This is a genomic window from Pseudomonas baetica, assembly GCF_051216495.1.
GTDB classification, from domain to species: Bacteria; Pseudomonadota; Gammaproteobacteria; order Pseudomonadales; family Pseudomonadaceae; genus Aquipseudomonas; species Aquipseudomonas baetica_B.
This window is the reverse complement of the sequence record NZ_JBPKAM010000020.1, coordinates 1-53,975: the sequence shown is the minus strand read 5'-3', so window position 1 is coordinate 53,975 and position 53,975 is coordinate 1. Positions and strand designations below refer to the sequence as shown.

General features: G+C 59.7%; 61 protein-coding genes (1 of these 61 running past the window's edge). 30 read left to right on the top strand and 31 right to left on the bottom strand.

Translation table 11 applies throughout. The features are described 5' to 3' along the window. Positions 1-115 carry the final stretch of a GNAT family N-acetyltransferase gene (locus ACSFE6_RS10245; protein WP_435427490.1) on the top strand. 311 nt of this gene lie to the left of the window's left edge, so only the last 115 of its 426 coding nucleotides appear in the window; the start codon falls outside the window, past its left edge; the stop codon is at positions 113-115. Between the two features lie 117 nt (positions 116-232). On the opposite strand, the gene ACSFE6_RS10240 is transcribed toward ACSFE6_RS10245, so the two are convergent. Beyond that, a complete protein-coding gene (locus ACSFE6_RS10240) occupies positions 233-583 on the bottom strand; it encodes a hypothetical protein (protein ID WP_435427489.1) in 351 nt (116 codons plus the stop codon). 91 nt (positions 584-674) lie between these two features. Here ACSFE6_RS10240 and ACSFE6_RS10235 point away from each other — a divergent pair, with 91 nt between their 5' ends. The 7 genes from ACSFE6_RS10235 to ACSFE6_RS10205 all read left to right on the top strand — a co-directional run bounded on the left by ACSFE6_RS10235 (position 675) and on the right by ACSFE6_RS10205 (position 4,666). Continuing rightward, entirely contained in the window at positions 675-1,004 is a 330-nt protein-coding gene (locus ACSFE6_RS10235) for a DUF6388 family protein (RefSeq protein WP_435427488.1), read from the top strand. 190 nt (positions 1,005-1,194) lie between these two features. After that, a complete protein-coding gene (tusD, locus tag ACSFE6_RS10230; protein ID WP_435427487.1) occupies positions 1,195-1,587 on the top strand; it encodes a sulfurtransferase complex subunit TusD in 393 nt (130 codons plus the stop codon). A 1-nt stretch (position 1,588) separates the two neighbouring features. Next, positions 1,589-1,951 (top strand): sulfurtransferase complex subunit TusC, encoded by a 363-nt coding sequence (gene tusC, locus ACSFE6_RS10225; protein ID WP_435427486.1) that lies wholly within the window; start codon positions 1,589-1,591, stop codon positions 1,949-1,951. Next, complete coding sequence (gene tusB / locus ACSFE6_RS10220) at positions 1,951-2,244, top strand: sulfurtransferase complex subunit TusB (RefSeq protein ID WP_435427485.1); 294 nt, start codon at positions 1,951-1,953, stop codon at positions 2,242-2,244. Before tusC ends, tusB begins: the two co-directional genes overlap by 1 nt. After that, entirely contained in the window at positions 2,241-2,576 is a 336-nt protein-coding gene (locus ACSFE6_RS10215; RefSeq protein WP_435427484.1) for a TusE/DsrC/DsvC family sulfur relay protein, read from the top strand. The genes tusB and ACSFE6_RS10215 overlap by 4 nt, the downstream gene beginning before the upstream one ends. Then, the gene (locus ACSFE6_RS10210; protein ID WP_435427483.1) at positions 2,573-3,574 is read left to right on the top strand and encodes a glycosyl transferase family protein; all 1,002 of its coding nucleotides are present in this window, start codon (positions 2,573-2,575) and stop codon (positions 3,572-3,574) included. Before ACSFE6_RS10215 ends, ACSFE6_RS10210 begins: the two co-directional genes overlap by 4 nt. Before the next feature lie 90 nt (positions 3,575-3,664). Further along, entirely contained in the window at positions 3,665-4,666 is a 1,002-nt protein-coding gene (locus ACSFE6_RS10205; protein ID WP_435427482.1) for a glutathione S-transferase family protein, read from the top strand. Between the two features lie 115 nt (positions 4,667-4,781). Here the strand turns inward: ACSFE6_RS10205 and cysG are convergent, their stop codons facing one another. The 7 genes from cysG to ACSFE6_RS10170 form a co-directional block, all read right to left on the bottom strand. Further along, on the bottom strand, positions 4,782-6,176 hold the full coding sequence (cysG, locus tag ACSFE6_RS10200; protein ID WP_435427481.1) for a siroheme synthase CysG: 1,395 nt from the start codon (positions 6,174-6,176) through the stop codon (positions 4,782-4,784). Then, the gene (gene serS / locus ACSFE6_RS10195) at positions 6,177-7,457 is read right to left on the bottom strand and encodes a serine--tRNA ligase (RefSeq protein ID WP_435427480.1); all 1,281 of its coding nucleotides are present in this window, start codon (positions 7,455-7,457) and stop codon (positions 6,177-6,179) included. Between the two features lie 15 nt (positions 7,458-7,472). Next, positions 7,473-7,847, bottom strand: coding sequence for a fluoride efflux transporter CrcB (gene crcB, locus ACSFE6_RS10190; RefSeq protein WP_095192697.1), 375 nt, complete (start codon positions 7,845-7,847; stop codon positions 7,473-7,475). Continuing rightward, a complete protein-coding gene (locus tag ACSFE6_RS10185; protein WP_435427479.1) occupies positions 7,847-9,169 on the bottom strand; it encodes a replication-associated recombination protein A in 1,323 nt (440 codons plus the stop codon). Before ACSFE6_RS10185 ends, crcB begins: the two co-directional genes overlap by 1 nt. A gap of 163 nt (positions 9,170-9,332) precedes the next feature. Further along, positions 9,333-11,315: a methyl-accepting chemotaxis protein gene (locus ACSFE6_RS10180; RefSeq protein ID WP_435427478.1), complete on the bottom strand. Its 1,983-nt coding sequence runs from the start codon at positions 11,313-11,315 to the stop codon at positions 9,333-9,335. A 190-nt stretch (positions 11,316-11,505) separates the two neighbouring features. After that, positions 11,506-11,844: a hypothetical protein gene (locus tag ACSFE6_RS10175; RefSeq protein WP_435427477.1), complete on the bottom strand. Its 339-nt coding sequence runs from the start codon at positions 11,842-11,844 to the stop codon at positions 11,506-11,508. Between the two features lie 222 nt (positions 11,845-12,066). Next, complete coding sequence (locus ACSFE6_RS10170; protein ID WP_435427476.1) at positions 12,067-12,561, bottom strand: winged helix-turn-helix transcriptional regulator; 495 nt, start codon at positions 12,559-12,561, stop codon at positions 12,067-12,069. 99 nt (positions 12,562-12,660) lie between these two features. Here ACSFE6_RS10170 and ACSFE6_RS10165 point away from each other — a divergent pair, with 99 nt between their 5' ends. Both ACSFE6_RS10165 and ACSFE6_RS10160 read left to right on the top strand, forming a co-directional pair. Next, the gene (locus tag ACSFE6_RS10165) at positions 12,661-13,296 is read left to right on the top strand and encodes an isochorismatase family cysteine hydrolase (RefSeq protein ID WP_435427475.1); all 636 of its coding nucleotides are present in this window, start codon (positions 12,661-12,663) and stop codon (positions 13,294-13,296) included. Then, the gene (locus ACSFE6_RS10160; RefSeq protein WP_435427474.1) at positions 13,293-14,858 is read left to right on the top strand and encodes an aldehyde dehydrogenase (NADP(+)); all 1,566 of its coding nucleotides are present in this window, start codon (positions 13,293-13,295) and stop codon (positions 14,856-14,858) included. Before ACSFE6_RS10165 ends, ACSFE6_RS10160 begins: the two co-directional genes overlap by 4 nt. A gap of 118 nt (positions 14,859-14,976) precedes the next feature. On the opposite strand, the gene ACSFE6_RS10155 is transcribed toward ACSFE6_RS10160, so the two are convergent. After that, positions 14,977-16,035, bottom strand: coding sequence for a GGDEF domain-containing protein (locus ACSFE6_RS10155; RefSeq protein WP_435427473.1), 1,059 nt, complete (start codon positions 16,033-16,035; stop codon positions 14,977-14,979). Between the two features lie 152 nt (positions 16,036-16,187). On the opposite strand from ACSFE6_RS10155, the gene ACSFE6_RS10150 reads away from it, so the two are divergent. Together ACSFE6_RS10150 and ACSFE6_RS10145 are read left to right on the top strand one after the other, a co-directional pair. Further along, complete coding sequence (locus tag ACSFE6_RS10150; protein ID WP_435427472.1) at positions 16,188-16,364, top strand: hypothetical protein; 177 nt, start codon at positions 16,188-16,190, stop codon at positions 16,362-16,364. A 54-nt stretch (positions 16,365-16,418) separates the two neighbouring features. Further along, a complete protein-coding gene (locus tag ACSFE6_RS10145; protein ID WP_435427471.1) occupies positions 16,419-16,592 on the top strand; it encodes a hypothetical protein in 174 nt (57 codons plus the stop codon). A gap of 81 nt (positions 16,593-16,673) precedes the next feature. On the opposite strand, the gene ACSFE6_RS10140 is transcribed toward ACSFE6_RS10145, so the two are convergent. Both ACSFE6_RS10140 and ACSFE6_RS10135 read right to left on the bottom strand, forming a co-directional pair. Beyond that, entirely contained in the window at positions 16,674-16,871 is a 198-nt protein-coding gene (locus ACSFE6_RS10140) for a YbdD/YjiX family protein (RefSeq protein WP_008051268.1), read from the bottom strand. A gap of 15 nt (positions 16,872-16,886) precedes the next feature. Further along, positions 16,887-18,944, bottom strand: coding sequence for a carbon starvation CstA family protein (locus tag ACSFE6_RS10135; protein WP_435427470.1), 2,058 nt, complete (start codon positions 18,942-18,944; stop codon positions 16,887-16,889). A 306-nt stretch (positions 18,945-19,250) separates the two neighbouring features. Here ACSFE6_RS10135 and ACSFE6_RS10130 point away from each other — a divergent pair, with 306 nt between their 5' ends. The 3 genes from ACSFE6_RS10130 (at position 19,251) to ACSFE6_RS10120 (ending at position 21,925) form a co-directional block, all read left to right on the top strand. Then, a complete protein-coding gene (locus ACSFE6_RS10130) occupies positions 19,251-20,624 on the top strand; it encodes a cache domain-containing protein (RefSeq protein ID WP_435427469.1) in 1,374 nt (457 codons plus the stop codon). Positions 20,625-20,657: 33 nt separating this feature from the next. Next, complete coding sequence (locus tag ACSFE6_RS10125; RefSeq protein ID WP_435427468.1) at positions 20,658-21,290, top strand: response regulator; 633 nt, start codon at positions 20,658-20,660, stop codon at positions 21,288-21,290. A 230-nt stretch (positions 21,291-21,520) separates the two neighbouring features. Continuing rightward, a complete protein-coding gene (locus tag ACSFE6_RS10120; RefSeq protein ID WP_435427467.1) occupies positions 21,521-21,925 on the top strand; it encodes a hypothetical protein in 405 nt (134 codons plus the stop codon). 80 nt (positions 21,926-22,005) lie between these two features. Here the strand turns inward: ACSFE6_RS10120 and ACSFE6_RS10115 are convergent, their stop codons facing one another. The 5 genes from ACSFE6_RS10115 to ACSFE6_RS10095 all read right to left on the bottom strand — a co-directional run bounded on the left by ACSFE6_RS10115 (position 22,006) and on the right by ACSFE6_RS10095 (position 28,125). Continuing rightward, positions 22,006-23,025, bottom strand: coding sequence for an ABC transporter substrate-binding protein (locus ACSFE6_RS10115; RefSeq protein ID WP_435427466.1), 1,020 nt, complete (start codon positions 23,023-23,025; stop codon positions 22,006-22,008). A 339-nt stretch (positions 23,026-23,364) separates the two neighbouring features. Then, positions 23,365-24,711 (bottom strand): glutamine synthetase family protein, encoded by a 1,347-nt coding sequence (locus tag ACSFE6_RS10110; RefSeq protein ID WP_435427465.1) that lies wholly within the window; start codon positions 24,709-24,711, stop codon positions 23,365-23,367. A 23-nt stretch (positions 24,712-24,734) separates the two neighbouring features. Then, complete coding sequence (locus ACSFE6_RS10105) at positions 24,735-25,289, bottom strand: helix-turn-helix domain-containing protein (protein ID WP_435427464.1); 555 nt, start codon at positions 25,287-25,289, stop codon at positions 24,735-24,737. A gap of 25 nt (positions 25,290-25,314) precedes the next feature. Next, positions 25,315-26,604: an NAD(P)/FAD-dependent oxidoreductase gene (locus ACSFE6_RS10100; protein ID WP_435427463.1), complete on the bottom strand. Its 1,290-nt coding sequence runs from the start codon at positions 26,602-26,604 to the stop codon at positions 25,315-25,317. Positions 26,605-26,922: 318 nt separating this feature from the next. After that, positions 26,923-28,125, bottom strand: coding sequence for an NAD(P)/FAD-dependent oxidoreductase (locus ACSFE6_RS10095; protein WP_435427462.1), 1,203 nt, complete (start codon positions 28,123-28,125; stop codon positions 26,923-26,925). Between the two features lie 289 nt (positions 28,126-28,414). On the opposite strand from ACSFE6_RS10095, the gene ACSFE6_RS10090 reads away from it, so the two are divergent. Then, positions 28,415-28,984 carry an RrF2 family transcriptional regulator gene (locus tag ACSFE6_RS10090; protein WP_435427461.1) on the top strand — a complete coding sequence of 190 codons (570 nt, stop codon included), beginning with the start codon at positions 28,415-28,417 and terminating at the stop codon, positions 28,982-28,984. 3 nt (positions 28,985-28,987) lie between these two features. Here ACSFE6_RS10090 and ACSFE6_RS10085 read toward each other — a convergent pair whose 3' ends face one another. Continuing rightward, on the bottom strand, positions 28,988-29,329 hold the full coding sequence (locus tag ACSFE6_RS10085) for a hypothetical protein (protein WP_435427460.1): 342 nt from the start codon (positions 29,327-29,329) through the stop codon (positions 28,988-28,990). Positions 29,330-29,560: 231 nt separating this feature from the next. Between ACSFE6_RS10085 and ACSFE6_RS10080 the strand changes: the two genes are divergently transcribed. Then, a complete protein-coding gene (locus ACSFE6_RS10080) occupies positions 29,561-29,800 on the top strand; it encodes a hypothetical protein (protein WP_435427459.1) in 240 nt (79 codons plus the stop codon). Between the two features lie 13 nt (positions 29,801-29,813). Next, positions 29,814-30,167 carry an osmotically-inducible lipoprotein OsmE gene (gene osmE / locus ACSFE6_RS10075; RefSeq protein ID WP_435427458.1) on the top strand — a complete coding sequence of 118 codons (354 nt, stop codon included), beginning with the start codon at positions 29,814-29,816 and terminating at the stop codon, positions 30,165-30,167. Positions 30,168-30,283: 116 nt separating this feature from the next. Here the strand turns inward: osmE and ACSFE6_RS10070 are convergent, their stop codons facing one another. Then, positions 30,284-30,475, bottom strand: coding sequence for an SPOR domain-containing protein (locus ACSFE6_RS10070; protein ID WP_435427457.1), 192 nt, complete (start codon positions 30,473-30,475; stop codon positions 30,284-30,286). Between ACSFE6_RS10070 and ACSFE6_RS10065 the strand changes: the two genes are divergently transcribed. Both ACSFE6_RS10065 and ACSFE6_RS10060 read left to right on the top strand, forming a co-directional pair. After that, positions 30,474-30,602 (top strand): hypothetical protein, encoded by a 129-nt coding sequence (locus tag ACSFE6_RS10065; protein WP_435427456.1) that lies wholly within the window; start codon positions 30,474-30,476, stop codon positions 30,600-30,602. The two genes, ACSFE6_RS10070 and ACSFE6_RS10065, sit on opposite strands and share 2 nt — an antisense overlap. A 92-nt stretch (positions 30,603-30,694) precedes the next feature. Then, positions 30,695-31,057 carry an NUDIX hydrolase gene (locus tag ACSFE6_RS10060; protein WP_435427455.1) on the top strand — a complete coding sequence of 121 codons (363 nt, stop codon included), beginning with the start codon at positions 30,695-30,697 and terminating at the stop codon, positions 31,055-31,057. Positions 31,058-31,106: 49 nt separating this feature from the next. Here ACSFE6_RS10060 and ACSFE6_RS10055 read toward each other — a convergent pair whose 3' ends face one another. The 8 genes from ACSFE6_RS10055 to ACSFE6_RS10020 form a co-directional block, all read right to left on the bottom strand. Then, entirely contained in the window at positions 31,107-31,880 is a 774-nt protein-coding gene (locus tag ACSFE6_RS10055) for a 1,6-dihydroxycyclohexa-2,4-diene-1-carboxylate dehydrogenase (protein WP_435427454.1), read from the bottom strand. Between the two features lie 143 nt (positions 31,881-32,023). After that, the gene (gene benC / locus ACSFE6_RS10050; RefSeq protein WP_435427453.1) at positions 32,024-33,037 is read right to left on the bottom strand and encodes a benzoate 1,2-dioxygenase electron transfer component BenC; all 1,014 of its coding nucleotides are present in this window, start codon (positions 33,035-33,037) and stop codon (positions 32,024-32,026) included. Between the two features lie 10 nt (positions 33,038-33,047). Beyond that, a complete protein-coding gene (gene benB / locus ACSFE6_RS10045; protein ID WP_435427452.1) occupies positions 33,048-33,536 on the bottom strand; it encodes a benzoate 1,2-dioxygenase small subunit in 489 nt (162 codons plus the stop codon). Then, positions 33,533-34,897 (bottom strand): benzoate 1,2-dioxygenase large subunit, encoded by a 1,365-nt coding sequence (gene benA, locus ACSFE6_RS10040; RefSeq protein WP_435427451.1) that lies wholly within the window; start codon positions 34,895-34,897, stop codon positions 33,533-33,535. Before benA ends, benB begins: the two co-directional genes overlap by 4 nt. A gap of 200 nt (positions 34,898-35,097) precedes the next feature. Then, entirely contained in the window at positions 35,098-36,057 is a 960-nt protein-coding gene (locus tag ACSFE6_RS10035; RefSeq protein ID WP_435427450.1) for an AraC family transcriptional regulator, read from the bottom strand. A 211-nt stretch (positions 36,058-36,268) separates the two neighbouring features. Then, the gene (gene catA / locus ACSFE6_RS10030; protein ID WP_435427449.1) at positions 36,269-37,198 is read right to left on the bottom strand and encodes a catechol 1,2-dioxygenase; all 930 of its coding nucleotides are present in this window, start codon (positions 37,196-37,198) and stop codon (positions 36,269-36,271) included. Positions 37,199-37,252: 54 nt separating this feature from the next. After that, positions 37,253-37,543, bottom strand: coding sequence for a muconolactone Delta-isomerase (catC, locus tag ACSFE6_RS10025; RefSeq protein WP_175392068.1), 291 nt, complete (start codon positions 37,541-37,543; stop codon positions 37,253-37,255). A 10-nt stretch (positions 37,544-37,553) separates the two neighbouring features. Then, positions 37,554-38,702, bottom strand: a complete 1,149-nt coding sequence (locus tag ACSFE6_RS10020) for a muconate cycloisomerase family protein (RefSeq protein ID WP_433740209.1) — start codon at positions 38,700-38,702, stop codon at positions 37,554-37,556. A gap of 127 nt (positions 38,703-38,829) precedes the next feature. On the opposite strand from ACSFE6_RS10020, the gene ACSFE6_RS10015 reads away from it, so the two are divergent. Further along, positions 38,830-39,717, top strand: coding sequence for a LysR family transcriptional regulator (locus tag ACSFE6_RS10015; protein ID WP_435427448.1), 888 nt, complete (start codon positions 38,830-38,832; stop codon positions 39,715-39,717). Between the two features lie 109 nt (positions 39,718-39,826). Here ACSFE6_RS10015 and ACSFE6_RS10010 read toward each other — a convergent pair whose 3' ends face one another. Then, positions 39,827-40,726, bottom strand: coding sequence for a polysaccharide deacetylase family protein (locus tag ACSFE6_RS10010; RefSeq protein WP_435427447.1), 900 nt, complete (start codon positions 40,724-40,726; stop codon positions 39,827-39,829). Positions 40,727-40,876: 150 nt separating this feature from the next. Next, on the bottom strand, positions 40,877-41,824 hold the full coding sequence (locus tag ACSFE6_RS10005) for an ABC transporter substrate-binding protein (protein WP_435427446.1): 948 nt from the start codon (positions 41,822-41,824) through the stop codon (positions 40,877-40,879). A gap of 286 nt (positions 41,825-42,110) precedes the next feature. Here ACSFE6_RS10005 and ACSFE6_RS10000 point away from each other — a divergent pair, with 286 nt between their 5' ends. The 7 genes from ACSFE6_RS10000 to ACSFE6_RS09970 all read left to right on the top strand — a co-directional run bounded on the left by ACSFE6_RS10000 (position 42,111) and on the right by ACSFE6_RS09970 (position 48,351). After that, positions 42,111-43,097: an aliphatic sulfonate ABC transporter substrate-binding protein gene (locus ACSFE6_RS10000; protein ID WP_435427445.1), complete on the top strand. Its 987-nt coding sequence runs from the start codon at positions 42,111-42,113 to the stop codon at positions 43,095-43,097. 113 nt (positions 43,098-43,210) lie between these two features. Then, positions 43,211-44,047, top strand: coding sequence for an ABC transporter permease (locus ACSFE6_RS09995; protein WP_435427444.1), 837 nt, complete (start codon positions 43,211-43,213; stop codon positions 44,045-44,047). A 3-nt stretch (positions 44,048-44,050) separates the two neighbouring features. Then, positions 44,051-44,764: an ABC transporter ATP-binding protein gene (locus tag ACSFE6_RS09990; protein ID WP_435427443.1), complete on the top strand. Its 714-nt coding sequence runs from the start codon at positions 44,051-44,053 to the stop codon at positions 44,762-44,764. 55 nt (positions 44,765-44,819) lie between these two features. Continuing rightward, entirely contained in the window at positions 44,820-45,500 is a 681-nt protein-coding gene (locus ACSFE6_RS09985) for an SOS response-associated peptidase (RefSeq protein ID WP_435427442.1), read from the top strand. A gap of 261 nt (positions 45,501-45,761) precedes the next feature. Next, complete coding sequence (locus ACSFE6_RS09980) at positions 45,762-46,034, top strand: hypothetical protein (RefSeq protein ID WP_435427441.1); 273 nt, start codon at positions 45,762-45,764, stop codon at positions 46,032-46,034. A 107-nt stretch (positions 46,035-46,141) separates the two neighbouring features. Further along, entirely contained in the window at positions 46,142-46,630 is a 489-nt protein-coding gene (locus ACSFE6_RS09975) for a GFA family protein (RefSeq protein WP_435427440.1), read from the top strand. 218 nt (positions 46,631-46,848) lie between these two features. Then, entirely contained in the window at positions 46,849-48,351 is a 1,503-nt protein-coding gene (locus tag ACSFE6_RS09970; RefSeq protein ID WP_435427439.1) for a trypsin-like serine peptidase, read from the top strand. A 63-nt stretch (positions 48,352-48,414) separates the two neighbouring features. Here ACSFE6_RS09970 and ACSFE6_RS09965 read toward each other — a convergent pair whose 3' ends face one another. Next, a complete protein-coding gene (locus ACSFE6_RS09965) occupies positions 48,415-49,032 on the bottom strand; it encodes a tRNA-(ms[2]io[6]A)-hydroxylase (protein ID WP_435427438.1) in 618 nt (205 codons plus the stop codon). Positions 49,033-49,194: 162 nt separating this feature from the next. Here ACSFE6_RS09965 and ACSFE6_RS09960 point away from each other — a divergent pair, with 162 nt between their 5' ends. After that, complete coding sequence (locus ACSFE6_RS09960) at positions 49,195-50,058, top strand: universal stress protein (RefSeq protein ID WP_435427437.1); 864 nt, start codon at positions 49,195-49,197, stop codon at positions 50,056-50,058. 153 nt (positions 50,059-50,211) lie between these two features. Here the strand turns inward: ACSFE6_RS09960 and ACSFE6_RS09955 are convergent, their stop codons facing one another. Together ACSFE6_RS09955 and ACSFE6_RS09950 are read right to left on the bottom strand one after the other, a co-directional pair. Further along, complete coding sequence (locus ACSFE6_RS09955) at positions 50,212-51,486, bottom strand: glucarate dehydratase family protein (RefSeq protein WP_435427436.1); 1,275 nt, start codon at positions 51,484-51,486, stop codon at positions 50,212-50,214. Next, complete coding sequence (locus ACSFE6_RS09950; RefSeq protein WP_435427435.1) at positions 51,483-52,868, bottom strand: MFS transporter; 1,386 nt, start codon at positions 52,866-52,868, stop codon at positions 51,483-51,485. The genes ACSFE6_RS09955 and ACSFE6_RS09950 overlap by 4 nt, the downstream gene beginning before the upstream one ends. 129 nt (positions 52,869-52,997) lie before the next feature. Between ACSFE6_RS09950 and ACSFE6_RS09945 the strand changes: the two genes are divergently transcribed. Beyond that, positions 52,998-53,900 (top strand): LysR substrate-binding domain-containing protein, encoded by a 903-nt coding sequence (locus ACSFE6_RS09945; RefSeq protein ID WP_435427434.1) that lies wholly within the window; start codon positions 52,998-53,000, stop codon positions 53,898-53,900. Positions 53,901-53,975 lie beyond the last annotated feature (75 nt).

Below are 53,975 nucleotides of genomic sequence, written 5' to 3'. Positions count from 1 at the left end.
CGAATTCCAGGCGCCGGCGTTCTACAGGAAATGCGGATACAGCGAGATCGGGCACATCGCCGACTACCCGCCGGGTTTCAAGCACTTCTTTTTCCAGAAACGCCTGGTTTACTGATCACATCCACCCCCTGTAGGAGCGAGCATGCTCGCGATGAACGCAAGGAAACCGCGGGGCGTCAGGCTGCCAGCGTTATCGTTGACGACCATCGCGAGCATGCTCGCTCCTACAGGATCACAGGCAGGTAGCGAGTGCCGCCAACCGGCGCTTGGCGACGAAGTCGTCATGCTGCGCGTAGTAGCTCAACACGGTGCCCGAGGCATCGGTGGTTACGTCCACGAAAGACTCCGCCGAACGGGTGTACACGGTCGTGCCACCCTTCTCGCCAGGTTGCAGATAGCCGCTGGCATCGACCCCGAATACCGCTTCGTCCTGCCAGGAAAACTGCACGCACTGGGCCACGTCTTTTGCCGGTTTGTCCGAGTTGAGGGTCTTGTACGGGGGTTTGCTGCGGGCGTCGCTCATCACCGAGCCTGCACACCCGGCCAGCATTGTCACGGCCAGCGCCACCATCAGAATTCGCATTGCATTCGCTCATCGGGAAAAAGCGGACTGTATCACTGTGGCAGCGCGTATCGTTCTGCTTTACTGCAATACATCCTTCGAAGGAGCGACCATGGCTGCACCTGAACAACATCATGAACTGGCGTTGAAGCGGTTCCTTGATGAGCGCCCCGAACTGCGCCACGAACTCGACCACCTCAACCCCCTGCTCGCCCAGGCCAAGGGCGAAACCCTCGCGCAGTTTCGCGACGAACGCTTGCATGAAGCCTTCGAGGCTGAGGCTGAGCGCCTGGGGTTGTTTGCCTGGGAGCTGACACTGAAGCTGACTGCCGCCTCGCCCGAGGAATATGAGGCCCAGCGCCTGGAAGTGCACCGGGAAGTGGCCGAGATGGCGGGGATGGATTGGCTGGAGTATTGCGAACTGTATGGACTGGGCAAATAACACTGAGCCAGTGACTCCACTTTCGCGAGCAGGCTCGCTCCCACAGGGATTTTGTGTGGTGCATTGTATTGAATTCCACTGCAAAACCCTTGTGGGAGCGAGCCTGCTCGCGAATGCCGCGACTCGGTCTTCATCGCCGCCCCGCCGATAAAGCTTTATCATGGCCGCAGTTTCGCTGATCGAGTCCGTCATGAAGTTTGCCATCGCCGTTTTTAGCGCCGCCCATGCGCCCTCCTCGCGCCGCGCCTTGCTGTTCGCCCAGGCCGCGTTGGCCGGTGGGCATGAAATTGCCCGGCTGTTTTTCTACCAGGACGGCGTCTACAACGCGTCCACCAGCCTGGTCACGCCTCAGGATGAGCTGGACGTGCCCAAGCAATGGCGCGCCTTCGTCAGCGAACATCAATTGGACGGTGTGGTGTGCATCGCCGCGGCCCTGCGCCGTGGCGTGTTGAACGAGGAAGAGGCCAAGCGCTATCAGCGTGAGGCTGTCGCCGTGGGCACGCCGTGGGAACTGTCCGGTCTCGGTCAATTGCATGACGCGGCGCAGGATGCCGACCGCCTGATCTGTTTCGGAGGCGCGTGAGATGGCTAAATCCATGTTGATCATCAGCCGTCAGGCGCCGTGGTCTGGACCCGGTGCGCGGGAAGCGCTGGATATCGTATTGGCCGGCGGTGCCTTCGATCTGCCGCTCGGCCTGCTGTTTCTCGATGACGGCGTGTTCCAGCTGGTCGCGAAACAGGACGCCAAGGCCCTGCAACAGAAAGACCTGAGCGCCAACTTGCAGGCCTTGCCGATGTTTGGCGTCGAAGAACTGTTTGCCTGTGCCGACAGCGTGGCGCAGCGTGGCCTGGACCCAAGCGCCCTGGCACTGGAAGACGCCCGCGTGCTGGCTACCCCTGAAATCACCGCACTCATTGACCGTTACGACCAGGTGATCACCCTCTGATGTCGACTTTGCATGTGTTGTCTCATTCCCCGTTCGGCGACGATCGCCTGGACACTTGCCTGCGCCTGATCGGCGCCGACGATGCGCTGCTGCTGTCCGGTGACGCGGCCTACGCCTTGCAGCCGGGCACCGCGCCGTTCATGGCGCTCAATGCTCGCGACTTGAAACTCTACGTCCTGGCCGAAGATGCCCAGGCCCGGGCCATCGCGGTGCCAGACTGGGCCGAGGCCATCGATTATCCAGCCTTCGTCGAGCTTTCGATCCACCACGACAAGGTCAACAGTTGGTTATGAATGTAATGACTGTCGGCGCGCGCGCCATCGAGTTGGACAAGGACGGCTTCCTGGTCGAATTGAGCGACTGGTCCGCGGACGTCGCCAGTGCCCTGGCGGCCGCCGAAGACATCCAGTTGAGCCCCGAGCACTGGGAAATCCTCGAACTGCTGCGCAGCTTCTACGCCGAATTCCAGCTATCGCCGGCCACCCGGCCACTGATCAAATACACCGCATTGAAACTCGGCCCGGACAAGGGCAATAGCCTGCACCTGAACCGACTGTTCAAAGGCACCCCCGCCAAACTCGCCGCGAAACTGGCGGGTCTGCCCAAACCGACGAATTGCTTATGACCGATTACCCAGCGTTGACCCTCGAAACGCCTGCCGAACACCCTTTCGCTCAGTTCGTGCGCATCCTCGGCAAAGGCAAGCGCGGCGCCCGCGACCTGACCCGCGAAGAGGCGCGTCAGGCCATGGGCATGGTGCTCGATGAACAGGTCGAAGAAACCCAACTCGGCGCATTCCTGATGCTGTTGCGGCACAAGGAAGAAAGCGCCGAGGAAATGGCCGGGTTCACCGAGGCCCTGCGTGAACGCTTGCAGGCACCGGCCTTGAATGTCGACCTGGACTGGCCGACCTACGCGGGCAAAAAGCGGCACCTGCCGTGGTATCTGCTGGCGGCCAAGTGCCTGGCGCAAAACGGCGTGCGGATTTTCATGCACGGCGGCGGTGCCCACACGGCGGGTCGGTTATACAGCGAGCAACTGCTCGAAGCATTGCAGATCCCCCTGTGCCGTAACTGGCAACAAGTGGGCGCCGCGCTGGACAACGGCGGCCTGGCCTTCATGCCGCTAATGGATTGGGCACCGCAACTGCAACGCATGATCGACCTGCGCAACACCCTGGGCTTGCGCTCGCCGATCCACTCCCTGGCGAGGATTCTCAACCCGTTGGGCGCCCGTTGCGGCCTGCAAAGCATTTTCCATCCGGGCTATCAGGCTGTGCATCGCGATGCCAGCGGTCTGCTGGGCGACACGACGATCGTAGTCAAGGGCGATGGCGGCGAGATCGAAATCAACCCGGACACCGACAGCCATCTGTATGGCACCACCGGCGGCGAAAGCTGGGACGAAGAATGGCCACAGCTGTCGAGTCAGCGCCACGTCAAGCCGGCCAGCCTCGAACCTGAGCACCTTAAGGCTGTTTGGCGCGGCGATGTGGTCGACAGTTATCCGCAAATGGCCCTGATCTCGACCATGGCCCTGGCCTTGCGCGGCCTGGGTCAACCCCGCGAGCAGGCCTTCGAAACCGCCCAACGCTACTGGGATGCGCGAGATAAATCGATTTAATCGATAATGACCCTGCAATCTTTGCGCTTTTTTATCGAACTCATCGGACTAGACTCTTCTCCAACGTTTATCGGTTGAGGAGTCTCGGACATGGGTTTGTTAGTCGAAGGTCAATGGCAGGACAAGTGGTACGAAAGCGGCAAGGACGGCGCATTCCAGCGTGAGCAGGCACAGCGTCGCCACTGGGTCACCGTTGACGGCCAACCCGGCCCGAGCGGTATCGGTGGCTTTGCCGCCGAAGCCGGTCTCTATCACCTCTATGTATCCCTGGCCTGTCCATGGGCGCATCGCACGCTGATCCTGCGCAAACTCAAGGGCCTGGAAAGCCTGATCGACGTGTCGGTGGTCAGTTGGCTGATGCTGGAAAACGGCTGGACCTTCGACAAGGCACTGGGCTCCACCGGCGACGCACTCGATCATCTGGATTTCTTGCACCAACGCTACACCGCCGATACCGCCGACTACACCGGTCGCGTCACGGTGCCGGTGCTGTGGGACAAACAGCAAAAACGCATCGTCAATAATGAATCGGCGGAAATCATCCGCATGTTCAACAGCGCCTTCGATGATTTGACCGGCAATGACCTGGATTTCTATCCGGCACCGCTGCGTAGCGAAATCGACGCGCTGAACGAACGGATTTATCCGGCGGTGAACAATGGCGTATACCGCGCCGGTTTTGCCACCTCGCAGCAGGCTTATGAAGCCGCATTCGATGACGTGTTTGCCGAGCTGGACTATCTGGAGCAACTGCTGGGCGCTAACCGCTACCTGACGGGCGAATACCTGACCGAAGCGGATATCCGCCTGTTCACCACGCTGATCCGCTTCGACGCGGTGTATCACGGCCACTTCAAGTGCAACCTGCGGCGAATCGCCGATTATCCGAATCTGTCCAACTGGCTACGGGAAATTTATCAGTGGCCGGGGATTGCCGAGACCGTGGACTTCACCCACATCAAGAACCACTACTACGGTAGCCACAAGACCATCAACCCGACGGGTGTTGTGCCGAAAGGACCGGTGCAGGATTTCACCCAGCCCCATGATCGGGAACGGTTGAGCGGCAAAGGGGTTTGGCGCAGGGCCTGAGATCTCAGCATTTTTAAAGGCCCTTTCGCGAGCAGGCTCGCTCCCACAATTGATTTGTGTCGTTCACAAATCCCCTGTGGGAGCGAGCCTGCTCGCGAATGGGGCGACACGGTTTCTAGACCTGCCCCTGAGCCCCTTCAAACCACGCCAGTTTCTCGCGCAGTTGCACCACTTCACCCACAATCACCAGCGTCGGCGCATGCACTTCATGCTCCGCCACCAGTTGTGGCAGGTCCGCCAGGGTGCCGGTAAAGACCCGCTGATTGACTGTCGTGCCCTGCTGGATCAACGCCGCCGGGGTATCCGCGGCGCGACCATGCTGGATCAGCTGTTCACAGATGATCGGCAAGCCCACCAAGCCCATGTAGAACACCAAAGTTTGCGCCGGCGCGACCAGGTCGGCCCATGGCAAATCGGTGGAACCGTCCTTGAGGTGCCCCGTCACAAACCGTACCGACTGCGCGTAATCGCGGTGGGTCAGCGGAATCCCGGCATAAGCCGCGCAACCGCTGGCAGCCGTGATACCCGGCACCACTTGGAACGGGATGCCTTGAGCCGCCAATTCCTCGATCTCTTCGCCGCCACGGCCGAAGATGAACGGATCGCCGCCTTTCAAACGCACCACGCGTTTGCCCGCCTTTGCCAGGTCGACCAATTGCTGGTTGATCTGATCCTGCGGCACGGCGTGATCGGCGCGACGCTTGCCCACGTACACCCGCTCGGCATCGCGACGGCACAATTCGAGAATCGCCGGCGCCACCAGGCGGTCATACAGCACCACATCGGCCTGTTGCATCAGACGCAAGGCACGGAAGGTCAGCAGGTCCGGATCACCGGGTCCTGCACCCACCAGATACACCTCACCCGTCGCCACCGGTGCCTCGCCATCCACTTTTGCCTGCAGCAAACGTTCGGCTTCGGCGCCCTGCCCGGCCAGTTGCCGGTCGGCAATCGGGCCCTGGAACACGTCTTCCCAGAAGGCACGACGCTGCTGCACATCCGGGAACAGTTTTTTCACCTGATGGCGAAAACGCGCCGCCAGCCCGGCCAGTTGACCGTAGGTGGAAGGAATCCAGGTTTCGATCTTGGCGCGGATCAGGCGCGCCAGCACCGGCGCGTCGCCACCGCTGGACACGGCAATGATCAATGGCGAACGGTCGACGATCGCCGGGAAGATCACGCTGCACAGGGCAGGCGCATCGACCACGTTGACCGGCACACAACGCCGATGGGCATCGGCGGACACCTGTGCGTTCAACGACTCGTCATCGGTGGCGGCAATGATCAGCCCGCAACCATCCAGATCCGTTTCGACATAGCCACGCAACAGGCACTCGCCACCGCTGGCGGCAACCAGTTCGCGCAGTTGCTGTTCGATTTCAGGTGCGACCACCCGCAGCAGCGCACCGGCATCGGCCAGCAGGCGGGATTTGCGCAAGGCAATTTCCCCCCCACCGACGACCAACACACGACTGCCGCGCAGGTTATGGAACAGCGGCAGATATTTCATTTAGCCGATGACCTCGAGACCACCCATGTACGGCTTCAATACCTCAGGCACACGGATCGAACCGTCGGCTTGCTGGTAGTTTTCCAGCACCGCCACCAGGGTACGGCCGACCGCCAGGCCGGAGCCGTTCAGGGTGTGCACCAGTTCCGGTTTGCCGGTTTCCGGGTTACGGAAACGCGCCTGCATGCGGCGGGCCTGGAAGTCGCCGCAGTTGGAGCACGACGAAATTTCACGGTACTTGTCCTGGCTCGGAATCCACACTTCCAGGTCGTAGGTCTTGACCGCGCTGAAGCCCATGTCGCCGGTGCACAGTGCGATGGTGCGGTATGGCAGTTCCAGCAATTGCAGAACCTTCTCGGCGTTGGCGGTGAGGCCTTCCAGCGCCTCCATCGAGGTCGACGGGTCGACGATCTGGACCATCTCCACCTTGTCGAACTGGTGCTGGCGAATCATGCCGCGGGTGTCGCGCCCCGATGCACCGGCTTCACTGCGGAAGCACGGGGTATGGGCGACGAACTTGATCGGCAGCAGCTTGGAATCGACGATGTCGCCGGCGACGATGTTGGTCAGCGACACTTCAGCGGTCGGGATCAGGTAGAAATCGGCTTCACCTTCGCGAGCGATCTTGAACAGATCCTCCTCGAACTTCGGCAGCTGGCCAGTGCCTTGCAGCGCCGGGGCCTGAACCAGATAAGGCGTGTAGGCCTCTTCGTAGCCGTGCTCGGTGACGTGCAGGTTGATCATGAACTGCGCCAGGGCGCGGTGCAGACGGGCAATAGGGCCGCGCAGCAGGGCGAAACGCGCGCCGGACAGCTTGGCGGCGGTTTCGAAATCCAGCCAGCCGAATTTCTCGCCCAGGGCAACGTGGTCCTGAACCGGGAAATCGAAGGCAGTCGGCGTGCCCCAACGGCGTACTTCGACGTTGCCGTCTTCGTCGTCACCGATCGGCACCGATTCGTGCGGCAGGTTCGGGATGCCCAGCAGGATCGAATCCAGCTCGGACTGGATTTTTTCCAGCGCGATTTTTCCGTTGTTCAGTTGGCTGCCCATGTTTTCGACATTAGCCATCAACGGCGCGATGTCTTCGCCACGCTGCTTGGCCTGACCAATGCTTTTGGAAATTGCGTTGCGATCAGCCTGCAGCTTTTCAGTTTCGGTCTGGACTTCCTTACGCTGTTCTTCCAGCGCTTCGATGCGCGCGACATCCAGGGCAAAGCCACGGGATGCCAGGCGGTCCGCTACGTCCTGAAGGTTGCTACGTAACAGTTTGGAATCGAGCATGTCGGTCTCTCGTTATCAAAGTTTGGTCAAGGACAGGCCGGCCCAGGTGGCGAGCAGCCCGCCGAATACGCTGATGGCCAGATAACCGAAGGCTATCGGTGCCTGCCCGCTTTCCAGCAGGCGCAACGTATCCAGTGAAAAAGATGAAAAGGTCGTCAGACCCCCTACAAAACCTACAATCAGGCCGGCGCGAATTTCGATCGGTACTTCCGGGCGCGTCAGAAACAGCCCGTACAACACGCCGATGATCAGACAGCCCACCAGATTGACAGCAAGGGTAGCCGTATAAAAATGCCGGGGCCAATTGGCACTGACCCAGTTGCCGGTGGCGAAACGCAGTAATGTACCAGCGATGCCGGCCACGGACACCGCAAGAATCGTCTGAATCACTATTTTCTCCGCTGCCGGGGGCTTAAACGATCGAGTTGCGCCAGGTGATTGAGCTTTTCACCGATTTTCAGCTCCAGGCCACGGGGCACCGGCTGATAGAACGGGATTGGGTCGAGTTCTTCCGGGAAATAGTCTTCCCCGGCGGCGTAGGCATCCGGTTCATCGTGTGCGTAACGATATTCGTCGCCGTAGCCCAGCTGTTTCATCAGCTTGGTTGGCGCGTTGCGCAAGTGCAGCGGCACTTCCAGCGAACCGTGTTCGGCGGCGGCACGCAGCGCAGTCTTGAAGCCCATGTACACCGCGTTGCTTTTCGGCGCGCAAGCCAGGTAGGTAATGGCCTGCGCCACCGCCAATTCACCTTCGGGACTGCCCAGGCGCTCCTGCACTTCCCATGCCGCCAGACACAGGCTCAGGGCGCGCGGATCGGCGTTACCGATGTCTTCACTGGCCATACGTACCACGCGCCGGGCCAGGTACAGCGGATCGCAGCCACCGTCGATCATGCGCGCGAACCAGTACAACGCAGCGTCGGGATTGGAGCCGCGCACCGATTTGTGCAGCGCGGAAATCTGGTCGTAGAAGGCCTCGCCACCCTTGTCGAAACGACGACGGGTATCGCCCAGCAAGCTCTGCAGCAGATCGACGCCGATTTCGCTGTTGTCGTCGGCAAGGTCCGAGGCGTTTTCTAGCAGGTTGAGCAGGCGCCGTCCGTCGCCATCGGCAGCCGACAGCAACATCTGAAAGCCTTCGTCGCTGAGGGTCAGATTGCGTTTTCCCAAGCCCCGCTCTTCGGTCAACGCGCGGTGTACCAGTTTGCGCAGCGCTGTCTCGTCGAGACTTTTCAGGACATAAACCCGGGCACGGGACAACAAGGCGTTGTTGAGTTCGAAGGACGGGTTTTCCGTGGTCGCACCGATGAAAATCAGCGTGCCATCCTCGACGAAAGGCAGGAAAGCATCCTGTTGGGACTTATTGAAACGGTGCACTTCGTCAACGAACAGAATCGTGCGCCGGCCATACTGTGCGGCCTGCTGCTTGGCGATTTCCACCGCCTGACGAATTTCCTTGACCCCCGCCAGCACGGCCGACACCGTTTCAAAGTGCGCGTCAGACACTTCCGCCAGCAGCTTCGCCAACGTGGTCTTGCCCACCCCCGGCGGCCCCCAGAAAATCATCGAATGCAGGGCACCCTGCTCCAGGGCTTCGCGCAACGGCTTGCCGCGAGCGAGCACGTGCTCCTGACCGACGTACTCATCCAGGTTGGCCGCACGCAAACGGGCGGCCAGGGGCTGAGCGATCGGGGTGCTGCGAAACAGGTCCATCACAACTTATGAAACCTCACTGGGTCCTGATGCCGATCATCGCAATCCCTGTGGGAGCGAGCCTGCTCGCGAAAGCGGTGTATCAGTCACATCAAAGCTGAATGTGCCGACGTCTTCGCGAGCAGGCTCGCTCCCACAGAGGGTCAGGCTAAAGATCTAATTTTCAATCCCTGAACTGCGTCAGTTGCTGGCTCAGCGAGCCAGCCTGGTCGCGCAGTTGCACCGACTGATCCAGCAGACTGCGGATCGCCTGATCGTTTTGTTCGGAGATGCGGCTGACGCCCTGGATCGCCACGGACAACTGCTCACCGGTCGCCGCCTGGCTCTGGGTCTGGCGCGCCACTTCGCTGATGCGTGTGAGGATGTCCTGGGCATGCTGACGGATCTGATCAACGCCCTGGGCCGAGGTGGTCAATTGCACCACCCCCAGACGCACCGCTTCGCCGACTTGCTGGACATTGGCCACGGTGTTGCGCACGTCCGAACCGATGGCCCCGATCATGTCGCCGATTTCACCGGTGGAGCGACTGGTGCGTTCGGCCAGCTGCCGCACTTCATCGGCCACCACCGCAAACCCACGGCCCTGCTCCCCTGCCCGCGCCGCTTCGATTGCCGCGTTGAGGGCCAATAGATTGGTCTGGTCGGCGATGCTGCGAATCACCGCGATGATCCCGGCGATCTGCTGCGAGCGTTTCTCCAGATCGCCCACGGCGCCGGCGACCACGTCCATGGTCTGGTCGATATGGGTAATACCGGCCAGGGTCTGGCTCATGTCGGTGGAGATATTGGTGGTCAGCACTTCGGTGTTGCGCGCCAGTTGCTCCACGTCTTCGGCCTGCTGGGACATCTCGGTCACCGAATGTGCCAGGGCGGTGACGCCGCTGGCCATTTCCTCGGTGGCGGTGTGCTGCGAAGTCGCCCGCTCAGCGACGGCCTGGGTGGTATCGCCCAAGTGATTTGAGATCTGCATCAGCGTTGTGCTGCTGTGGCGAATCGAGCCCACCAGATCGCCCAGGCGCTGGATGAACTGGTTGAACGCACCGGCCAGCTTGCCGGTTTCATCGCCGCTGCGCTGTTCGAAACGCAGGCCCAATTCGCCTTCCCAAGCCTGGATGCCGACCGTCAGGCCGGACAGCGGGCGAATCTGCCACGCCAGCAAGTGCCACAACACAATGGCCAACACCAGCAACGCCACCAGGCCGATCACCACGGCGGTGTAGAGGAAATGATTGATGCCGGCCATGGCTTCGGCCAGCGGATAAGCGACCATCAATGCCCAATAGTTCGGCGCCTTGCCAATACGCACCGGTTGCAGCACGTAGCCCCAGCCATCGCGGTCGAAACTGTAAGGCTGGCCTGCCTTGATGGCGTCCTTGGCAGCGGCCGGTAACTCGTCGGCCGGCTGGCTCAGGCGCTTGGCATCGGGATGGCTCGCGTACAGGCCATCACTGGATACCAGCGCGCCATAGCCTTTGTAGGCATCGATTTTCGCGAGCTGACGGTTGATACTTTCCAGCGGGATATCGACCCCCGCCACTCCCATCGCTTTGCCGCCCTGCAACAGCGGCACCATGATCGATACCAGCATCATCTGCTGGCCACCGCCCGCGCTGTAGGCGTAGGGTTCGGATGCCCATGGCTGGCGGGTATGCAGCGGGCGATAGTAGTACTGGTTGTCGGCGTTTTCCGGGGAGTAACCGCTCAGCGCCTCGGATTTCACCGTGCCGCCGGAACGGTTCCACCAGGTCAGGTAGCGACCCGTAGCATCGTGGTTGGGCTGGTTGACGAACTCACTGTCCTTGCCGTCGAACGCGTCCGGCTCCCAATACTGCCCAAGCCCCAAAAGCTTGGGATTGGCTTCGAACATCTGGCGGGTCAAGGCATCGGCGGTCTTGCGGTCGACCTGTTGTTGTCGCATCGCCGTGGCGACGCTGGCCAGGGATTCGGCCACGGTAAAACCGCTGCCGAGTTCGACTTCCACCTCCTTGGCATTGGCCTTGACGATGGTATCGACCAGGGCAGAGGTTTCTTTGACGGAGGAGCCATAGGCGATGTAGGCGATGGAACCCAACAGCAGCGCCATGACGACAACAGTTCCAATCAGCGCCGTCCAAAACAGCTTGAAGTGCAGTGAGCGATTAGGCATAGGCATTCTCGAATGAGCGATACGTCAGCCAGCACAGCCCGTGCGAAGATGTGAATGCAGCAGCCCTGCTGGCAAGTGATTTATAGTTGATATTATTTTGCCACTATATCGAGACGCGTGACTTCGATGCAACCGAAAATGAACGGTTGTTCAATCAAGAAAAATCATCGGGAATAACCCGCGCGAGCTGTCAGAGACACGCCTGCGCTGCACGCTCAAGGGAGGACGGCCCGAACGTCGAGGCCAGCAGTGCGCGTTCGTACAGGAACACCTTGCCACCGTCCGACGTTTTGTAGGCTTCGAGCACATCATTGGCCGCGACTTTGCTAGCTACCACAATTCGGTAACTGCGCTGGGTTTCCGAGACCGTCGCGTTCAGCGAGTTTTCCTGCAGCTTCGGCAAGACGCAGTGCGCGTAATCCGCCGGGGCCTTCTTCGTCTGCAAGGTCAGTGTGGGGTCGTTGGGGGTTGAAGCACAGCCCGACAACAGCAAGGCAGTGGCAAGCGCCAGTCGGGTATGGATATTCATCGCGCCGGTTCCTGGAAGGTGTTTTGGATGGGCGCGATTTTCCCGGTTTCCTGCAGGCAACAGAACTTGCGATTGATGATGGTCACTATTACTCGAACGAATAGTTACCTGTGGGAGCGAGCCTGCTCGCGAAGGACGCCAACGATAACGCGCCCCGCCTGAAAGCTCGCGGTGTCTCGACGCTCTTCGCGAGCAGGCTCGCTCCCACAAGGGGTAATACGCTCAGCTCTTGAACGCTTCGCGCCGTTCTATCCGTTCCTGGGCATAAGCCTCTGAAGGCTCGCTGACCAGCTCTTCACGCCGCAACACTTCTCCACAATGCCCGCAAAGCGGCCCTAGCCCGGCGTCGTGCCCGCAGGTCTTGTGGGTGTAGCGCACCGCCAACTCTTCCTCCTCCGATTTGCACCAGGTTTCACCCCAGGCACGCAACGCCAGCACCACCGAGTAAAACGCCTCGCCTTTGGCCGTCAGGTGGTACTCGTAGCGCAGCGGTCGCTGGTTGTAGGCGCGACGTTCGACCATCCCGTCAGCTTCCAGGCTTTTCAAGCGCCCCGCGACCATTTGCGGCGTGCCGCCGGTCTGCGCCTGGATCTCGTCGTATCGGTGGTTACGCATGAACAATTCGCGCAGCACCAACACCGTCCATCGATCTCCGACGATGTCTTCGGCCCGCGCAATCGGGCACAAGGTATCGGGACTACTCTTTTTTACGGCCATGCAGGCTTGCCTCTTTTCTAGTAACTATGATTATCATATCTGCACCATGCCGAGGTAAGACCACGGCACCGGTCAACCTACATCCGTGGAGAATTCGTCATGTCGAATGCCGCCTACCCGCTTGATCGCACGGCCTACCTGCTGGTCGATCCCTATAACGATTTCCTGTCCGAAGGCGGCAAGGTCTTCCCCTTGCTCAAGCCGATTGCCGAGCAAAACGGCTTGCTCGACAACCTGCGAAGCCTCGACGCTGCTGTCCGCGCCCTCGACATTCAGGTGGTCATCGTACCGCACCGTCGTTGGGAAAAAGGTGATTATGAAAACTGGGATCACCCGAGTCCTTCCCAATGCAAAATCCAGCACATGCACCACTTCGCCCGCGGCGAATGGGGCGGCGAGTGGCATCCGGATTTCGCGCCAAAGGAAGGCGACATCATTGCTTCGGAGCATTGGGGGTCGAGCGGATTTGCCAACACCGACCTTGATTTTCGCCTCAAGCAAAAAGGCATCACCCACGTGATCATCGTCGGCCTGCTGGCCAATACCTGTATCGAAGCCACCGCTCGCTATGCGCAGGAACTGGGCTATCACGTCACCTTGGTGCGCGACGCCACCGCCGCGTTCAAGCCGGAAATGATGCATGCCGCCCATGAGCTGAACGGCCCTACGTTCGCCCATTCGATTGTGACGACGGAACAACTCATCGCCACCCTGAATCTGGTAGGCCAACCATGAAGTTGACCGGAAACTTTTTGATCGGCGCCAACGAAGTCCCTGCCAGCGAAGGCACCCTGAAGGCCCTCAACCCCGCTACAAATCAGTTCATCGAGCCGGACTTCGCCCTCGGCGGCGCTGCGGAGGTCGACCTGGCAGCGAACCTCGCCGACGAGGCCTTCGACCACTACAGCCATACCTCGCTGGTCGAGCGTTCGGCATTCCTTGAGCGTATCGCCGACAACCTCGACGCCGTGAGCCAGGAACTGGCAGCTCGTACCGCACTGGAAACCGGCCTGCCCGAAGCCCAGCTCCAGGGCGAAGCGACGAAGGCGGCCACCCAGTTCCGCCAGTTCGCCGACGTCGTACGCAAAGGTCGTTTCCTGCACCTGGCCATCGACCCGGCGCAACCCGATCGCCAGCCACGCCCGCGCATGGATCACCGCCTGCAGAAAATCGCCATTGGTCCGGTGGCCGTCTTCGGCGCGAGCAACTTCCCCATCAGCTACTCGGTCGCCGGCGGTGATACCGCTTCGGCGCTGGCGGCGGGCGCGACGGTCATCGTCAAGGCTCACAACGCTCATCCGGGATCCTCGGAAATTCAGGCCCGCGCCATCCGCCAAGCCGTGCGAGACAGCGGCTTGCCGGAAGGCGTTTTCTCGATGGTACGCGGAGCCGGCAATGCCATCGGCGAGGCGCTGGTGGACCATCCGCTGATCAAGGCCGTGACCTTCACCGGTTCCGAACAGGGCGGTATGGCCCTGTATCGCCGCGCGCAATTGCGCCCGGATCCGATTCCGGTGTTTACCGAGATGACCAGCGTCAACCCCACGTTCATCTTGCCCGAGGCACTCGCCGTACGAGGAGCGCAGATCGGTGATGGCTTCGTCGAGCGCATGTTGGTCAATGTCGGCCAGGCCTGCCTCAAACCGGCGATCCTGATCGCGGTCGAAGGCGCGGGGTTCGAGGCAATGCGTGCGGCCATGATCAAGCGTGTGGCCGACGCTCCGGCACGCCCGATGCTGACACCGGGGATTCACGGGGCGTACCTCAGCGGTCTCGATCAACTGCAAAGCGCGGGGGCACAGCTTGTTGCCGAGGGTTCGGCTGCTCATGGCGACCTTGATGGTCGATCAGGGTTGCTTGAAGTCGACGGCCAGCGCTTCCTGGCCGAAAAGGCACTGGCCCATGAAGTGTTCGGTCCGGCGGCGCTACTGGTGAAGGTCAGGGATGAGGCTGAACTGTTCGTGGTCGCCCGCTCGCTTCGTGGCCAGCTCAGCGCGACCATGCATCTTGAACAGGGGGATATGGAGCTGGCCCGACGCTTGCTGCCGGTGCTGGAACGGCGCACCGGACGGATCGTGGTCAACGCCTTCGCCCATCCGCAGGAAGTGTCCTTCGCCACCATTCACGGCGGACCGTTCCCGGCCTCGTCGGACAGCCGCTTCACCTCGGTGGGCATGACCTCGATCGAGCGTTTCCTGCGCCCGGTGACCTACCAGGGCTTTCCGCAGGCATTGCTGCCCGAAGCGTTGCGCGATCTTAATCCTCTGGGATTACCGCGCAGCGTAGATGGTCAATAATCCTGGAAAAACTCTGAATGTGGGAGCGAGCCTGCTCGCGAAGAGGGAGTGTCAGTCAACGCCGATGTTGGTTGACATACTGCTTTCGCGAGCAGGCTCGCTCCCACAGGGGGGCAGATCAGGCCGGGGCTTTGTGCATGGCATGAACACGATTGCGCCCATTGCGCTTGGCCTGATACAAGCCGTCATCAGCACGGGTCAGCAAGCTTTCCATGTCATCGCCCGCCTCCACAAAGGCTACGCCGAAGGACGCGGTGATGGTGTCGAGTACGGTGTCTGTCCCCCGCGCTTTGATTCGCAGCGACTGCACCTTCAAACGCAATTGCTCGGCAAAGGCACAGGCGCTGTCGAGGTCGGCGCAGTCTTCGAGCACCACGCAAAACTCCTCACCTCCGTAACGCCCTGCAAACGCATTCGCCACCAGAGCACCGCGTAATACCTGACCAACATGCTGCAGCACCCGGTCGCCCAATAGGTGGCCATATTGATCGTTGAATTGCTTGAAGTGATCGATATCCAGCATCACCAGCGCTATGCTTCGCGTGCCCTTGGCCAATGCTTTTTCCAGCCGGCGGGTGAAGGCTGTCCGATTGAGCAGCTCGGTCAAACCATCCAGGGTCGCGGCCTGTTGCGCGCGTTCCAGTTTGTCCCGCAGGGTCTTGATCTCGTTTTGCGCCGATTGCAACTGCGCGAGGAAGTGCTCCTGCTGACTTTGCATCAGCCGGGTGCTCTGCTGCAGCTCGCTCAGGATGCCCGGCAACCGCTCGCTGACCGGTTCCTCCAGCATTTCCAGGCACCGCCCGAGACGGTTCTGGAAATTGACACTGCCCTGCACACTGCGCGAAACATCGCGCTCCATGCCATCGACCAGATTGACGACCTGCTGCTGCTCGGCGCGGGCATCTTCGAGCTCGTCACGAATGATGTACTCGCGAAAAAGCCTTGTCGCTGACTCTGGCGGGCAACCGTCGAAGTCCCTGACTACACGATCCAGATGGCGATTGAGCTCCGGGTCCTGACCCTTGCTGTAGGTGTACCACAGTGCGTAATGCACCGGATTGGGCGGGATATTGTGGCGAACCATCAGGGGTACGGCTTGCTTGAGCAGCGCCGCCGCCTCGCGGGAGTCTTCCGGATAAAGCGCTAGGACATTCGCACGCGAGTCTGATGGGCTCATGGATTCACTGTGGTTGTTAATCATTGGCATTTGTGAACGCCAAGAGCATACCGATACGCATGGCAAACGGCTATCCCAGCGGATTGCAAAACGGGGATTTCAATAGGGATTTTTGCGGGTCGTGCTGACGCAGCTCAAGGGACGCCGTGAAAATGAGTCGCATGGTCGCAAAGCCAAATGCCCGGAAACCTTCCGACGATCGTCAAGATGATGGGAAACCCGCCGATAAAGATGAAGCAAAGCCTGGTCCATGGATCCGCGCGCCGAAGCGGCTTGCGGATTCAACACTCGGCATTGTCATGAAAGGATACGATGATCAGAATTGCTGACTGCTGGAGGGATGCCGGCGCTCATGAAGAAAGTTTGCCGCGAGAGGAAACGCCATGCTCCTGAAAGTCCTGATTGGCTGGCTGCTGCTGGCAATCGCCGTCGCCGCGATCCTCTGCCGGCTGATACACAAGGCCAAGGTGGCTGATCAAGCCATGCGGATACCAGGCCGGGAGCTTCCGCCCGGCAACCGCAAGGCCGATGTTCAGCGCTCGCAAGGTGACTATTAACGGTATCGAACGATTCGAATGCATAGCGGCATTACCGTTTCATAAAAAAACCCGGCCTTTGAGCCGGGTTTTTCTATTCACTCAACAACACTTCGGCCCCGCCTTGCTGCCGTAACGGGCTTCCTGGCGTTCGCGGAAGAACGCCTCGTAGTCCATCACCGGCTTGTCCGGGTGCTTGCTCTGCATGTGCTCGACGTAGTTGTCGTAGTCGGGCATGCCGACCATCAGGCGCGCGGCCTGACCAAGGTATTTTCCGAGGCGACTGAGGTCATTGAACATGCGGCAAATCCTCGATCAGTTCTGCGGCAATGCCTGGTAAGGCGCTTCTTTATCCGTGCGTTCCTTGGTGCCCCAGGCGGCGACGCCGACCTTGAGCGCGAAGAACAGGATGCTGAACACCACGAACAGGAACAGCGCAGTCAGCGTCGCGTTGGTGTACGCGTTGAAGATCACGTGTTGCATCTGATCGATGTTCTTCGCCGGGGCCAGCACCTGACCGTTGGCCAGGGCATCGCTGTACTTTTTCGCCAGGGACAGGAAGCCGATCGCCGGGTTGGCGTCGAACAGCTTGATGAAGCCGGCGGTGGTGGTGCAGATCAGCAGCCAGACCGCCGGCAGCAAGGTCACCCACACGTAACGCTGGCGCTTCATCTTGATCAGCACCACGGTGCCGAGCATCAGGGCGATACCGGCCAGCATCTGGTTGGAGATGCCGAACAGCGGCCACAAGGTGTTGATACCGCCCAATGGATCGATCACGCCCTGGTACAGCAGGTAACCCCACATGGCCACGCAACCGGCGGTGGCGATCAGGTTGGCGGTCCAGGATTCGGTGCGTTTCAGCGCGGGCACGAAGGAACCGAGCAAGTCCTGCAGCATGAAGCGCCCGGCACGGGTACCGGCGTCGACCGCGGTCAGGATGAACAGCGCTTCGAACAGGATCGCGAAGTGGTACCAGAACGCCATGGTGTTTTCACCCGGCAATACGTGGTGCAGGATCTGCGCGATACCCACCGCAAGAGTCGGCGCACCGCCGGCACGGGCCAGGATGGTGGTTTCACCGATGTCGTGGGCCACCGCTTGCAGCGCCTCAGGCGTGATTGCAAAGCCCCAACTGCTGACGGTTTGCGCGACGGCAACGGCATCGGCACCGACTACGGCGGCCGGGCTGTTCATGGCGAAGTACACGCCCGGATCGATCACCGAGGCAGCGACCATGGCCATGATCGCCACGAAGGATTCCATCAACATGCCGCCGTAACCGATGTAACGGGCATGGCCTTCGCTGGCCAGCAACTTCGGCGTGGTGCCGGAGGCGATCAGCGCGTGGAAACCGGACACCGCGCCACAGGCGATGGTGATGAACAGGAATGGGAACAGACCGCCCTTCCATACCGGGCCGGTGCCGTCGATGAACTGGGTCAGCGCTGGCATTTTCAGCTCGGGCATGGTCACCAGAATGCCGATGGCCAGGGCGACGATGGTGCCGATCTTCAGGAAAGTCGACAGGTAGTCACGGGGTGCGAGGATCAGCCACACCGGCAGTACCGCCGCGACAAAACCATAGCCGATCAGCATCCAGGTGATCTGCACGCCGGTGAACGTGAAGGCCTTGGCCCACACCGGATCGGCGGCAATCTGCCCGCCCAGCCAGATCGAACCCAGCAGCAGCAACACACCGATCACTGAGATCTCACCGATGCGGCCCGGGCGGATGTAGCGCATGTAAATGCCCATGAACATCGCGATCGGGATGGTCGCCATCACTGTGAACATGCCCCACGGGCTATCGGCCAGGGCCTTGACCACGATCAGCGCCAGCACCGCGAGGATGATGATCATGATCAGGAAGCAGCCGAACAGCGCGATGGTGCCGGGAATGCGGCCCATTTCTTCACGGACCATATCGCCCAGGGAGCGGCCGTTGCGGCGGGTGGACATGAACAGAACCATGAAGTCCTGAACGGCACCGGCCAGCACCACGCCGGCAATCAGCCACAGCGTTCCGGGCAGGTAACCCATTTGTGCTGCCAATACCGGGCCGACCAAAGGCCCCGCGCCGGCGATGGCCGCGAAGTGGTGACCGAAGAGTACGTGTTTGTTGGTCGGGACGTAGTCCAGACCATCGTTGTTGAGCACAGCCGGGGTCGCTCGACGGGGGTCGAGCTGCATCACTTTATTGGCGATGAACAGGCTGTAGTAACGGTAGGCAACCAGGTAGATAGCGACAGCTGCGACGACGATCCAGAGGGCGTTGATCGCTTCACCGCGGCGCAGGGCCACGACACTCAGCGCAATCGCTCCCAGGACAGCCACGGCAAACCAGGCGAGGTGTTTAGCCAGACGGGGCATAGCGTGTCTCCTGCCACAGCCAATGGACTGCGGCGGTAATTTTTATAATTGTGTCCGCTGTGCGGAGCTGGCCCAATATCCGCGCATGCCGTCCACAAATAAATCCGCGTTACTACGTACGTGATGTCTACGTAGTTCTACGTAGATACGCATCTCCCCTGTAGGAGCGAGCTTGCTCGCGAAAAAGGTACAGCCGATACCACTCGGCGCCTGGAATACCATCGCGAGCAAGCTCGCTCCTACAGGGCGTATGTTTGGCATATGATGCCGGGCCTTTGCCATCCCTCGTTCCGGCCAGGAGCACTGATGCAGCTCAAACACAAGATCGTCGCTCTGGGGATTCTGCCGCTGGTGCTGGCCATTGCCGTCATCTGCGCGCTGGTGATTTCCCTGAACCGGCAACTGGGCGATCAACAGGCGCAACTGATCGAAGACAGCATTCTGGCGAGCAAGCGCGCGGAACTGAAAAACTACGTGGAAATGGCGCAAAGCCTGATCGAGCCGCTGTACGACGACGGCCACGGTGACGCACAGGCCCAGCAAAAAGTCCTGGAAGAACTGCGCAAACTCAGTTTCGGCATCAACGGTTATTTCTTTGTCTACGACCATGAAGGTCGCAGCCTGATGCACGCGCGGCAGTCGGAGCTGGTGGGCAAATACCTGTGGGACATGAAAGACCCCCACGGCCTGCCGGTGATTCAGGCGCTGCTCAAAAGTGCGCAATCGGGCGAAGGTTATCAACGCTATGCCTGGAACAAACCCTCCTCCGGCCAGGTGACGGACAAGCTCGCCTACGTAGTCATGCTGGATCGCTGGGGCTGGATGCTCGGCACCGGCATTTACCTGGAGGACGTCGAACGCGCCACCCAGCAAGCCCGGGCCGAAGTGGCCATGGGCATCCGCAAGACCATGATGGCGATTGCCGTGGTCGCACTGGTAGCGGTGCTGTTTGTCTTCGCCACCGGCATGACCTTGAATGTCAGCGAGCATCGTTTGGCGGACAAAAAACTGCAGCGCCTGACCCAGCGCATCGTCAGCCTGCAGGAAGAAGAGCGATCACGGGTGTCTCGCGAGCTGCATGACGGGATCAGCCAGGTGTTGGTGTCGATCAAGTTTCAGTTCGAACTGGCCAGCCATGTATTGGAGAATGGCCAGGACAAGGGCCAAGAGAAGGGATTGGCCATTCTGCGCGACGCCACCGAGCGCCTGGGTGAAGCGATTGGTGAAGTGCGCAGCCTGTCACACGACCTGCGGTCATCACTGCTCGACACCCTGGGACTGCCGGCGGCCATCGGACAACTGGCCGAGGAGTTCGAGCAACGCAGCGGCCTGCGGGTGACCTACAACGACAACGAATTCGACTGCCATTTGGTCGATGGCGCAGCGGTCTCCCTGTTCCGCATCGTGCAGGAAGGCCTGACCAATATTGAACGTCATGCCCATGCGAAAAACGTCTCCATTAGCCTGCGCGGTACTGAAGACAATGTGCGCCTGACAGTGGTCGATGACGGCATTGGTTTCGACGTTGCCGAGGTCGAACGTGGCCACGCAGGCATCGGTTTGCGTAACATTCGCGAGCGCGTCGAACATTTTGGCGGCCGCTTTGACCTGACATCGATGCCGGGACACAGTGAGCTGGACGTTCTGCTGCCAATGAAATTGCCCGGCGAAAAACGCTGACGCCGTCCAAAACAACAAGAGTGAATGCCTGTGATGAACCTGCCCTCCCCGATCCGTGTTGCGTTGGTCGACGATCACTCCCTGGTCCGTGACGGCATCAAGGCCCTGCTGGCCGTGATGTCGCCCCTGGAAGTGGTGGGCGAAGCCGAAAACGGCGCCGAGGCGATAGAGATGGTCGGGCGCTGCCAGCCGGATCTGTTACTGGTCGACATCAGCCTGCGGGACATGAACGGCCTGGAGCTGACCCGCGTGCTGCGCAGCCAATACCCGTCGCTCAAGGTGCTGGTGCTGAGCATGTACGATAACTACGAGTACGTGAGTGAGTCGGTACGCTCCGGCGCCAGCGGCTATGTGTTGAAGAATGCCCCGTCGCGGGAAATCATTGCGGCCATCGAAGCCATCACCAGCGGCGGCACCTTCTACAGCGCCGAAATCGCCCAGCGGCTGATTGCCGATAAAGGCACCGACAATGAGCTGACGCCTCGCGAAAGCCAGGTGCTGTACAAAATGGCCCAAGGCTTGAACAACAAGGAAATGGCCCGGGAACTGGACATCAGTGTGCGCACGGTGGAAACCCATCGCCTGAGCATCCGTCGCAAGCTCAACATCGACAAGCCGGCGGCCCTGGTCAAATACGCCATCGATCACGGGATCATCTCCCGCTAGCGCTCTAGACCTGTGGGAGCGAGCCTGCTCGCGATGAGGGCGTGTCAGTCGACATCATCGTTGGCTGAAGGATCGCCATCGCTGGCAAGCCAGCTCCCACAGGGATTTGAGATTGGCTCACAACCATTGACTGCATCAATAGTCACCATCAACTCAATGAAGTTCTCTTAAAAATCCTGCGGCGTAACATCTGCTCCATACCAACCGATAACACCCTGGAGCACACGATCATGAAACGCCAAACCCTTCTCAGCATCGCTTTCTCGGTTTTCGCAGTTAACGCTTTTGCCGCTACCTCTGCTCAACCTGTAGTCGCCGAAGGCGGCTCGGATCGTCTGATCGAAAGTCGTGTCGCTGAAGGGGGTTCGGATCGTTTGATCCAGAATCGTGTCGCTGAAGGAGGCGCTGATCGCCTGCTGGAAAAACGCGCTGTCGCAGCTGATGGTTCGGACCACCTGCAAGGCAACCGCGTCGCCGCCGATGGCTCCGACCACCTGCAAGGCAACCGTGTCGCCGCCGATGGTTCGGATCACCTGCAAGGCAACCGCGTCGCCGCCGATGGCTCTGACCACCTGCAAGGCAACCGTGTCGCCGCCGATGGCTCGGACCATCTGCAAGGCCATACCGTCGCCTGATGACATCGCTCCACCGCATCAACAAAAACCCGGCCTGATCAGCCGGGTTTTTTCATGTTTTTTGACCCCGCGATCCCTCTTCAACTGCCCGCACCACCATGCGCTTCTTCGAAAAAGTAGTCTTTCCAACTGTCTGCCTTGTTTTTCAACACGCCCAACGCCTGCAATTTTTCGGCATAGACCGCCGTGCGCTGAGGCACCACCGTGAAGTCGATTTCGGGGTCGTTTACGATGTTCTCAACCAGCGGCAGCGGCAATTTCGATTGCTCGACGCGGATGTAGGTCTGGGCCGCGGCGGATTTGTCGGCCTTGATGATTTGCTCGGCTTCGGCCAGCGCGTTGTAGAACGCCTTGTAGGTTTTCGGGTTTTCGTCGTGGAATTTTTCAGTGGTGTACAGCACGTTGAACGTAGCCTGGCCACCCAGTACGTCGTAGGAACTCAGCACTTTATGCACGTTGGGGCTTTGCAGCGCCTGGTACTGGAAAGGCGGGCTGGAGAAATGCGAGCTGATTTCCGAACCTCCAGCGATGAGCGCTGCCGTCGCATCCGGGTGCGGCAGGCTGATCGAGATGTCGTCGAACTTTTTGTACTGGTCATTCCCGAACTGTTTGGCTGTTTCGATCTGCAGTGTGCGCGACTGGAAGCCGACACCGGCGGCCGGCACCGCAATGCGGTCCTTTTCGGTGAAGTCCTTGAGGGTCTTCACGTTCGGGTTGTTGGTCAGCAAATAGTTGGGCATCGATCCCAGCGAGGCGATGGCCTTGACGTTCTGCTTGCCTTTGGTCCGGTCCCAGACGGTCAGCATCGGCGGCACGCCCGCCGAGACCACATCCAGCGCACCCGCCAACAGCGCCTCGTTCATCGCCGTGGCACCAGAGATGCTGTTCCAGTCGACCTTGATGTCGAGGCCTTGTGCCCTGCCCTGTTTCTCGATGAGCTGCTGATCGCGCACCACATCCAGGATCAGGTAACCGATCCCGAATTGCTGGGCGATGCTGATCTTGCCTTCGGCCTGAGCCCCGGGACTGAGCAATACGCCGAATGCCGCCGCGGATGCAGCCAATAGGGTCACTGCTGAATGCTTGTATCGATTTGGCATGAAAACCTCTTGATGACGGGAAGGCGGCGGTCAAGTTGCACTGCCTTTGATCACAACAAAAGGAATAAATAATTATCCATATAGATCTTTTTTGAATATTAGATCTGACGCTCGCGTTTCCAGCGACCCTCGATGCCAAATTTCAGGCAAAAAAAATCCCGGGCAGCTGATGGACGCCCGGGACTTAAAAATGCATAAACCGTGGTGGTGAACGCGGCGCGGATATTACGGGATATTTCCCACTGTAACAAGATATTTTAGTTAACCGTTTGGTTACTAAAATTCATAACCCCTTAAATATCCAGATATTTTTTAAGGTTAACCTCGAATCGACATTAATTAGAGATACCAGCGGTATTCCCGCGCACTGATGTCGTGCATGAATGCCAAATGGTCCTGGCGCTTGTTCTCGCAATACACATCGACAAACTCCGCCCCCAAACCTTCGCGCACTGTTGCATGGCTTTGCATGGAGCGCACGGCCTCCAGCATTTCCAACGGGAAATCGATACCGCTGCTGCGGTCCTCATTAAGCGGGGCAATCGGTTCGCGAGCGTTTTCCAGGCCTTGCTCCAACCCCACCAGGATGGCCGCAAGCACCAGATAAGGGTTGGCATCCGCGCCGGACAGACGATGTTCGATGCGCAGGTTTTTCGCGTCTGATTCCGGTACGCGCAGGCAGGCGTCACGGTCTTCAAAACCCCAGCTGGCGCGTGATGCCACGTTCACCGTGCCACTCAAACGGCGCATGGCGTTGTGATTCGGGGCAAAGATCGGCATGCAATGGGGCAACACATCCAGGCAACCGGCCACGGCGTGACGCAGTGCTTGTTGCCCGTTCGCCGCCAGCAGGTTGTTGCCTGCCTTGTCGTACAGGCTCACATGCACATGCATGCCGCTGCCGGGGTGCTGCAAGTAGGGCTTGGACATGAAACTGGCGCGATAGCCGTGTTTGAGCGCCACGCCACGGGTGCTGCGGCAGAACAGCGCCGCCCAGTCGGCCGCGCGCAATCCGTCATCCAGGTGCCCGAAATTGATTTCGAACTGACCGGGACCCAACTCGGCGGTGATCACCGTGGCATCGATGCCTTGCATGCGCGCAGTCTCGACCATGTCATCGAGCACAGGCGCAAATCGCGAGAGCCGTTCGATGTGCATGTTCGGCTGATCATCGGCATCGCCGGTCAGCGGATCGCGGGCGAACTGCGGCAGGCCATCGCGCAGGTGGCTGTCGAACAGGTAGAACTCCAGTTCGAACGCCACGCCAGGGAAAATCCCTTTGCGGTTTAGCCGCTCGAGTACCTGTGCCAACACTTCACGCGGCTCGAACTCAATTGGCTTTTGCGTGCCGTCGGACGTGATCAGCATCTGCCCCAGCGGTTGTTGCTCCCAGCTCACCAACTTGAGCGTGCCGGGTACCAAGCGCCGCGGTGCATCGGGATCGCCGTCGTTGAAGCAATAATCGCCGATCTTGAACAGCCCGCCCTGAGTGCCGAGCAATACGCAGTTCTGCGGCAACTTGAGCGCGCTGCCGGCCGCGACTTTTTCCAGCATCTCGATCGGGTAACGCTTGCCGTAGAAATGCCCTGGAATGTCCAGGGAAATCAGGTCGACGAAGCGCACTTCGGGGTGACGCTGACGAAAGCTTCGTACTTCGGCCAGCAGATCAGAACACACAGCATCCATCGTTCTTTACCTTGTTGTATTTATCAGGTGTAAACCCAAAGTACGCGGGTCAATTGGTCTGAGAGGTTGCCGTAGCGGCAATGGGCATGGCTGGCCAGCTGGAAACTGTCGCCGGCGTGCAAGGTGACCGGCTCGTCGTTGTCCAGCCACAGCGTCAACTCCCCTTCCAGGACATAGCCGCCCTGCTCCGAGCTGTCATTCATGTGCCGGTCACCACTGCTGGCGCCCGGTTCCAATTGGCTTTCGAGCATGGAAAAGGACGCGCGCATTTTCGGCGAGACCAGGATGTCGGTGATCCCGTCGGCGTAATACAGGGTGCGGCGTTCGTCCGGCCGGGTCACCCAGGGCAATGCCATGGGCTTGGGCAGGCTGTAAAAATAGGTGGTTGGCACGCCCAGGGTTTCGCTGATGGCGGTCAGGTCCGCCACTGTCGGCCGGGAGATCCCGCGCTCAACCTGCGATAGAAAGCCCACAGAGCGGCCGATTCTGTCCGCCAATTCCTTCAGGGTGTATTTCTTGTGTTTGCGCAGGTCCTGGATCAGGATCGCCAGCGCTGAAATCTCTTCTTGCATGTCCATCTAATGGCTTCCAGAAATGGCCGTTTCAAATGCTGTCGCGCAGCCGGTACCAGGCCTTGCCGATGGCTTCCAGTGGTGCAGCCATGCACTTGCCGCCGGGAAAGCTGCCGTTGGTCAACCCTTGATACAGCGCCAGCTCGTCCGGCTGACCGAGGATCGCATCGGACACAGCCCGCGCCCCGGCCAGTGTCGGCAGAACGCCGTGTCCGGAATAGCCCTGCAACCAGTACAGATCACCGCGCCGGCCAATGTCGGGCGTGCGTTTGAGAGTCAGGTCGATGTGCCCGCCCCAAGCGAATTCCAGCTCGACGCCCTTGAGTTGCGGGAATACCCGCTCCAGGCACGGCCGGGTGGCGCCCGCGATGTCCTTCGGCATGCCGCCCAGGTAAGTGCAACCACCGCCGAACAGCAAGCGGTTGTCCGGCGTGCGGCGGAAATAATCGAGCACGAACTGGTTGTCGGTGACGCAGGCATTGCTTGGCAACAATGCGACGGCTTGTGCTTCGGACAATGGTGCCGTGGCCACCTGATAGGTGCCGACAGGCAATACACAACTGGAGAGCTGCGGGTCGAGCCGATCGAGGTAAGCATTGCAGGCCAGTACCAGCACATCGGCGCGAATGCGACCGCGCTCAGTGTTCACAACGTACCCGTCGCCATCCTCGCGATAATCCAGCGCCTTGCTTTGCTCATGAATCACACCACCGGCCCGCTCGAACGCCGCGGCCAGTCCCAACGCCAATTTCAATGGATTCAAATGCCCGCCTTCAGGATCGAATAGACCAGCCTGGTAACGATTGCTGGCGACCCACTCGGGCAACTGCGTGCGCTCAATGAATTGCAAACCATCGTGTCCCCACTTGTGGCTGGCTTCGTGCTGCCATTCGGTCAGCAGGCTGACCCGCCGTGGCATCACCGAGGTCCAGAGGTGGCCAGCCCGGTAGTCACAATCGAAACCATGCCGCGCAGGCAGCTCACGCAACTCCCGCGCCGCCCAGCGCATGCCGTCCCACAACCGTCGCGCACGCTCGTAACCCAGCGCAGCTTCCAACGGCGGCATGTCGCAGGACCAGCCCAGAATGGCCTGCCCGCCATTGCGCCCCGAAGCCGCCCAGGCCACCCGACTGGCTTCCAGCACAGTCACGCGCTTGCCCGCCAGGGCCAGGCGCAATGCGGTGTGTAACCCACTGAAGCCAGCGCCGATGATCAGCACTTCGGTGTCTTGCTCACCCACCAAAGGCGCACGGTTTTTCACCTGATGGACGCAGGTGTGGGCGTAGTAGCTGGCGACGTGCTGGGTGGATTGCTGAAACATGACCGGTTCCGTGAAATTTTATCGTTGTAATTTCATGAAAAAATACATGAAGAATTTCACAGTGGCAATGATTTGATGATGGGGGGATAAAGGGCAGATTTAGCTCTTACGGCAGTCCAACTGTAGGAGCGAGCATGCTCGCGAAAAACGCCAGGACAACGCTTTCATTCAAATTCAAAGCGTTATCGTTGACGTCCATCGCGAGCATGCTCGCTCCTACAGGGGATTGGGTGCCGTTGCGGCGTTCATCCAAAAAAAATCCCGCCCAGTAAACACTCGGGCGGGATCCGCTGAAATGACCAGCGTTATGGGAAAAACTTAAGCAATCGGAATCAAAGGATCCGCCGCCGCCCAGGCAACATCACGATCCGCCACCGGCGGATAAATCCACACGGTATTGATCTGCGTCTTCAGCTCCTTGCCCTCCTGCTTGGTCAGCTTGACCTGGCGATCCCAGCCTTCGGTGTAAACCGCGCCCCACGCGCCCAGGTCCAGGCAAGTGACGTATTTCGGCTGGCGATACGGCGTCGGGTCGACGCCCAGAATCTGTGCGGCCACGTTGTTACCGGCATGACGACCCAACACAATGGCGTGCTGGCAGGTCATCAGGGCGTGGTTGCCGATGTCATCGGTGGCGGCGTAAGCCACGTCGCCGGTGGCGTAGATGTCATCCTGGCCAATGACTTTCAGGTGCGCGTCAACATGCAGGCGACCGAGGTGATCGCGCTCGCCGGGGATCTGCGCGGTCAGCGAACTGGCACGCACACCGGTGGTCCAGATCACGGTCTTGGCATCGATGCGTTGCCCGTCGGACAGTGTCGCGCCGTTTTCATCGACGGCAACAACCGAAGCGTTCAGGTGCCATTTCACGCCGGTTTCGAGACTGGCTTCAGCGATTTTTTCCGCTATTTCAGGGCCCATGGAACCGCCCACCTGACTGCCGCGATCGACGATGATCACATTGATGTCCGCGCGATCGCCCAGGATGGCGCGCAGACGGCTCGGCATTTCAGTCGCCGTTTCGATCCCGGTGAAGCCACCGCCGGCCACCACGACCGTGTTGCGCGCCGGGCTTTCTGGCTGGTTGACCAGGCATTCGAGGTGATTTTCCAGGCGTACTGCCTGCTCGATCTGGTCGACATCAAACGCATATTCAGCCACGCCCGGGGTGTCTGGCAGCGCGAGGCCGCTGCCGGTGGCCAGAACGAGTTTGTCGTAGATGATGGTCTGTTTGTTGCCCGAAGCATCGATGTAGCCAACGCGTTTTTGCGCGACGTCGATGGACTCGGCGGCACCTTTGACGAACTTCACACCGACCGCTTCGAACAACTCGCCAATCGGCGCGGCCAGTTGATGGGCGTTCGGTTCGTAGAAGCGTGGGCGAATGCGCAATTCGGCCTGGGGAGCCAGCACCGTCACTTCGGTGCTGTTGTGATCATGAATATTGAACAGGCGCGTCGCACTCACCGCTGCCCACATGCCACCGAAACCCGCACCAACGACCAGGATGTGTTGTTTCATTTTTAACTCCAGTGAAGAACCAGGCATTGAATGTTGTTAGAGGATCAGGCGTGTGCTGCGAGTCTCTCGCCGCTCACTGCCGACCTGACAACGGCGACTATATTGATCGTAGTTAGTAATCGCAACGGATTTTTTCAAATGATTGCCATCGATCAAATCGATACACCCATAAACCAGCATCAACCCTTTGAAAACCTGGACTCTTTCGAAAAGCGAAAAGACAGCCGCCCTCGTTGTCCGCGCCACCGTCAGCTGATATTATTTGCGACAACATTAGTCGGAGATTGAAATGGCTCTTTACAGCGCCGGCGTCGAATACGGCCTTCACTGCCTGGCCTACCTGGTAGGCAATTGCGGCGACACCCGCGAAGCCAGCGTGCGCGACCTTGCCGAGCTGCAAGGCGTACCTCTGGACTATCTGGCGAAAATTTTCACCAAACTGGCCAAGGCCAAACTGGTGGTGGCCACCGAGGGTGTGCGTGGGGGATTCAAGTTGGCCCGACCGGCCGACGAAATCACCTTGCTGGATATCGTCAACGCCATCGACGGGCGCAAGGCTATTTTCGAGTGCCGGGAAATTCGCGGTCGTTGTGCGCTGTTTGACGGCGAAGCGCCGGACTGGGCGCTGGATGGACGCTGCTCGATCCATGGCGCGATGCTGACGGCGCAAAAGCGCATGGAAGAAGCCCTGGCCCAGCAGACCATCCTGGACATCGCCCGAAGGGTCGGACGCAAGGCCCCGGCGCAGTTCAACGCCCAGGTGGACAACTGGCTGAACGATCGCCGGGAGAAGAAAGGCACCACGAGCACCCAGACAAGCGACGATCAGCTCATCCAGGTCACCGAGGTCTCCGACTGAAGACTATATGCAGTCACGCACGGCCTGGCGCATTGCCCCGGACTTGGCCCAGGGTGGCCCCTGGTACAGCGACGCCCGACTGCCCTCCTTCGACTTCACGATGTCCAGAATTTCGTCAGCCGTGATGATGCTGGGTGCGGTGATCCGATAGCCGTTGGAAATCGAGGTTTGCGTTGTGCCGGACACTTCTTTTTGCCACGCCGGCAGCACGCACGCGGCCAGTTCCTTGGGTGGTTTTTCACTGTACTTGCTGACATTCGGCTCGCCCGGTACCAGTGACGCCGGCAACGAACAGCCCGCCAGCAACGCCAAAACCACTCCCCCCATCAACACCCGACTCTGCATGAAACGCCCTTATTCCTGAAAAATAAAATGTAGCCTGTCGCCAATCATCGGTTGTCGACATTTTCAACGACCCCCGCCCCTGCCGATAAATCGGTATGTCACTACGACAGCAGATTTTTCAGATCGCGCAAATTTCCCGACCAAAGGAAGCGGCCCAAGACCGGACGAACACATCCCCTCGCCTCGAAAATGGGTCTAAAATTTTGTAGCGCAAAGTTGCAGGAGGTCATCATGTGGCTTAACGAATCGGAACAAGAACTTCGGCGCGACCTGATCGGGCTGGCGTCGGATTTGCGCTGGTCGGCGGTCGAGCTTTTGCGAATCGCGCAACAGTTGCGTGAAGCCGGCAACGATGCCGACGCGCTAGCCGCGCAAAGGCTGTGCGATTTGTTCCAGGGCGACGAAGAACGGTTGTCGGGTTATGCCGAGGAAGTGAAGGCCAGGATCATCACCCGTAACAAGGCTCAATAGCGGACACGCTGCGATGAACAAATCTCTGGTTACGCTCGCCACCCTGCTCGCGCTGTTGTCAGGCTGCAACAGCAACTCGCAAATCTATCGGGACCAGCCATTGGTCGCCAAGGTCGAGACCGGCATGAGCAAGGAGCAGGTCCAGCAAATAGGCGGCCCTCCATCCGCGATAACCGACCGCACCGTCGAACCCGGCACCTGCTTCGATTACAAGCTGACCCAGCCAGGTCATCAGCAACCGTTCAACGTCAGCTTCGACAGCCGGGGCAAGGTCGACCACACCAGCTTCATGACCTGTGCCGAATGGAGCAATACCCAGAAAAAGGCCCGTGAGGCCCGCCCCAGCGGTGGTGGTGGCGGCTATTAGCTTTTTTGTAGGAGCGAGCTTGCTCGCGATGGTCGTTAACGATGACGCATGTTTTCTGAGTGCACGCGGCGCTCTTAAGCACATCGCGAGCAAGCTCGCTCCTACAATTGGCTGGGTCACTGACTGCGCGCCTGCCTGCTCGACCGTGACTTAAAGCCTGGAAGAGACGCCGCAAACGCCAGTGCTTCTTCCCGGCTGCCAAATGATCCCAGGCGATCACCTTTGGTGCAGACCCGCCACGGGCCATTGTTCACGCTGAGTACGTCATAACCGTTCATATGCATCTTGTTCAGCATCGGAACACTCATGGTCACCTCCTTCTCGGCAATGATTTCCAAGGCTAACGCTGCCTACCTTACACCCGCCCTGCGCCAAAAGGCCGACCAGACGTCGTTTCAGGATTTCGGCATGGGATTGCACTTTCGGGCGCTGTAATCGCTCCAAACAGGCATACCCCGGAAAATCGGGTCCGGCTCGAATATTGCACTTTTGTTACAATATGATGACAAAACGCTATCAGGTCACCCATGAAAGTACGCGCAACCGTCATTTGCGAGCAGCACCGGCACATACTCCTGGTACGCAAACCGAGGTGCCGCTGGACCTTGCCCGGCGGCAAGGTCGAGCCCGGCGAAACCGCGGCGGGCGCCGCCGTGCGCGAACTGCAGGAGGAAACCGGTCTCGACGCCGATGACATGCTGTACCTGATGGAACTGGATACAACCAGCACCCGTCATCACGTCTACGAGGCCTCGGTGATCAATCTGGATCAAGCTCGGCCCCAAAATGAAATCTTCGATTGCATTTGGTTTCCGCTGGATGCGGTGCAAAACCTGAGCGTCAGCGATACCACGCTCAAGATCGTCAGGGCCTTTCAGCGTCGCCTGTAATTTCTACGCTTTCACCGATTAGCCCGGACGGGGTGACTGACCCGTCGTGTCAGCCCTGATCGCCGCCGCCCACGGGCATGACCATACCGGTGATATAGGAAGCCTCGTCGCTGGCCAGAAACAGAATAGCGCCTGCCTGCTCATCCAGCGTGCCGTAGCGTTTCATCAAACTGCTGTCGAGGGTCTGGTCGACGATCTGCTGATACCAGACTTTTTCCTGCGCACTCTGCTCGGCACTGTTGCGCGGAATCACCCGAGGCGGCGCTTCGGTGCCGCCGGGCGCCGTGGCATTGACCCGCACACCGCGTCCGGCGGTTTCGAACGCCAGGCACGCCGTCAGTGCATTTACTCCGCCCTTCGCCGCGCCATAGGGCACCCGGTTGATACTGCGGGTGGCGATGGACGAGACATTGACGATCGCCCCACTGCCTTGCTCCAGCATGAAGGGCAACGCTGCATGGCAGCACCACAGGGTCGGAAATAGCGAGCGACGGACTTCGGCTTCGATTTGCGACGCTTCGTAATGCTCGAACGGCTTGGCCCAGATCGTGCCGCCGACGTTATTGATCAGCACGTCGAGGCGCCCGAAGCGCTCGACAGCGGTTTGCATCACCCGGCTGCATTCCTCGTACTGCTCCAGATCGGCGGTCAGCGCAAGCACCTGGCTGCTCTGCCCCAGTTGCTGCTGTACCTCGAAAACCAGCTCGGAGCGATCCACCAGAATCAGCTTCGCCCCTTCAGCCGCCATGCGCTCGGCCACGCGTCGTCCGATGCCTTGGGCGGCCCCGGTGATCAGCGCGATTTTTTCGTGAAATCTGTTCATGTGTACCTCTTAATGTCAGGCGCTATATCAACTGTGAGAGCGAGCCTGCTCGCGAAAGCGGTGTATCAGTCAATAAAGATGTTGAGGCTGATGCCCTCTTCGCGAGCAGGCTCGCTCCCACATTGGATCTTTGCTTGAACAGGTCACGCCGCGCTGGCGGCAAACTTTTCGTAGTAGAAATTCGCAGGCTTGATGCCTTGCTCGCCAATGTACTTACTGACCGCCTCTACCATCGGCGGAGGGCCGCACAGGTAGACATCGACGTCGCCATCGTTCAGATGTTTGGGCTCGATGTGCTGGGTCACGTACCCCTTGAGCGGGTGCTGGCTGTCGGGGCTGGCCACGCAGGCGCTGTACGTGAAGTTGGGGATGCGAGCGGCGAAGGCCGCCAGGCGATCCATTTCCACCAGGTCAAAATCGTTGGTCACGCCGTAGATCAAATGCAGCGGATGATCACTGCCCTGCTCGGCGATTTTTTCCAGCATTGCGGTGAACGGCGCCAGTCCGGTGCCACCGGCCAGCAGCAACAGCGGACGACGGATATCACGCAGATAAAAACTGCCCAGGGGCCCCGCCAGGCTCATGCTGTCGCCCGCCTTGGCCATGCCGGTGAGGAAGCTGCTCATCAAGCCGCCCGGCACGTTGCGAATCAGGAAACTCACTTCGCCATCGCGCTGCAACGAGCTGAACGAATAGGCGCGGGTTTGCTCGCTGCCAGGAATGCCCAGGTTCACATACTGCCCCGGCAGGAACGCCAGCTTGCTCAAGGACTCGCCCTTGATCGACAGCGCGATGGTGCTGTCGGACAGCTGGCGCACGGCGCTGATGGTCGCGTCGTAGCTGGCCTGACGGGTGCGGCAGACCTCAGAGGAAGTGGGCACGCGCACCACGCAGTCGCTCTTGGCGCGCATCTGGCAGGTCAGGACAAAACCCTTTTCTGCCTCCTCGGGGCTGAGGGCATCCTCGATGTACTCCTCGCCCAAATCGTACTGACCGGCCTCGGCAAAGCACTTGCAGGTGCCGCAGGCGCCGTCGCGGCAGTCCAGCGGAATGTTGATGCCCTGGCGATACGCGGCATCGGCCACGGTTTCGCCAGCATTGGCGTCGATGAACCGGGTGACGCCGTCTTCGAAGTTGAACGCGATGGAATGGGTCATGACGGCTGCCTCACAAGTGGTATACATCGATGACCTGGCGAACGTAGTCGTTCTTCAGGATCACTTTCTTGGCCTTGATCAACGGGTTTTCACCGCGCACGTCGAGGGTGTAGAAACTGCTGCCGAAGTAGCTGTCGACGGTCTTGTAGCGAAAGCTCAGGGTGTGCCAGTTGAAGCGCACCTTGCACAGTCCGTCGGCCTGCTCCAGCAGTTCGATGTTGCTGATGTTGTGGGAGGTGCGCGTGTCCGGAACGCTGGCGCTGGAACGCTCGGTCTTGATGCGGAAGATGCGGTCTTCCAGGCCCGTGCGGTTGCCGTACCAGATCAACGAAATTTCGCGCTGCGGGTCTTCGGTCAACTCGTCGTTGTCGTCCCAGGACGGCATCCAGAATGTTGCGTCGGGAGCGTACAGCTCCAGCCACTCGTCCCACTGGCGATCATCCAGGTAACGCGCTTCGCGGTAGAGGAAGTCGCGCACGGTATCAAAGGAAACGGTCATTGCACGTCCTCCACGGCGATCAACTTCGATTGCTCTGCGTCCAGGGCCTTGAGCATGGTCTGCTGCCAGTATTTGTGTTGCAGCACGAACAGGCCTTCATCCTCGGTGCGCACGCCGCTGAGCAGCGGGTGCAGGTCGATTTCCTTCGCCGCATCGTCGGCGCCTTCGATCCAGTGCTCGGCACCACGGGACATGTCGTTCCAGGTGGTGACGCTGCCCTGGTAGCTGGTCTGGCAGGAGCGGAACTCTTCCAGGTCATCCGGGGTGGCCATGCCGCTGACGTTGAAGAAATCTTCGTACTGGCGGATACGGCTGGAACGCGCGTGGTCGCTTTCACCCTTGGGAGCGATGCAGTAGATGGTGATTTCGGTGCGATCGACCGAGATCGGCCGGGCGATACGAATCTGCGAGCTGAACTGGTCCATCAGGTACACGTTCGGGTACAGGCACAGGTTGCGCGAGTTCTCGATCATCCAGTCGGCGCGCGCCTTGCCGAAGTCCTGGGCCAGCTCATCGCGACGTTCGTACAGCGGACGGTCTTCGGGGTTGGCCCAACGGGTCCAGAGCAACATGTGGCCTTTGTCGAACGAGTAGAAACCACCGCCCTGCTTGGCCCAGCTGCCGGCGCTCATGGTCGGGTTTTCGTCGCCCGCCTCACGCTGCTTGCGTTGGTTCTGGGTGGCGGCGTAGTTCCAGTGCACGGAGCTGACGTGATAACCGTCGGCACCGTTTTCGGCGGTGAGTTTCCAGTTGCCTTCGTAGATGTAGCTGGAAGAACCGCGCAGCACTTCCAGGCCATCGGGGGATTGGTCGACGATCATGTCGATGATCTTTGCCGACTCACCCAGATGCTCCACCAGTGGCAGCACATCGGCGTTGAGGCTGCCGAACAGGAAGCCGCGATAGGACTCGAAACGCGCCACGCGGGTCAGGTCGTGGGAGCCTTCGCAGTTGAAGCTCGACGGATAGCCGGCGTTGGCCGGATCCTTCACCTTGAGCAGCTTCCCGGAGTTGTTGAAGGTCCAGCCGTGGAACGGGCAGGTGTAGGAACTCTTGTTGCCGGACTTGTGCCGGCACAGGGTCGCGCCGCGGTGGCTGCAGGCGTTGATGAAGGCGTTGAGCACACCCTCCTTGTTGCGCGCGATGAAGATCGACTGGCGCCCCATGGTGGTGGTGTAGAAATCGTTGATGTTGGGGATCTGGCTTTCGTGAGCCAGATACAGCCAGTTGCCTTCGAAGATGTGTTTCATCTCAAGGTCGAACAGGCGTGGATCGGTGAACATCTCGCGCTTGCAGCGATAGATGCCTTGGGCAGGGTCGTCTTCAAGCAGGGAGTGAAGGTATTCGGGTCGCAGGGTCATGGCCGCCGCCTCCATTGTTATTGTTCAGGCAAGGCTCATGCTAGGACGGGGCAATGGGGCGGACTATCCGCGGGGTGCAGACCTTTATCCGTTTTGTGCAGGGAGGTGGCGCTGTGTCCGGCGCCAACAATGTTGACTGCACCGACCGCTTCGCGAGCAGGCTCGCGAAGAGGTCAGAGCAGAAAATCAATGTGACGGCTTCAATGCCGGCGTTTGAGGGTGTCGGACGGCAATTCACCGAACTGCTTGCGATAGCTGTCGGAAAACCGCCCCAAATGCAGGAAGCCGTAATCCAGGGCCACTTCAGTGACGTTGCGCACGTTGCAGGTCGGATCGCTCAGGCAGGCGTTGATCCGCTCCAGGCGTTTCTGGCGAATGTAGTTTTTCGGCGTGGTGTCGGCGTTACGTTCGAACAGGCCATACAACGAACGCACGCTCATGTGCGCCTGGCGCGCCAGTTCTTCGCTGTCGATGTCCTGCTTGAGGTTCCTGGCAATGTAATCGGCGATGGCTTCGAAGGTGGCGGTCTGCGAGCCGAGTTCGAGGCGGCTGACGTTGGTCTTCATCAGGCTGAGCATCTTGCTGACGATGATCTGCGCGTAGTGCTCCTGCACCCTGGGGATCTGCTCGGTGGCCTCGGCCTCCTGGCAAATCATGGCCAGCAGGTTGACGAAACCCTCCAGCTCATTGAGCTGATAACGGTTCTCCACAAACCGCACGCCCTGCCCCGGATAGCGCCAGCGCTGTTCGTTGCAGACGGATTCCAGCAAGGTCGTGGGGACCTTGAGGATAAATTTTTCGCAATCGTCGGAATAAGTCAGGTCGACCGGATCGTCGGGGTTGATCAGCAGTAATTCGCCAGGGGCGAAGTAATGTTCCTGGCCGTGACCGCGCCACAGGCAATTGCCGCGCAGCAGCACCTGCAGGTGATAGATGGTCTCCAGCGCGCCGGAGGTGACCCGAACACTGCCGCCGTAGCTGATACGGCACAGGTCGAGACTGGCGAACTTGCGATGGTTGAGACTGGCCAAGGGATGCCCGGCCCGGGGCATCAGGATGCAATGGTTACCGACGTGCTGATTGACGTAACCCGACACTGCGTACGGATCGGCATGGTCGAATACCGTGCTGCGCTGACTCAACAGTTGCGCTTGCATCATCGGGTCACTCTCGTTGTTGTTATGGTGTGCATCGACGCATTCTAAAGCAGTAAGTACAGCGGTGTGTCGGCGGCCTGACCTGCGGAACGTTCAGGCCCCTGTGGGAGCGAGCCTGCTCGCGAAAGCGGTGTATCAGTCAACGTTGATGTTGAGGCTGATTCCCTCTTCGCGAGCAGGCTCGCTCCCACAAAGGTTCCGCAGACAGAAGAAATCAATCCTCCAGCGCACGCACCCGCTCGTGACGCTGCTGCTCTTCAGGCTGCGCCGACGACTGCAGAGTGAAGTCGAACTCGATCTCGGCAAAGCGACCGCTGACACCATAAGCCGCTGCACGGGCCTGGTCTTCGCTGAAGGTGATCTTGGCGATCAGCTCGTCGCGGGTGGCGTAGGCGAAATCGTCGTGCAGGTACTGGTCGCCATCCAGGTTGATCTGGGTGGTCAGGTGGCGATGATCCGGTGCGGAGATGAAGAAGTGCACGTGCGCCGGGCGCTGGCCGTGACGGCCCAGTTGATCGAGCAATTGCTGGGTCGGACCGTCCGGTGGGCAGCCGTAGCCCGACGGCACGATGCTGCGGAAACGGTAGCGGCCTTCGGCGTCGGTGACGATACGACGACGAAGGTTGAATTCCGATTGCGTGGTATCGAAATACGAGTAGGTGCCGCCAGTGTTGGCGTGCCACACATCCACCACGGCGCCAGCCAGGGGTTCGCCAGCGGTGTTGAATACGCGGCCCTGCATGAACAGGGTCACACCCGGGTCCTGGCCATCATCCAGACGCGCTTCGCCTTCGGACAGCGGCGCGCCGGCCACGTACAGCGGGCCTTCGATGGTGCGTGGCGTGCCGCCGGTTTTACCGGCCTGCTCGTCTTCGGCGTCCATCAGCAGGTCAAGGTAATGCTCCAGGCCCAGACCGGCCACGATCAACCCGGCTTCCTGGCGCGCACCCAGCACGTTGAGGTAGTTGACGGCTTTCCAGAACTCTTCCGGGGTCACGGCCAGGTCTTCGATGATGTTCACCGAATCACGCAGGATGCGGTAGATCAGGGCCTTGGTGCGCGGATTGCCCTGGTCATTGAGCAGGCCGCTGGCCTCTTCGAGAAATTTCTGGACTTCGGCAGTGTGGGAAATCTTGACGTTCATTTTATCGGTTCCTCATCTTGTAATTATTGGCATAGCGAACTGAACAGGCTGGGTTCAGCGGTCATCCTCGCGAATGGACGAAGGATGCCGGCACATCGCGGTGACTTCGATCGCCATGTACGGATACAGCGGCAATTGCATGAGCAAATCGTGCAGTTCCTGGACGCTGTCGACATCGAACACGCTGTAGTTGGCGTACTGGCCGGCGATACGCCACAGGTGACGCCACTTGCCCTGATCCTGCAGGCGTTGCGCCAGGGCTTTTTCGTCGGCCTTGAGCTGCGCGGCGCGCTCGGGGTTCATGTCGACCGGCAAATTCACGGTCATCTTTACGTGGAACAGCATAATGCTCTCCTCAGGCTTGATGAATGGCGGTGGATGTTTTGTCGCGACGGAAGAACGCCAGGCGCTCTTCGTCCAGGCTCAGGCCCAGACCCGGGGTTTTCGGCACATGCAGCTCGAAATCCTTGTAAACCAGCGGTTCGCTGAGAATGTCTTCGGTCAGCAGCAGCGGGCCGAACAACTCGGTGTCCCAGGCCAGTTTGTTCAGGGTGACAAAGGCATGGGCCGAAGCCATGGTGCCCAGGCCACCTTCGAGCATGGTGCCGCCGTACAGGGCTATACCGGCCGCTTCGGCAATGGAGGCGGTGCGCAGCACGGCGCGCGGGCCACCGTTCTTGGCGATCTTCAGGGCGAACACCGACGCCGCGCCATCACGGGCCAGGTTGAATGCATCTTCCACGCACTCGATGGACTCGTCAGCCATGATCGGCGCCGGACTCATGGCATTAAGGCGCACCATGCCGGCGCGGTTGTTGCGCGAAATCGGCTGTTCGATCAGGTCGATGCCATTGGTGCCGAGGATCCGGCAGGCGCGCAGCGCGACAGCTTCATCCCAGGCCTGGTTGACGTCGACCCGCACGCTGGCGCGGTCGCCCAGGGCTTTCTTGATCGCGATCACGTGGGCCAGGTCGCGGTTGACCTCACCGGCACCGATTTTCAGCTTGAAGATGCGGTGGCGACGCAGGTCGAGCATTTTTTCCGCTTCGGCGATGTCCTTTTCGGTGTCGCCGCTGGCCAGGGTCCAGGCCACGGGCAGTGCATCGCGAACCCGACCGCCCAGCAGCTCGCTGACCGGCACACCAAGGCGCTTGCCCTGGGCGTCGAGCAGCGCGGTTTCGATACCGGACTTGGCGAAGGTATTGCCGCGGATGCTGCGCTCCAGGCGCAACATCGCCGCGTTGACGTTGCTGCCGTCCTGGCCGATCAACAGCGGCGCGAAGTGCGTGTCGATATTGGTCTTGATGCTGTCGGGGCTTTCGTTGCCATACGCCAGGCCACCGATGGTGGTGGATTCGCCAATGCCTTCGATGCCATCGGCGCAACGCACGCGGATGATCACCAGGGTCTGGTTCTGCATGGTGTGCATCGCCAGCTTGTGCGGGCGGATGGTTGGCAGATCGACGATGATCGTCTCGATCGACTCAATGGCAGTTGCAAGCATTTCGATACCCATCAGGTTCTTGGAGTTCTGGGGTCGATTCTCGTACGGCTTTTTTCGTGACGCCAATATAGAATTGGTCTGACTTGATACCTTAAAGGTATGCAACTGATTGACGTTCGGAGGCTCCATGGAACTGCGTCACCTGCGGTATTTCCAGGTTTTGGCTCAAACCCTCAACTTCACCCGCGCCGCCGAATTGCTGCACATCGCCCAACCGCCCCTGAGCCGGCAGATCCAGCAACTGGAAGACGAACTGGGGGTGATGTTGCTGGAGCGCGGGCGGCCGCTGAAGCTGACCGATGCCGGGCGGTTTTTCCATGAACACTCCACTGCGCTGCTCGAACAACTGAACAAGGTCTGCGACAACACACGACGGATCGGTTTGGGCGAGAAGACCTGGCTGGGCATTGGTTTTGCGCCGTCGACGCTGTACGGCGTGCTGCCGGAACTGATCCGCCGCCTGCGCAGCGGCGAACCGCTGGAGCTGGAACTGGGGCTGTCGGAAATGACCACCCTGCAACAGGTGCAGGCGCTCAAGGCCGGACGTATCGACATCGGCTTCGGCCGTATCCGCATCGACGACCCGGCCATTATTCAAACCGTGCTGACCGAAGACCGCCTGGTCGCCGCCCTGCCCGCCGGTCACCCATTGCTGGCTGGCCCCATCAGCCTGCGCGACCTGGCCAGGGAAGCCTTTGTGCTCTACCCCGGCAACCCACGCCCCAGTTACGCCGACCACGTGATCGCCCTATTCGAATCCTACGGCGTGAGCATCCACGTGGCGCAGTGGACCAACGAGCTGCAAACGGCAATCGGTTTGGTGGGAGCCGGAATCGGCGTCACGTTGGTGCCCGCCTCGGTGCAGCTGCTGCACCGCGACGACATCGGCTTCACCCCGCTGCTGGAAGACAACGCGACGTCGCCAATCATCCTCAGTCGGCGGGTGGGCGATGTTTCGCCGGGGCTGAACCATTGTTTGCGGATGATTGACGAGTTACAGCCCAGCCCTCTGTAGGAGCGAGCTCGCTCGCGATGGTTGTGAACGATAACGCGTAAAACCAGATACCCAGCGGCGCCCTCGGATTTTTCGCGAGCGAGCTCGCTCCTACAGGGTGCGGATTTCATCAATGGGAGTTGCCACCCCAGATCCAATTCCAGAACCCCGGCAGTTTCACCGGTTGTGAACTGTCGCGCACGGTACGCGCCATCGCTGCCCGTTGCAGCGCGGCGGTGTCGTCGTAGAACGGTTGATTCGCCACGTTCACCCCGGTCGCACGGGCGCTGTCGAGGAGAATTTGCAAATACTCGCGGGTATGCCGGGCGGTGTAGCGATTGAGGTCGTGGAAAGTCACCACCACCGGAATCACACCCTCCACCACCGGCAGTTCGCCCAGGGCGATGCGCTCGCGCACTTCGGACATCGAACGCAGGAAGTGCGCCCGCCGCCTCGGACTGGCATTGAAGCCCCAGATCTTGCCGTCATTGGCGCTCAGATCCGTCAGTAGCACATGCAGGCCGTGTTGCTGATAAGCCGCGAAGGTGCGTTTGTCGTAATTCCAGAATGGCGGGCGCAACAGGGTTGGTGGCGCACCGGTGATGGCTGCGATGTCGGCGCTGCCGTTGGTCAGTGCCTCTTCGAGTTCCTGCGGGTCGAGGGAGCGATGGTTGGTGTGCGACGGGGTTGCCGTGTGGAAACCCAGAATATGCCCGGCATCCCGCTCGCGGTGCATGATGGCGCGGCCGATTTCACTGCCGCCGGCTCGCGAAGCGCGGGTCTGCACGAAGAACACGGCTTTGATGTCGGTTTGCAACGGGTTGCGCGCCAGGCTATCGAGCACGGTTTCGGTGGGGTTCCAGAAACTCGAGGCGCTGGGGCCGTCATCGAAGGTCAGCAGGAAGCGGATCGGTGGTTGTGCCTGCAGACGCTGTTCGGTCTGCGGCGTCATTTCGATGGGCGCCGCGATACAGCCCAGCAGGCTGACTGCCATGGCAAACGCCGATAGAACCTTGACCCACTGTTTCATGTTTTGCCTTGGTCCGGACCGTTAAGGTCAACACTTCAAACGGCAAAAATCCTTCGCCCGTTCATCCTTCGTCGGCCCGCGAATCGCTGCGGGCCGGGGTTGGATCAGGGTAGACAGTGTTTGGTTCCGACGCTCGCGTGCGGGCTGCGCTTACTTCGCCAGCGCCTGCTGGAACGAGCCGTCGATGATCGGCGCGGTGGCCAGTTCGGCCGGCAGTGCCTTGACCTTGAACAGAAAGTCCGCGGTGCTCTGCAAATCCTTCGCCGCCTGCGCGTCCACCGGGCCAACGGTCATGTGCGCCTGGCGCAGCCAATGACGGGAGACGTTCTGGTCGAGGTTGGCTTTCTTCGCCCACAAGTCGGCGTATTCGTCGGTGTTGTCATCGACCCAGGCCCGGGCCTTTTTCAGACGCCCGAGGAAGTCGGCGATGGCTTCGCGCTTGCTGTCGATCGACGGCGTCGAGGCGGCGATGGCGCTCAAACCGGGCATCAGGTTCTTGGCAGTGAGGATCGGCCGCGCGCCGGAAAACAGGATCTGCTGGGAAATGTAGGGTTCCCAGACCGGGAACGCGTCGATGCTGCCCTGTGGCAACGCGGCAGCGGCATCGATCGGCATCAGCTTGATGAAGTCGACGTAGTCTTCCGGCAAGTCGGCTTTTTCCAAGGCGCGCAGAGTCAGTTGCTGGCTCCAGGCACCCGGCCAGTAGGCGACTTTCTTGCCCTTGAGATCGGCGATGGTTTTCACCGGTGAGTCCTTGGGCACCAGCAAGGCGATGGTGTCCGGGTTCTGTCGCGACACGCCGATCAACTTGACCGGCGCCTGTTTGGCAGCGAGGAACAGGAATCCGGAATCGCCGAGAAAACCCAGGTCCAGTGCGCCAGTATTCAACGCTTCCGCCAAAGGCGCGGCGGCCTGGAAGTGCTTCCAGTCGACGGTGTACGGCGCGTCCTTGAGTACACCCGAGGCTTCCACCGACGCGCGAATGTTGTAGTAATTCTGGTCGCCGACGTGCAGGACGACAGGCTCCGCGGCGTAGGCCAGTGGCGCGGCAAACAGGGCGCTGGTCAACAGACCGCGCACGAATCGGGACAGGTTCATCGGGGGCTCCTTGAGAGGTGATTGCGATAGACCATAACGCTCTTACAAATCGATATTTAAATTCGATTTTTGCATAAGCTAATCACTCGCCACCTGCACTGTTGGCCCAGCAACAGCGACCCAACAGACTGCCTACTCCCATACACCCCACTGCCCGCTAAACGCAGTAAAGTCCTGAAAAACCGGACATGGCACAGAGCCTGCAATATTCCGTTTATGCAGGATGCAGCCATCTAGATAAATTTTTTGGACATAAGAATCTCGCCGCCTTGCCCGGAGCTATCCCATGAAACCCACCGCGCGTTTTCCCTTTTTCAGGTCACTGCTGGGCGCCTGCGCGCTGGCGCTGAGCCTGCAACCCATGGCCCAGGCTGCCGAAGCGCCGCCAGCCGAAGTCCATCTGGATTACGCCTATTACTCGCCGGTCAGCCTGGTACTCAAGCATTTCGGTTTTCTGGAAAAGGCCCTGCCACAGACCAAGGTCGGCTGGGTGCTGAGTCAGGGCAGCAACCGTTCACTGGAATACCTCAACAGCGGCGGTGTCGATTTCGCCTCGTCCGCTAGCCTCGCGGCGGTACTCAGCCGCGCCAACGGCAGCCCGATCAAATCGGTTTACGTCTACAGCCGCGCCGAATGGACCGCGCTGGTGGTGCGCAAGGATTCACCGCTCAAAACCGTAGCCGACCTCAAGGGCAAGAAAATCGCCGCTACCAAGGGCACCGACCCGTACCTCTTCACCCTGCGCAGCCTGCAACAGGCGGGCCTGAGCAAGGATGATGTGGAACTGGTGCACTTGCAGCACCCGGACGGCCGCACTGCATTGGAAAAAGGTGACGTCGACGCCTGGGCCGGTCTCGATCCACACATGGCCGCCAGCCAGGTCCAGGCCGGCTCGCGCTTGCTGTATCGCAACACCGGTTTCAACAGTTATGGCGTGGTCAGCGTCACCGACACCTTTGCCAAGGAACATCCGCAGACCATCGACACCGTCCTCAAAGCCTACGAACAGGCCCGGGAATGGGCGGTAAAAAACCCGGAAGAACTGGCGAAGCTGCTGGCCACCGAATCCGGTCTGCCGCTTGACGTTGCCAGGCTGCAACTGTCGCGCACCGACCTGAGCAATCCGCAATTGACCAGTCAGGATGTGATTGCCTCCAAGGCCGCCGCGCCGATTCTGGTTTCCGAGGAGCTGGTTAAGCGCGGCGTGAACGTTGACCAAGTAGTCGATCAATTGATCGACACCGGTTTCAAGGAAGCCGTGGCGCGTCAATAAAGCCAAAGATCGCAGCCTGCGGCAGCACCTACAGGGAAACGCAAAACCTGTGTAGGCGCTGCCGCAGGCTGCGATCTTTTGATCTTCGCTTGCATCGTGACTGGAAAAAATCCATGACCAGCAAAAGCAAACCCCTCCCCGCGCACCTGGCATTACCCGCACCGCGTCAGCTGAACAAAGCCTGGCGCTTGCGCCTCAAGGGCCTGGCCCTGCCGGTGCTGATTCTCCTGGTGCTGGAATTCGTCGTGCGCATCGGCTGGCTGCCGCCCTACCAAATGCCGGCCCCCAGCGAAATCGCCCTGACCCTGCGCGACCTCGCCGATGGCGCGCTGTGGAAACACATCAGCGCCAGCCTGTTGCGGGTGCTGCTGGGTTTTGCCATCGGCGCCAGCCTGGCCCTGCTGTTTGCCGCGTGGGTCGGTTTGAGTCGTGAAGCCGAAGCCTGGCTGGAACCCACCTTCGCCGGCCTGCGTTCGATTCCGAGCCTGGCCTGGGTGCCGCTGTTGTTGCTATGGCTGGGCATCGACGAAACCTCGAAAATCGTCCTGATCGCCATTGGCGCATTCTTCCCGGTGTACCTCAACGGCGTCGCGGCGATCCGCAACATCGACCGCAAACTGGTGGAGGTCGGGCAGATGTATGGGTTCAGCCGCCCTCGCCTGGTGCGAAGAATTTTGCTGCCCGCCGCCCTGCCCGGCCTGTTCACCGGCTTGCGCAGCGGCATGAGCCTGGCCTGGATGTTTCTGGTAGCCGCCGAATTGATCGCCGCGACCAAGGGCCTGGGTTATCTGCTCAGTGACGGACGCGAAACCTCGCGCCCGGACATCGTGCTGGCCGCCATCATCGTCTTGGCATTGCTGGGCAAACTCAGCGATGGCTTGCTCGCCTACCTGGAAAAACGTTTCCTGGCCTGGCGCGACACCTTCAACGGCCACCACGTAGGGGATTGAGCCATGACCGAACACCTGCTGGACATCCACGTCGAGCGCAAAACCTTCGACGCCGCCACGGTCCTCAACAACATCCACTTGCAGTTGCAGCCCCGGGAAACCGTCAGCCTGCTTGGCCCTAGCGGCTGCGGCAAAAGCACCTTGCTGCGGATCGTCGCCGGGCTGGAAAAGGACTATCAGGGCACGTTGCACAGCCGCGTTGGTGAAGTCGCCTTCGTGTTCCAGGAGCCGCGCCTGATGCCGTGGCTGACGGTGGAACAAAACATCGGCTTCAGCGCCGACAGCCACTACGACAAAGCCTGGGTCACGCAGTTGATCGAGGAAGTCGGTCTCGGCGGTTTCGCCCAGGCCTTGCCCAAGGCCCTGTCCGGCGGCATGGCACAACGGGTGGCCATCGCTCGTGGGCTCTACTCGCGGCCGCAGGTGCTGTTGCTCGATGAGCCGTTCAGCGCGGTGGACGCCTTCACCCGCATGAAGCTTCAGGATTTGCTGCTGCAACTGGCCGAGCGTCATGCCATCGCACTGCTGCTGGTGACCCACGATGTCGATGAAGCGCTGTACCTCAGCGATCGGGTGCTGGTGATGGACAATCGACCCAGCCGTATTCGCCAGGAACTGGCGGTGCCACTGGCGCATCCGCGGGATCGCCGCGACCCGCTGCTGGCGCAACTCAAGGCCTTGTCGTTGACCGAGTTGCAGCGGGCGCATGTGATCTGAGGCAACCCTGGCCTTGAAACGACTATGCTGAAAACACCCACCGGAGGATTCGGTCATGTGCGGACGCCTGTCGCAATACCGGGGCATCCACGATTTCGTGGCGGTGCTGAGTATTCCCGACGCGTTGATCAATCACGTCGGCGATCAGCCCTTGGCCCACTACAACGCCGCGCCCACCACGCAACTGGCGCTGTTGCATCTGGAGGACGACGGCCTGCACGCCGATTGGCAGCGCTGGAGCTGGCGACCGCACTGGGCGACGGACCGCGCAGCGCCGATCAATGCGCGGGTCGAGAAAGTCGCCCACGGTCCGTTCTTCCGAGCGATCTGGCCGCACCGCGCGATTTGCCCGATCGACAACTGGTTCGAATGGACCGATGCCGGTGATGGCACACGGCAACCCTGGCTCATCCGCCGACGCGACCGGGGACCGGTTTACGTTGCGGCGATCGGACAATTTGCCATCGGCAGCGCCATGCCCCGGGACGATGACGGTTTCGTCATCCTCACTGCCGACAGTGCGGGCGGCATGGTGGACATCCACGACCGTCGACCCGTGGTGTTGCCCGTAGAACTGGCGCGGGAATGGCTGGACCCGGCCACCCCCAAGGAGCGGGCTGAGCAAATGGTACTTTTGCAGGGCGAAGACAGTGATGCGTTTGAGTGGTTCAAGGTCGACAAAGCGCTTAACAACGCCAGAAACCAAGGCGCGGAATTGATTAGAAAAATCAGATGAACTGTCAATATCGACAGGAGAACAGGCATATATAACAAGACGATGCCTGTCACTGTTACAACGTCTGTTTCAATCAATTAACACTTATGTAACTTCATATATTTTGTGAATGAACCGCTGGTCCGACAATCCTTGGGCCGTACATACATTTGCAATGAGTACGGCTAGCATTCGCGCCGAATTTCCAGTGGTACAACCAGTTGACCAAAGAGTCAGCAACTAAGGAAATCCCGAAAACTACAAGCCTTGCAGAGAATCAAATTGCGCGACGATTTTACAAATAATCAAGTCGTGAGTCTGGCGCGTGTCTATCTCACAAAGACTGAACACTACCTACTGGACTCATTTATCGGGCAATACATACAGACCCGCAACCTGGGATCCGTCCCCAATATCGACAACCTTCTGAGTTCGACACTTGAAGGCTATCCAGGCAAGCCGCCGGTGATGGTCAACGAGTTGAATGCCTGGATCGACAGGACGCTCGGCTACAGGGCCACCCACCCCGATCTCCTGTCGCTGGACGACGTTTGAACACCTTCTAAGCAATTGTGGGAGCGAGCCTGCTCGCGAAAGCGTCGGCACTCCCGACTCAAATCTTCTAGGCTAAAGCGGATCACTTCAGTCACTGGAGATCCCCCATGCACCTCGAAGGCTCCTGCCATTGCGGCGCGGTGTCATTCAGCCTGACCAGCGCCCATCCCTACCCTTATCAACGCTGCTATTGCTCTATTTGCCGCAAGACCCAGGGCGGCGGCGGTTATGCGATCAATATTGCCGGTGACGCCGACAGCCTGAAAGTGCGCGGGCGCAGGAACATCGCGATCTACCATGCGCTACTCAAGGGCGAAGGCGAGAGACGTGCACACCGCAGCAGCGCCGAACGGCATTTCTGTTCGGTGTGCGGTTCGGGTCTGTGGCTGTTCAGCCCCGAATGGCCGGAACTGATCCATCCGTTTGCGTCGGCTATCGATACGCCACTTCCGGTACCTCCCCAGCACACGCATTTGCTGCTTGGGTCAAAAGCTCCGTGGGTAGAAGCCGAAGTACAGCCTGGCGACAAACAGTTCGACGACTATCCCGAAGAGTCCATCGCCGAATGGCATGATCGTCTGGGGTTGAGTCGCTAGCCTTTTGTTGCGCGAACTTTCATGCCTTTAATCGCTCTGTGCCACTGCATCGTGTCCTTCCCTCAGCGCACGTTACTTTAAATACATTGAAACTCTTAAAACTGGCAACAGCCAGCTGACAACTTGCTCGCACCGGATAAAACTTTTACCGTCAAACTTAATAATACAAAGCACCTATTCAACTCGCGACATTACTCAAACGAAACCAAGGAATGGTTATGCGCAAAAAACAAGTAATAGCATCTTGCTTGCTGACAGGAACTTTACTTTTATCAGCAAATATCTTTGCAACAGATCTCGGCGAGGGATTAACCAACGAAGCCGACTCGGTACTATTAAAAAACCGCAACAACCACTATGCCCACTGGAATGGCATCGGGAAAATTTTCTGGGATAACACACCTGCCTGTACCGCAAGCTTGCTGGATACACGCGACAAAAATAACAAGGCCACAGGTCCTGCTTACTTGCTGACAGCCGCACATTGCATACGCGGCACGGCCGGACCACTGAGTGAAACTCCTGTTAAGGAAACTATAAAATTCAATTACTACAACGATACTTCAGACACTTACAAAAGCTACACCATCAAGAAAATAGCCTGGAAAGACTACAACCATACTGACCTGGCGATCATGGAGCTGGATGTTGCACTTTCCACACTGCTCGAAGAGGGTATTACCCCTCTGCGGCTGGCCTCCGAGTGGGCGGAAAATGCCACCGATGTACTGGTCATTGGTGCTCCCGAAAGGTTGCCGGAATCAGGCCTGCGCATGGCGGCCTGCACTCAGGAACCGACAGCAGCCACCTTGGTTGAAGGCTTCAACGTTTTTCACGGAACCTTGAAAAATCGTTGTAAGGAAATCCGGCCTGGATCTTCCGGCAGCCCCGTCATCGACCGTAAAAGCGGGCATATTTTGGGCATTTTAACGACAAGCACTTATGGCGCGACCATCGAAGAAAAATGCTTCTTGAACGCGCCATGTGAAGTGAGGAATGGTCAAGCCGCATGGTCAGTCGACACTCACTACTCTCACCCCATCGACAAGTTGTCAAATTGCTTCAGCGAAGGACTGTTCTCCGATATCTCAAATACCTGCACTGCCCAAAACGCCTTCCAGGTGACCGATGTAAAATATTGGCCAACCCAATACGTGGCCATGCCTAAAGATGCAAGTAGCCCTGACCCCGTTGTGAATGCACAGTTTTCAATCAGTACCCCCTACTACAGGTACAAGAGCGTACGGGACGCCATCGAATGCCACTCTCCCCGTCACTACAGCGGTACTGTCGATGCAACGGATGCAATCATTGACACCCCGATAAGCAGAAATCCCGGCATGCATTACCTTTGCGTCGTAGGTGTCGACTCCTCCGAACAGCGACCTGACGCCGCGATGATGAACGATGCATGGATCACACCTGTACAACTTATCGAAAGAAACCCTGTCGCCATGCCGGAGCCAACTATCACCCTGAACGCAGACTGGAATTACAAGGTCAAATGGCGATATCTGGTTCCTACACATTTCGGAACTTTGTATTACGCAAGCCCTGAAAAAGATACAGATTGCAGCAATGTCAATATCAATGACTACATCAAAACGTTTGAAGCGGTATTCTTTAAAGCCGAACAACTTCCGTTGACGTTATGCAGCAGAAACAAGGACTTAAGCAACCGCTACTCGAAAGTTCGAACAGACTTGCTCGCGCTGCCTTGAAGACATTCCGAGCTAGTTGACCCCATCAGCCCGATGAAGGCTGATGGTTTTCAATTCGTGGGTTCAGCTAATAGACACTTTCACCGGCACGCCACTGTGAAAGCGAAACTCCACATCCGGCGACTCAATAAGCGCCTGCTCGGCAGCACGCACCTTGTCGATCACCTGGGCAATGTCCTTGGCGTCCCCATACTGGTAGGCCAGCTTCAGATAACCCTGAAAGTGCCGGGCCTCGCTTTTGAGCAGGCCAAAGTAGAATTTACCCAACTCTTCGTCAAGATGCGGTACCAGCGCTTCGAATCGCTCGCAACTGCGGGCTTCGATGAAGGCGCCGACCACCAGGGTATCCACCAGTTTCACCGGTTCGTGACTGCGCACCACTTTGCGTAGCCCCGAGGCGTAACGCCCGGCGGACAACTGGCGCAGCTCGACCTTGCGCTTTTTCATCAAGCGCATGACCTGTTCGTGGTGCACCAACTCTTCCCGGGCCAGCCGAGACATCATGTTGATCAGGTCGACATGGGAATGATATTTAGCAATCAGGCTCAGCGCGGTGCTGGCGGCCTTGAATTCGCAGTTCTTGTGGTCGATCAGCAGGGTTTCCTGATCGGCCAGCGCGGCCTGGACCCACGCATCGGGGGTGCGACAGCCAAGGAATTCGTGAATTTCGGGAAGGATCATGGGGCCCACGGGATAAGGGGTTCAAATCGAAAGGCGGCGATTATACCGGCCTGCCGGCAGACCACCAGCCGCCGACCGTTGATATGTATCAGTACCTGGCCCGACGGGCAGCAACTATAGTTGTGCAACGCCACGCTTTTTCATTTTCAGGAGATCCCGATCATGCAAGCCATACGCAGCATTCTGGTGGTCATTGAACCCGAACACTCGGAAAGCCTGGCGCTCAAACGGGCCAAACTGATAGCCGGCGTGACCCAGGCGCATTTGCATCTGCTGGTGTGCGACCCCAAGCATGATCACAGCGCGATGCTGAGCGTGCTCAAGGCCGCATTAACGGAAGATGGCTATAGCGTCACCACCGAGCAGGCGTGGAACAAGAGCCAGCACGAAACCATCGTCGATGTGCAGCAGGCCGAGGGCTGTGGCCTGGTGGTCAAGCAGCATTTCCCCGACAGCGCGCTGAAAAAGGCCCTGTTGACCCCGGCCGACTGGAAGTTATTGCGCCATTGCCCGACACCGGTGCTGCTGGTGAAAACCGCAGGCTCGTGGAAGGACAAGGTGATTCTGGCAGCCATCGATGTCGGGAATACGGACCCGGAACACCGCCACCTGCACAACACCATCATCGATCACGGCTATGACATCGCCAGCCTGGCCAAAGCCCATCTGCACGTCATCAGCGCCCATCCGTCGCCGATGCTGTCATCGGCCGACCCGACCTTCCAGCTTACGGAAACCATCGAGGCGCGCTATCGCGACCAGTGCAAGGCGTTCCAGGCCGAATACGATATCGACGATGAACACCTGCATATCGCCGAAGGGCCGGCGGATGTCTTGATTCCATTCATGGTGCACAAGTTGCAGGCGGCAGTGACGGTGATCGGCACCGTGGCGCGCAGCGGGTTGTCAGGGACGCTGATCGGCAATACGGCGGAAGTGGTGCTGGATGCGGTGGAGAGCGATGTGTTGGTGCTCAAGCCGCAGGAGGTTGAGGACCATTTGGTGGAGCTGGCGGTCAAGCATTGAGATTGGCGGCGCCATTGAGATCGTCTTCGCGAGCAGGCTCGCTCCCACAGGGTATCGATTAGACCTGCAAAATAGTGGACACAAAAAAAGTCCGGGCAAGCGCGACCACGCTTCCCGGACCAAGGTTGCTACATGCTCTTTGAAATCCTGCAATCAAAACCGCGGCTTGACCGCCTTCCAATCCGCCTTGTACCGCTGCATCTGCTTCACATCATCACGCTGGCGAATCCCGCAGGTCAGGTACTGGTCATGCAGCTTGCCCAACTGATCATGATCCAGTTCCAGGCCCAATCCCGGTGCCCGGGTGATTTTCACGCAACCGTCGACGATCGGCAGCTTGCCGCCCTTGATCACTTCCTCGTCTGGCTCCTGCCACGGGTAATGGGTGTCGCAGGCGTAATCCAGATTCGGCACCGAAGCGGCAACGTGCGCCATGGCCATCAGGCTGATGCCCAGGTGCGAGTTCGAATGCATGGACACCCCCAGGCCGAAGGTTTCGCACATCTTCGCCAGCACCTGGGTGTCGCGCAGGCCGCCCCAGTAATGATGGTCAGCGAGGACAATCTGCACGCTGTTCTGCGCCACGCTGCGGCGCAATTCGTCGAAATCGGTAACTACCATGTTCGTCGCCAGCGGCAACCCGGTGCGCTTGTGCAGCTCGGCCATGCCTTCCAGGCCCGGTGTCGGGTCTTCGTAGTATTGCAGGTCATCGCCCAGCAGTTCGGCCATGCGGATCGAGGTTTCCAGCGACCAGTTGCCGTTCGGATCGATGCGCAGCGGATAACCCGGGAACGCCTTTTTCAATGCCTTGATGCACGACACTTCATGCTCCGGCGGCAAGGTGCCGGCCTTGAGCTTGATGCTCTTGAAGCCATAGGCCTCGATCATGCGTCGTGCCTGGGCGACGATCTGTTCCTCGCTCAGTGCCTCGCCCCAATTGTCGGGCTTGTAGGGTGAATCGACGTGCTGCGCATACTTGAAGAACAGATAGGCGCTGAACGGAATCTCGTCGCGGATCGCCCCGCCCAACAGGTCCACCAAGGGCACGTTCAGGTAGTGCGCCTGCAAATCGAGAAACGCCACTTCGAACGCCGAATAGGCATTGCTTACCGCTTTGCTCGCGTGGGAGCCGGGTGCCAGTTCCGCACCGGCCAGGCTCGCCGGTTTGTTCGCCGCCACCGTGGCCTTAACGATGGCCCGCAGTTGGTTGAGGTTGAACGGATCAAGGCCGATCAGCTGACTTTGCAGTTGCTGCTGGATCGCCAGCGCCGGGGCATCGCCATAACTTTCACCCAGGCCGATGTAACCGTTGTCGCTCTCGATCTCGATGATCGACCGCAGCGCGAAGGGCTCGTGAATGCCGCTGGCGTTGAGCAAGGGCGGGTCACGGAAGGCAATGGGCGTGACGGTGACTCGTGTGATTTTCAAGAGGCTGCTCCCGTTGGATCAGATTTCAGGGCGTGATGACTGAGGGGCTTTTTTCCTGCCGCACCTTCAACGGATGGGCCGGCTAGCGAACCCCGAGGCGAGGTGCGGGCGAAGAAGATCACGATGGCCGCCAGCAGCGAAGTGGCCGCCAGGCCATACAGGCCGCCCTCGATGGAGCCGGTGGTTTGCTCCAGGAAACCGAAGGTGGTCGGGGCGACGAAGCCGCCGAGGTTGCCGATGGAGTTGATCAGGGCGATCACCGCCGCCGCGATCCGTGCATCCAGATAGCTTTGCGGGATTGGCCAGAACAATGCCGAAGCCGCTTTGAAGCCGATGGCCGCGAAACAGATGGCCACGAAGGCGAAGACCGGGCCGCCGGTGGTGGACATGAACATGCCGAACGAGGCGATCACCAGGGTCACCGCGACCCAGGCCTGCTGGTATTTCCACTTGCTGGCCATGGCCGCGAAGCCGTACATCGCGACGATGGAGATGATCCATGGAATCGAATTGAACAGGCCGACCTGGAAATCACCGAGGTTGCCCATTTTCTTGATCATGCTCGGCAGCCAGAACGTGGCACCGTAGATGGTCAAGGCGATGGAGAAGTAGATGAAACAGAACAGCGCGATCTGCTTGTCGGCCAGCAACTTGAACATCGACGGCTTGACCGTCCGGGTGGCGTCACGGGCTTGCTGCTCGAGATCGATCGCTGCGGTCAGCGCGGCCTTTTCTTCCTCGCTCAGCCACTTCGCTTCCCGTGGGTGTGATTGCAACCAGAACCAGACGAAACCGCAGAGCACAATCGAGGCGAAACCTTCGATCAGGAACATCCACTGCCAGCCGTGCAGGCTCAAGCCGCTGATGTGCAATAGCGCGCCGGACACGGGACCGGAAATCACCGAGGCAATGGCCGAACCGCTGAGGAAAATCGCCATCGCCTTGCCGCGCTCGGACGAAGGCAGCCATTGGGTGAAGTAGTAAATGATGCCGGGGAAGAAGCCCGCTTCGGCGGCGCCGAGGATGAAGCGCAGCACATAGAAACTGGTTTCACCGCGTACGAAGGCCATCGCCATCGCGGCAGCGCCCCAGGTGAACATGATGCGGGTCAGCCAGGCGCGGGCGCCGTAGCGTTGCAGCAGCATGTTGGACGGCACTTCGAAGATCGCGTAACCGACGAAGAACAGCCCGGCGCCCAGGCCATAGGCGGCGGCGCCAATGCCCAGGTCGGTTTCCATGTGGCTGCGCACGAAGCCGATGTTGACCCGGTCGATATAGTTGACGATGAACATGATCACGAACAGCGGCAGGACGTGGCGCTTGACCTTGGCGGCAGCGCGGGCGAGCACATTCGGGTCGGGTGGACTCTGCAGGGTTTTCAAGGGGCGACTCCCGATCATTGTTTTTTTGGGGATAGCGTTGGGGATTGCTTTGGCCTGGGTCGATGATGGACGCCTGCATTGATCCCGTCTAATCTAACTTGGCATTCGATTGATACCCGGATTAGATTAATGTTCGAACTGACTCAACTGCGCTGCTTCACCACCGTGGCCACGGAGCTGAATTTCCGCCGAGCCGCCGAACGCCTGAACATGACCCAGCCGCCGCTCAGCCGGCAGATTCAGTTGCTGGAGCACCATCTGGGCGTCGAATTGTTCACCCGCAGCACCCGCAGCGTCGCCCTCACCGCCGCCGGCCGTGCGTTCTTCATCGAAGCGCAGAACCTGCTGGAACGTGCGCAGCAAGCCGCGGTGACCGCCCGGCGTTTTGCCGAGGGCGATATCGGTTCGGTCAATATCAGCTTCGTCGGCAGCGCGGTCTACGAGTTCCTGCCCAAAGTGATTGCCGAGGCGCGACTGACACAGCCCCACGTCAAAATCGACCTGACGGAAATGAACACCTACCAGCAACACGAAGCCCTGCGCGCCCGTCGCATTGACCTGGGCATCGTTCGCGCGCCGTTGCTGGAACCGGGCTATTCCACCGAATGCCTGGTACGCGAACCCTTCGTGCTCGCAGTGCCCAGTACCCACCCCCTGGCGAGCAGCGAAACCGTATCGGTCAAGGACCTCGATGGCCAGCCGTTCCTGATGTACTCACACGCCGCCTACCCGCCGTTCAACGAACTGCTGACCGGCATGCTGCGCTCGGCCCGCGTCGCCCCGGACTACGTGCAATGGCTGGGCTCGTCCCTGACCATCCTCGCCTTGGTCAACGCCGCCATGGGTCTGGCCCTGGTGCCCCGCTGCGCCACCAGCGTGGTGTTCAAGAACGTGGTGTTCCGCGATATCGACCTGGGCGAAGGGGTGCAAAGCGAGTTGCACTTGATCTGGCGCGAAAACAACGACAACCCGGCGTTCGCGATGCTGCTGGAGGGGATTCGGCGAGCGGTGCGCGAGGGGTGGGGCTCATAGATCGCTTGTGCCCCTTCCCGTAGGAGCGAGCATGCTCGCGATGGACGCAAGGGCAACGCGGGGCATCAGGTACCC

Coding starts and splice junctions, on each gene's coding strand:
- ACSFE6_RS10170 (WP_435427476.1), bottom strand. CDS start 12,561: ATGGCCGTAAAAAAGAGTAGTCCCGATACCTTGTGCCCGATTGCGCGG.
- ACSFE6_RS10125 (WP_435427468.1), top strand. CDS start 20,658: ATGAACCTGCCCTCCCCGATCCGTGTTGCGTTGGTCGACGATCACTCC.
- ACSFE6_RS10060 (WP_435427455.1), top strand. CDS start 30,695: ATGAAAGTACGCGCAACCGTCATTTGCGAGCAGCACCGGCACATACTC.
- ACSFE6_RS10085 (WP_435427460.1), bottom strand. CDS start 29,329: ATGCAGAGTCGGGTGTTGATGGGGGGAGTGGTTTTGGCGTTGCTGGCG.
- tusB (WP_435427485.1), top strand. CDS start 1,951: ATGTCGACTTTGCATGTGTTGTCTCATTCCCCGTTCGGCGACGATCGC.
- ACSFE6_RS10155 (WP_435427473.1), bottom strand. CDS start 16,035: ATGAGCCCATCAGACTCGCGTGCGAATGTCCTAGCGCTTTATCCGGAA.
- ACSFE6_RS10120 (WP_435427467.1), top strand. CDS start 21,521: ATGAAACGCCAAACCCTTCTCAGCATCGCTTTCTCGGTTTTCGCAGTT.
- ACSFE6_RS10135 (WP_435427470.1), bottom strand. CDS start 18,944: ATGCCCCGTCTGGCTAAACACCTCGCCTGGTTTGCCGTGGCTGTCCTG.
- ACSFE6_RS10010 (WP_435427447.1), bottom strand. CDS start 40,726: ATGAAACAGTGGGTCAAGGTTCTATCGGCGTTTGCCATGGCAGTCAGC.
- ACSFE6_RS09965 (WP_435427438.1), bottom strand. CDS start 49,032: ATGATCCTTCCCGAAATTCACGAATTCCTTGGCTGTCGCACCCCCGAT.
- ACSFE6_RS10100 (WP_435427463.1), bottom strand. CDS start 26,604: ATGTTTCAGCAATCCACCCAGCACGTCGCCAGCTACTACGCCCACACC.
- benA (WP_435427451.1), bottom strand. CDS start 34,897: ATGACCCTGCGACCCGAATACCTTCACTCCCTGCTTGAAGACGACCCT.
- ACSFE6_RS10095 (WP_435427462.1), bottom strand. CDS start 28,125: ATGAAACAACACATCCTGGTCGTTGGTGCGGGTTTCGGTGGCATGTGG.
- ACSFE6_RS10180 (WP_435427478.1), bottom strand. CDS start 11,315: ATGCCTAATCGCTCACTGCACTTCAAGCTGTTTTGGACGGCGCTGATT.
- ACSFE6_RS10115 (WP_435427466.1), bottom strand. CDS start 23,025: ATGCCAAATCGATACAAGCATTCAGCAGTGACCCTATTGGCTGCATCC.
- ACSFE6_RS10090 (WP_435427461.1), top strand. CDS start 28,415: ATGGCTCTTTACAGCGCCGGCGTCGAATACGGCCTTCACTGCCTGGCC.
- ACSFE6_RS10185 (WP_435427479.1), bottom strand. CDS start 9,169: ATGGACCTGTTTCGCAGCACCCCGATCGCTCAGCCCCTGGCCGCCCGT.
- ACSFE6_RS10240 (WP_435427489.1), bottom strand. CDS start 583: ATGCGAATTCTGATGGTGGCGCTGGCCGTGACAATGCTGGCCGGGTGT.
- ACSFE6_RS09995 (WP_435427444.1), top strand. CDS start 43,211: ATGACCAGCAAAAGCAAACCCCTCCCCGCGCACCTGGCATTACCCGCA.
- ACSFE6_RS10205 (WP_435427482.1), top strand. CDS start 3,665: ATGGGTTTGTTAGTCGAAGGTCAATGGCAGGACAAGTGGTACGAAAGC.
- ACSFE6_RS10215 (WP_435427484.1), top strand. CDS start 2,241: ATGAATGTAATGACTGTCGGCGCGCGCGCCATCGAGTTGGACAAGGAC.
- benC (WP_435427453.1), bottom strand. CDS start 33,037: ATGACCCATTCCATCGCGTTCAACTTCGAAGACGGCGTCACCCGGTTC.
- ACSFE6_RS09990 (WP_435427443.1), top strand. CDS start 44,051: ATGACCGAACACCTGCTGGACATCCACGTCGAGCGCAAAACCTTCGAC.
- ACSFE6_RS10065 (WP_435427456.1), top strand. CDS start 30,474: ATGGTCACCTCCTTCTCGGCAATGATTTCCAAGGCTAACGCTGCCTAC.
- ACSFE6_RS10055 (WP_435427454.1), bottom strand. CDS start 31,880: ATGAACAGATTTCACGAAAAAATCGCGCTGATCACCGGGGCCGCCCAA.
- ACSFE6_RS10015 (WP_435427448.1), top strand. CDS start 38,830: ATGGAACTGCGTCACCTGCGGTATTTCCAGGTTTTGGCTCAAACCCTC.
- ACSFE6_RS10160 (WP_435427474.1), top strand. CDS start 13,293: ATGAAGTTGACCGGAAACTTTTTGATCGGCGCCAACGAAGTCCCTGCC.
- ACSFE6_RS09960 (WP_435427437.1), top strand. CDS start 49,195: ATGCAAGCCATACGCAGCATTCTGGTGGTCATTGAACCCGAACACTCG.
- ACSFE6_RS10110 (WP_435427465.1), bottom strand. CDS start 24,711: ATGGATGCTGTGTGTTCTGATCTGCTGGCCGAAGTACGAAGCTTTCGT.
- ACSFE6_RS10000 (WP_435427445.1), top strand. CDS start 42,111: ATGAAACCCACCGCGCGTTTTCCCTTTTTCAGGTCACTGCTGGGCGCC.
- ACSFE6_RS10165 (WP_435427475.1), top strand. CDS start 12,661: ATGTCGAATGCCGCCTACCCGCTTGATCGCACGGCCTACCTGCTGGTC.
- ACSFE6_RS10005 (WP_435427446.1), bottom strand. CDS start 41,824: ATGAACCTGTCCCGATTCGTGCGCGGTCTGTTGACCAGCGCCCTGTTT.
- ACSFE6_RS10175 (WP_435427477.1), bottom strand. CDS start 11,844: ATGAATATCCATACCCGACTGGCGCTTGCCACTGCCTTGCTGTTGTCG.
- ACSFE6_RS10210 (WP_435427483.1), top strand. CDS start 2,573: ATGACCGATTACCCAGCGTTGACCCTCGAAACGCCTGCCGAACACCCT.
- ACSFE6_RS09975 (WP_435427440.1), top strand. CDS start 46,142: ATGCACCTCGAAGGCTCCTGCCATTGCGGCGCGGTGTCATTCAGCCTG.
- osmE (WP_435427458.1), top strand. CDS start 29,814: ATGAACAAATCTCTGGTTACGCTCGCCACCCTGCTCGCGCTGTTGTCA.
- benB (WP_435427452.1), bottom strand. CDS start 33,536: ATGACCGTTTCCTTTGATACCGTGCGCGACTTCCTCTACCGCGAAGCG.
- cysG (WP_435427481.1), bottom strand. CDS start 6,176: ATGAAATATCTGCCGCTGTTCCATAACCTGCGCGGCAGTCGTGTGTTG.
- ACSFE6_RS10080 (WP_435427459.1), top strand. CDS start 29,561: ATGTGGCTTAACGAATCGGAACAAGAACTTCGGCGCGACCTGATCGGG.
- catA (WP_435427449.1), bottom strand. CDS start 37,198: ATGAACGTCAAGATTTCCCACACTGCCGAAGTCCAGAAATTTCTCGAA.
- tusC (WP_435427486.1), top strand. CDS start 1,589: ATGGCTAAATCCATGTTGATCATCAGCCGTCAGGCGCCGTGGTCTGGA.
- ACSFE6_RS10130 (WP_435427469.1), top strand. CDS start 19,251: ATGCAGCTCAAACACAAGATCGTCGCTCTGGGGATTCTGCCGCTGGTG.
- ACSFE6_RS10035 (WP_435427450.1), bottom strand. CDS start 36,057: ATGATGCAAGCGCAACTGTTGAGTCAGCGCAGCACGGTATTCGACCAT.
- tusD (WP_435427487.1), top strand. CDS start 1,195: ATGAAGTTTGCCATCGCCGTTTTTAGCGCCGCCCATGCGCCCTCCTCG.
- ACSFE6_RS10235 (WP_435427488.1), top strand. CDS start 675: ATGGCTGCACCTGAACAACATCATGAACTGGCGTTGAAGCGGTTCCTT.
- ACSFE6_RS10145 (WP_435427471.1), top strand. CDS start 16,419: ATGCTCCTGAAAGTCCTGATTGGCTGGCTGCTGCTGGCAATCGCCGTC.
- ACSFE6_RS10020 (WP_433740209.1), bottom strand. CDS start 38,702: ATGCTTGCAACTGCCATTGAGTCGATCGAGACGATCATCGTCGATCTG.
- ACSFE6_RS09985 (WP_435427442.1), top strand. CDS start 44,820: ATGTGCGGACGCCTGTCGCAATACCGGGGCATCCACGATTTCGTGGCG.
- ACSFE6_RS10140 (WP_008051268.1), bottom strand. CDS start 16,871: ATGTTCAATGACCTCAGTCGCCTCGGAAAATACCTTGGTCAGGCCGCG.
- ACSFE6_RS10105 (WP_435427464.1), bottom strand. CDS start 25,289: ATGGACATGCAAGAAGAGATTTCAGCGCTGGCGATCCTGATCCAGGAC.
- ACSFE6_RS09945 (WP_435427434.1), top strand. CDS start 52,998: ATGTTCGAACTGACTCAACTGCGCTGCTTCACCACCGTGGCCACGGAG.
- ACSFE6_RS10070 (WP_435427457.1), bottom strand. CDS start 30,475: ATGAGTGTTCCGATGCTGAACAAGATGCATATGAACGGTTATGACGTA.
- serS (WP_435427480.1), bottom strand. CDS start 7,457: ATGCTCGATTCCAAACTGTTACGTAGCAACCTTCAGGACGTAGCGGAC.
- ACSFE6_RS09970 (WP_435427439.1), top strand. CDS start 46,849: ATGCGCAAAAAACAAGTAATAGCATCTTGCTTGCTGACAGGAACTTTA.
- ACSFE6_RS10150 (WP_435427472.1), top strand. CDS start 16,188: ATGAGTCGCATGGTCGCAAAGCCAAATGCCCGGAAACCTTCCGACGAT.
- catC (WP_175392068.1), bottom strand. CDS start 37,543: ATGCTGTTCCACGTAAAGATGACCGTGAATTTGCCGGTCGACATGAAC.